Source organism: Aquimarina celericrescens (genome assembly GCF_042682765.1).
In the GTDB taxonomy this organism is placed as follows: domain Bacteria; phylum Bacteroidota; class Bacteroidia; order Flavobacteriales; family Flavobacteriaceae; genus Aquimarina; species Aquimarina celericrescens.
Window position 1 is genome coordinate 230,686 of record NZ_JBHUHY010000007.1, and the last position, 41,607, is coordinate 272,292.

40 protein-coding genes and 3 tRNA genes (1 of these 43 only partly in view) are annotated in these 41,607 nt (G+C 33.9%); 27 read left to right on the top strand and 16 right to left on the bottom strand.

Annotated elements, in window-relative coordinates:
* Nucleotides 1-244 carry the 5' portion of an SRPBCC family protein gene (locus ACFSJT_RS10105; protein WP_378320138.1) on the bottom strand. The gene continues 209 nt to the left of window position 1, outside the view, so only the first 244 of its 453 coding nucleotides appear in the window; the start codon lies at nucleotides 242-244; its stop codon lies off the left edge, out of view.
* 168 nt (nucleotides 245-412) lie between these two features.
* Here ACFSJT_RS10105 and ACFSJT_RS10110 point away from each other — a divergent pair, with 168 nt between their 5' ends.
* From ACFSJT_RS10110 to ACFSJT_RS10155, 10 genes are all read left to right on the top strand, one after another.
* Entirely contained in the window at nucleotides 413-2,374 is a 1,962-nt protein-coding gene (locus ACFSJT_RS10110; RefSeq protein ID WP_378320139.1) for a peptidylprolyl isomerase, read from the top strand.
* A gap of 66 nt (nucleotides 2,375-2,440) precedes the next feature.
* Complete coding sequence (locus ACFSJT_RS10115) at nucleotides 2,441-3,223, top strand: peptidyl-prolyl cis-trans isomerase (RefSeq protein ID WP_378320140.1); 783 nt, start codon at nucleotides 2,441-2,443, stop codon at nucleotides 3,221-3,223.
* Complete coding sequence (locus ACFSJT_RS10120; RefSeq protein WP_378320141.1) at nucleotides 3,186-4,679, top strand: peptidylprolyl isomerase; 1,494 nt, start codon at nucleotides 3,186-3,188, stop codon at nucleotides 4,677-4,679. The genes ACFSJT_RS10115 and ACFSJT_RS10120 overlap by 38 nt, the downstream gene beginning before the upstream one ends.
* Before the next feature lies 1 nt (nucleotide 4,680).
* Entirely contained in the window at nucleotides 4,681-5,637 is a 957-nt protein-coding gene (locus ACFSJT_RS10125) for an AAA family ATPase (protein ID WP_378320142.1), read from the top strand.
* 120 nt (nucleotides 5,638-5,757) lie between these two features.
* Nucleotides 5,758-6,192, top strand: coding sequence for a hypothetical protein (locus ACFSJT_RS10130; RefSeq protein ID WP_378320143.1), 435 nt, complete (start codon nucleotides 5,758-5,760; stop codon nucleotides 6,190-6,192).
* 320 nt (nucleotides 6,193-6,512) lie between these two features.
* On the top strand, nucleotides 6,513-8,783 hold the full coding sequence (locus ACFSJT_RS10135; protein ID WP_378320144.1) for an aconitate hydratase: 2,271 nt from the start codon (nucleotides 6,513-6,515) through the stop codon (nucleotides 8,781-8,783).
* Nucleotides 8,784-8,913: 130 nt separating this feature from the next.
* Entirely contained in the window at nucleotides 8,914-9,582 is a 669-nt protein-coding gene (locus tag ACFSJT_RS10140; RefSeq protein WP_378320145.1) for a Crp/Fnr family transcriptional regulator, read from the top strand.
* Nucleotides 9,583-9,655: 73 nt separating this feature from the next.
* On the top strand, nucleotides 9,656-10,738 hold the full coding sequence (locus ACFSJT_RS10145) for a hypothetical protein (RefSeq protein ID WP_378320146.1): 1,083 nt from the start codon (nucleotides 9,656-9,658) through the stop codon (nucleotides 10,736-10,738).
* Between the two features lie 247 nt (nucleotides 10,739-10,985).
* Nucleotides 10,986-11,465 (top strand): TlpA family protein disulfide reductase, encoded by a 480-nt coding sequence (locus ACFSJT_RS10150; protein ID WP_378320147.1) that lies wholly within the window; start codon nucleotides 10,986-10,988, stop codon nucleotides 11,463-11,465.
* A 9-nt stretch (nucleotides 11,466-11,474) separates the two neighbouring features.
* Entirely contained in the window at nucleotides 11,475-12,173 is a 699-nt protein-coding gene (locus ACFSJT_RS10155) for a DUF3291 domain-containing protein (protein WP_378320148.1), read from the top strand.
* On the opposite strand, the gene ACFSJT_RS10160 is transcribed toward ACFSJT_RS10155, so the two are convergent.
* From ACFSJT_RS10160 to ACFSJT_RS10185, 6 genes are all read right to left on the bottom strand, one after another.
* On the bottom strand, nucleotides 12,163-12,564 hold the full coding sequence (locus ACFSJT_RS10160; protein ID WP_378320178.1) for a sterol desaturase family protein: 402 nt from the start codon (nucleotides 12,562-12,564) through the stop codon (nucleotides 12,163-12,165). The two genes, ACFSJT_RS10155 and ACFSJT_RS10160, sit on opposite strands and share 11 nt — an antisense overlap.
* Before the next feature lie 74 nt (nucleotides 12,565-12,638).
* Nucleotides 12,639-13,478: a phytoene/squalene synthase family protein gene (locus ACFSJT_RS10165; RefSeq protein ID WP_378320149.1), complete on the bottom strand. Its 840-nt coding sequence runs from the start codon at nucleotides 13,476-13,478 to the stop codon at nucleotides 12,639-12,641.
* A gap of 23 nt (nucleotides 13,479-13,501) precedes the next feature.
* Complete coding sequence (locus ACFSJT_RS10170) at nucleotides 13,502-14,995, bottom strand: phytoene desaturase family protein (protein ID WP_378320150.1); 1,494 nt, start codon at nucleotides 14,993-14,995, stop codon at nucleotides 13,502-13,504.
* 19 nt (nucleotides 14,996-15,014) lie between these two features.
* Entirely contained in the window at nucleotides 15,015-15,911 is an 897-nt protein-coding gene (locus ACFSJT_RS10175; RefSeq protein ID WP_378320151.1) for a MerR family transcriptional regulator, read from the bottom strand.
* 527 nt (nucleotides 15,912-16,438) lie between these two features.
* Nucleotides 16,439-17,680, bottom strand: coding sequence for a hypothetical protein (locus ACFSJT_RS10180; RefSeq protein WP_378320152.1), 1,242 nt, complete (start codon nucleotides 17,678-17,680; stop codon nucleotides 16,439-16,441).
* Complete coding sequence (locus tag ACFSJT_RS10185; protein ID WP_378320153.1) at nucleotides 17,673-18,989, bottom strand: DUF4270 family protein; 1,317 nt, start codon at nucleotides 18,987-18,989, stop codon at nucleotides 17,673-17,675. Before ACFSJT_RS10185 ends, ACFSJT_RS10180 begins: the two co-directional genes overlap by 8 nt.
* A 225-nt stretch (nucleotides 18,990-19,214) precedes the next feature.
* Here ACFSJT_RS10185 and ACFSJT_RS10190 point away from each other — a divergent pair, with 225 nt between their 5' ends.
* From ACFSJT_RS10190 to ACFSJT_RS10215, 6 genes are all read left to right on the top strand, one after another.
* Entirely contained in the window at nucleotides 19,215-20,102 is an 888-nt protein-coding gene (locus tag ACFSJT_RS10190) for a DUF6268 family outer membrane beta-barrel protein (RefSeq protein ID WP_378320154.1), read from the top strand.
* Between the two features lie 3 nt (nucleotides 20,103-20,105).
* Nucleotides 20,106-21,122, top strand: coding sequence for a Kelch repeat-containing protein (locus ACFSJT_RS10195; RefSeq protein WP_378320155.1), 1,017 nt, complete (start codon nucleotides 20,106-20,108; stop codon nucleotides 21,120-21,122).
* Between the two features lie 71 nt (nucleotides 21,123-21,193).
* Nucleotides 21,194-21,547 carry a DUF4907 domain-containing protein gene (locus ACFSJT_RS10200; RefSeq protein ID WP_378320156.1) on the top strand — a complete coding sequence of 118 codons (354 nt, stop codon included), beginning with the start codon at nucleotides 21,194-21,196 and terminating at the stop codon, nucleotides 21,545-21,547.
* Nucleotides 21,548-21,570: 23 nt separating this feature from the next.
* Nucleotides 21,571-22,617, top strand: a complete 1,047-nt coding sequence (locus ACFSJT_RS10205; RefSeq protein WP_378320157.1) for a sensor histidine kinase — start codon at nucleotides 21,571-21,573, stop codon at nucleotides 22,615-22,617.
* Between the two features lie 17 nt (nucleotides 22,618-22,634).
* On the top strand, nucleotides 22,635-23,363 hold the full coding sequence (locus tag ACFSJT_RS10210) for a LytR/AlgR family response regulator transcription factor (protein WP_378320158.1): 729 nt from the start codon (nucleotides 22,635-22,637) through the stop codon (nucleotides 23,361-23,363).
* A gap of 190 nt (nucleotides 23,364-23,553) precedes the next feature.
* Nucleotides 23,554-23,988 carry a hypothetical protein gene (locus ACFSJT_RS10215; protein ID WP_378320159.1) on the top strand — a complete coding sequence of 145 codons (435 nt, stop codon included), beginning with the start codon at nucleotides 23,554-23,556 and terminating at the stop codon, nucleotides 23,986-23,988.
* Between the two features lie 111 nt (nucleotides 23,989-24,099).
* Here the strand turns inward: ACFSJT_RS10215 and ACFSJT_RS10220 are convergent.
* The 3 genes from ACFSJT_RS10220 to ACFSJT_RS10230 form a co-directional block, all read right to left on the bottom strand.
* Nucleotides 24,100-24,183 (bottom strand) — tRNA-Leu (locus ACFSJT_RS10220).
* A gap of 65 nt (nucleotides 24,184-24,248) precedes the next feature.
* Nucleotides 24,249-24,321: transfer RNA gene (locus ACFSJT_RS10225), tRNA-Lys, on the bottom strand.
* A gap of 294 nt (nucleotides 24,322-24,615) precedes the next feature.
* Nucleotides 24,616-24,688 (bottom strand) — tRNA-Lys (locus tag ACFSJT_RS10230).
* A gap of 130 nt (nucleotides 24,689-24,818) precedes the next feature.
* On the opposite strand from ACFSJT_RS10230, the gene ACFSJT_RS10235 reads away from it, so the two are divergent.
* Nucleotides 24,819-25,337, top strand: coding sequence for a shikimate kinase (locus ACFSJT_RS10235; RefSeq protein ID WP_378320160.1), 519 nt, complete (start codon nucleotides 24,819-24,821; stop codon nucleotides 25,335-25,337).
* Here ACFSJT_RS10235 and ACFSJT_RS10240 read toward each other — a convergent pair.
* From ACFSJT_RS10240 to ACFSJT_RS10250, 3 genes are all read right to left on the bottom strand, one after another.
* Nucleotides 25,329-25,829: a phosphoribosyltransferase family protein gene (locus ACFSJT_RS10240; RefSeq protein WP_378320161.1), complete on the bottom strand. Its 501-nt coding sequence runs from the start codon at nucleotides 25,827-25,829 to the stop codon at nucleotides 25,329-25,331. The two genes, ACFSJT_RS10235 and ACFSJT_RS10240, sit on opposite strands and share 9 nt — an antisense overlap.
* A 67-nt stretch (nucleotides 25,830-25,896) precedes the next feature.
* Nucleotides 25,897-26,478: a methyltransferase domain-containing protein gene (locus ACFSJT_RS10245; RefSeq protein ID WP_378320162.1), complete on the bottom strand. Its 582-nt coding sequence runs from the start codon at nucleotides 26,476-26,478 to the stop codon at nucleotides 25,897-25,899.
* On the bottom strand, nucleotides 26,475-26,855 hold the full coding sequence (locus ACFSJT_RS10250) for an RNA-binding S4 domain-containing protein (protein ID WP_378320163.1): 381 nt from the start codon (nucleotides 26,853-26,855) through the stop codon (nucleotides 26,475-26,477). Before ACFSJT_RS10250 ends, ACFSJT_RS10245 begins: the two co-directional genes overlap by 4 nt.
* A gap of 89 nt (nucleotides 26,856-26,944) precedes the next feature.
* Between ACFSJT_RS10250 and ACFSJT_RS10255 the strand changes: the two genes are divergently transcribed.
* On the top strand, nucleotides 26,945-28,141 hold the full coding sequence (locus ACFSJT_RS10255) for an FKBP-type peptidyl-prolyl cis-trans isomerase (RefSeq protein ID WP_378320164.1): 1,197 nt from the start codon (nucleotides 26,945-26,947) through the stop codon (nucleotides 28,139-28,141).
* A gap of 55 nt (nucleotides 28,142-28,196) precedes the next feature.
* Here ACFSJT_RS10255 and ACFSJT_RS10260 read toward each other — a convergent pair whose 3' ends face one another.
* From ACFSJT_RS10260 to ACFSJT_RS10270, 3 genes are all read right to left on the bottom strand, one after another.
* Nucleotides 28,197-28,805 (bottom strand): porin family protein, encoded by a 609-nt coding sequence (locus ACFSJT_RS10260; protein ID WP_378320165.1) that lies wholly within the window; start codon nucleotides 28,803-28,805, stop codon nucleotides 28,197-28,199.
* Nucleotides 28,806-29,020: 215 nt separating this feature from the next.
* Complete coding sequence (locus tag ACFSJT_RS10265) at nucleotides 29,021-29,974, bottom strand: transketolase family protein (protein WP_378320166.1); 954 nt, start codon at nucleotides 29,972-29,974, stop codon at nucleotides 29,021-29,023.
* A 22-nt stretch (nucleotides 29,975-29,996) separates the two neighbouring features.
* Nucleotides 29,997-30,842 carry a transketolase gene (locus ACFSJT_RS10270; protein WP_378320167.1) on the bottom strand — a complete coding sequence of 282 codons (846 nt, stop codon included), beginning with the start codon at nucleotides 30,840-30,842 and terminating at the stop codon, nucleotides 29,997-29,999.
* Between the two features lie 176 nt (nucleotides 30,843-31,018).
* Here ACFSJT_RS10270 and tgt point away from each other — a divergent pair, with 176 nt between their 5' ends.
* The 9 genes from tgt to ACFSJT_RS10315 all read left to right on the top strand — a co-directional run bounded on the left by tgt (nucleotide 31,019) and on the right by ACFSJT_RS10315 (nucleotide 41,493).
* Complete coding sequence (gene tgt / locus ACFSJT_RS10275) at nucleotides 31,019-32,149, top strand: tRNA guanosine(34) transglycosylase Tgt (protein WP_378320168.1); 1,131 nt, start codon at nucleotides 31,019-31,021, stop codon at nucleotides 32,147-32,149.
* Between the two features lie 208 nt (nucleotides 32,150-32,357).
* Complete coding sequence (locus ACFSJT_RS10280) at nucleotides 32,358-33,428, top strand: LptF/LptG family permease (protein WP_378320169.1); 1,071 nt, start codon at nucleotides 32,358-32,360, stop codon at nucleotides 33,426-33,428.
* The gene (locus tag ACFSJT_RS10285; protein ID WP_378320170.1) at nucleotides 33,415-34,347 is read left to right on the top strand and encodes a DMT family transporter; all 933 of its coding nucleotides are present in this window, start codon (nucleotides 33,415-33,417) and stop codon (nucleotides 34,345-34,347) included. The genes ACFSJT_RS10280 and ACFSJT_RS10285 overlap by 14 nt, the downstream gene beginning before the upstream one ends.
* 52 nt (nucleotides 34,348-34,399) lie before the next feature.
* A complete protein-coding gene (locus ACFSJT_RS10290) occupies nucleotides 34,400-35,353 on the top strand; it encodes an acetyl-CoA carboxylase carboxyltransferase subunit alpha (RefSeq protein ID WP_378320171.1) in 954 nt (317 codons plus the stop codon).
* A 168-nt stretch (nucleotides 35,354-35,521) separates the two neighbouring features.
* Nucleotides 35,522-37,066 carry a replicative DNA helicase gene (dnaB, locus tag ACFSJT_RS10295; RefSeq protein WP_378320172.1) on the top strand — a complete coding sequence of 515 codons (1,545 nt, stop codon included), beginning with the start codon at nucleotides 35,522-35,524 and terminating at the stop codon, nucleotides 37,064-37,066.
* Between the two features lie 115 nt (nucleotides 37,067-37,181).
* The gene (locus tag ACFSJT_RS10300) at nucleotides 37,182-38,366 is read left to right on the top strand and encodes an asparagine synthetase B (protein ID WP_378320179.1); all 1,185 of its coding nucleotides are present in this window, start codon (nucleotides 37,182-37,184) and stop codon (nucleotides 38,364-38,366) included.
* A gap of 398 nt (nucleotides 38,367-38,764) precedes the next feature.
* Entirely contained in the window at nucleotides 38,765-39,886 is a 1,122-nt protein-coding gene (locus ACFSJT_RS10305; RefSeq protein ID WP_378320173.1) for a pyridoxal-phosphate-dependent aminotransferase family protein, read from the top strand.
* A 98-nt stretch (nucleotides 39,887-39,984) separates the two neighbouring features.
* Complete coding sequence (locus tag ACFSJT_RS10310; RefSeq protein WP_378320174.1) at nucleotides 39,985-40,653, top strand: hypothetical protein; 669 nt, start codon at nucleotides 39,985-39,987, stop codon at nucleotides 40,651-40,653.
* Nucleotides 40,654-40,806: 153 nt separating this feature from the next.
* On the top strand, nucleotides 40,807-41,493 hold the full coding sequence (locus ACFSJT_RS10315) for a hypothetical protein (protein WP_378320175.1): 687 nt from the start codon (nucleotides 40,807-40,809) through the stop codon (nucleotides 41,491-41,493).
* The last annotated feature ends 114 nt before the right edge of the window (nucleotides 41,494-41,607 follow it).

Sequence of the window (41,607 nt, forward strand, 5' to 3'; positions counted from 1 at the left end):
CGTCAAAAGTAAGATGAATAGCTTCTGGCAGGTCAAAAAGAGTAATAGTTTCTATCATTTCGATTTCACGTTTTCCCATTTTATAGGTTAATTTAGAAGTAGCACCTGTTTTTCCTTTTTCTCCGCTTAGATGTTCCATGCTTACCAGGTCTTTTTGCCAATGCTTCATGTTTTCTTCATTGTCAAATTTTGTAATTACTTCGTTCCTAGGTAATTCTATTTCAATATCTAAGGTGTACTCCATGATTTTGTTTTTTGTTTGTTAGGTGTTATGGTGCATACAATATACGTAGATCATAAAAAAATTAAAAGTTAATACTAATAGAAGATATTGGTTCGTTAGGAAAGTAGCTTGTAAAACATCATAATATTATTATTTTTGTCCGGCTCAGGACTTTATCATAAACAAATTATGCACAAAAGATCATTAGTATTTTTTTTAGGGTTTATTTTTTTTGCATTAGCACATGCGCAACAGAAAGAAAAAGAGGGGGTATTGCTTACTATTGATAATTCGCCTATTTATGCTTCAGAATTTAAAAGAATCTATCTTAAAAATATTGATTTAGTTAAAGACAAGTCTCAAAAGGATATAGATGAATATCTTAGTTTATTTGTAAATTATAAACTAAAGCTTAAAGAAGCTGAGAATTTGGGTTTGCATAAAAAAGAATCTTACCTGAAAGAATTAAAGGGATATCGAAAACAATTATCATCGAATTATCTTACAGATACAAAAACATCCGAGGCTTTAATAAAAGAGGCATATGATCGCTCGCTAGAAAGGATAAGCGCCAGTCATATTTTAATTATGGTGAAACCAAATGCTTCTGCAAAAGATACAGCACTGGCGTATCAAAAAATTCTAGAAGCTAAAGATAAAATTGCTTCAGGCGAAAAATTTGAGAATGTTGCAAAAGAATACAGTGAGGATCCTTCAGTTGTAAAAAATGGAGGTTATTTAGGATGGTTTTCGGTTTTTCGAATGGTTTATCCTTTCGAGAATGCCGCATACAGAACTAAGGTTGGAGAAGTATCTGAACCTTTTAGAACTCAGTTTGGATATCACATTGTTAAAGTAAATGATCGTGAAAAGATGCTTGGAGAAGTTTCTGTGGCACATATTATGGTTGCAGTTAACAAAAGTAGAACCTCTGAAGAAGCTAAAACAAGAATTGAGGAAATACAACAGCAGATAGATCAAGGGGCTTCTTTTTCCTCTTTGGCAAAAGAATATAGCGACGATCCAAGTACTGCGGTAGAAGGAGGGAAAATCAGACGATTTGGACAAGGAGTATTAAATTCGGAAAAATTTGAAAAAGCTGCTTTTAGTCTTCACACAAAGGGAGAGCTTTCATCCCCTTTGGAAACCAAATATGGTTGGCACATCATTAAGTTGTTAGAAAAATATTCGCCAAAGACCTACGAGGAACAAAAAAATGATCTAACCAATAAAGTTAAAAGAGATAGTCGATCAAAATTGGTAACTACATCATTTATAAATTCATTAAAAAGAAAATATAACGTAATAAGAAATGAAGAGGCCATTCGCTACTTCAAAGAAATTATTCCTGATTCAATTTTTTTTAAAGGATGGGAGATACCCAGAGACGATATTTTGAAGAAAGAATTGTTTAGAATAAAACAAGAAGTGTATCAATATCAAGATTTTGCAGAGTTTATAAAAAGCAAAAAGATAAGAGAAAGAACTCCGCTGGACATTTCAATTTTTGTACAAGAAATGTATGATCAATTTGAATCGACTACATTACTAGCGTATTATAAAGAACATTTAGAAGAGGATAATCAGGATTTTGCGAACATTATTAACGAATATAGAGACGGACTTTTACTTTTTGATCTCATGGAATCAAAAATATGGAATGCTTCAAGATCAGATACTCTAGCACTCAAGAAGTTCTATCAAGCAAATAAGGAGAGGTATTTTCAAAATGAAAGGTATGAAATTCTAAAAGTATCTTCGTCAAAACGTGAGGTAATTACCAAAGTTCAAAAGTTACTCAAAGAAAATAAATCTATTGAAGAAATAAAGAAAGAGATCAACAAAGGAGATATTGTTTTGGCGATCTTTTCTGAAGAAGAACTAGAGAAAGGAAAGGATAAATTGCCTCAGGAATTTTCTGGGCAAAAGGCTAAAATGGCAATTATAGAAGAAGATAGTTTTATTACTTTGATTATGGTGAAAGAAATATTACCTTCCCGAGTTAAAAGTTTCGAAGAAACCAAAGGGGAAATAATTAACGACTTTCAGGAAAGTATAGAAAGCAAATGGCTTGACCAGCTCAGAGAAAAATACGCGGTTAAGATTAATAAAAAAACTTTAAAGAAGGTTAAAAAAGATTTAACTAAATAAATGAAGTATAGTGTATTAATATTTTTGTCAATTGCAGCCGTTTCGTGCAAAAAGTTTGGTAATCAAATGAAAAAAGAGACAATTGCAAGGGTAAACCAAACCTATTTATATAAAGAAGATATTCAAGACCTGGTTCCAGAGAACGCTTCGAAAGAAGACAGTGTTAACATTGTTAATAATTATATTAACACTTGGGCTACACGTCAGTTGTTTATAGATCAGGCAAAAAGAAATCTTTCTGAAGAAGAGCTACAGGAGTTTGACGAGCTGGTAGAAAAGTATCAAAGTACCTTATATATTAATGCGTACCAGAATGCGGTAATCAATAAATCTATAAATATGGAGATTACCGAAGAAGATCTAGAATCTTATTATACTCAAAATTTAGAAAATTTTAATCTTAATGAGGAGTTAGTAAAGTTACGTTACTTACATTTGCCACCTGGGTATGGAAACATTGTTGCAACACAGCGACAATTGAATCGTTTTAATGAAGAAGATGTTGATGAGCTTACGCTAAAAAAGGAAGAATATCTGGCATATTCATTAAACGATTCTACTTGGGTTAAATTAGATCAGGTTCTGAATAAAATCCCGATTCTTAAGAAACAAGATAGGGCAAAACTCTTAATGAGTGGGAAGTATATGCAACTTAGGGATTCCACCGGTGTTTACATGGTAAAGATAAAAGATGTTTTGAAGCGAAGAGAAAAAGCGCCTTTAGCATATATTAAACCAACCATTAGGCAAATTATATTAAATAAAAGGAAGCTAGAGCTGATAAAAAAAATAGAAAAAGATATTACAAAAGATGCAGTTGAGAACAAACAATTTGAAGTCTATAATTAAAACTACCATATTTTTCGCAATATTTGGGTTAAGTATAAATGCTCAATTACAGGCGCAAGAAATTATTGAAGATGTTAAGAATGATACCATTATCAAAAATGATACAATACCCGCTACAATAGATTCTTTACAGGTAGCTAAGGATCCGATAAAAGAACCGTTTCAAAGAAGGAAGATAGATGGTGTCGCGGCGGTAATAGGAGAAAGTGTAATATTAGATAGTGATATAGATATTGCATATAAGCAATTAATGAGCGAAGGAGTTTCGGCTACCGATGTAAGTCGTTGTGAGTTAGCCGGAAGCTTGTTCGAAAACAAGTTGTATGCACATCATGCAGTGCAAGATAGTATTGTTATTCGTGACGCAGAGGTGAACTCTATGGTCGATCAGCAATTAAGTTATATGACACAAGAAATTGGTACTATAGACAAAGTATTACGGTTTTACAAGAAAGATAATGTTGAGGAGTTCAGAAAAGAACTTTTTGAAATCAATAAATCCAATAGGCTATCTGAGCGAATGAGAACCACAATTATTGAAGGAATAGAGATTACACCAGAAGAAGTCCGAGAGTTTTTTAATGATATTCCTGAAGCAGAACGACCTTTATTCGGTACCGAAATCGAATTAGCCCAGATCGTAATAGAGCCTGAAATTCCTCAGGAAGAAGAGCAAAAAGTAATAGACCGATTAAATGAGTTTAGAGAAGATATAGTTGAGAAAGGTGCCAGTTTTGCCACAAAAGCTGTTCTATATTCTCAAGATCCCGGATCCAAATCCACCGGAGGTAAGTATACGTTGAACCGCCAAACAAACTTTGCCAAAGAATTTAAAGATGTGGCTTTTAGTTTAGAAGAAGGAGAAGTAAGTGAACCTTTTAAAACCGACTTTGGATGGCATATCGTAAAAGTAGATAAAATACGTGGTGAAGAAATAGATGTAAGACATATATTGTTGACTCCAGAGGTTACAAGAAAAAGTGTTGATAAGGCCAAAAAGCTGATAGATTCTTTACGCACAAGTATTGTATCAGGCAGTATCAAATTCACGGAAGCTGCAAGAAAATTTAGTGATGAGAAAGAAACTCGAGAAGATGGAGGTCAATTACTTAATCCTACAACCGGGGATACGCATTTTGAACTTACCAAAATTGATCCTATATTGTATGACCAAGTATCTAAACTAAAAACCAATGAGGTTTCATTAGTGATTCCTGATCAGGATCGCCAAGGTAAAAAGAAATTCAAACTAATTACAGTGCTTAACAGATATGATGAGCATATAGCAGACTATGCTAAGGATTATCTTAAAATTCAAGAGTTAGCGCTTAGGAAAAAGCAGATCGATGCAATTCGTAAATGGCAGAACGAAAAAATAATGGATACCTATGTAAAGATTAATGGAGATTACCGAGACTGTGAGTATAGTGGTAACTGGTTAAAAAAAGAAAAATAATATGTCAGACGACGTAGCAGCTGTAGAGAAACTGGTAAAAAAACATTCCGAACTCAAAAAAGAAATTTCCAAAATTATTATTGGGCAAGAAAAAGTTATCGATCAGATACTTATTTCTGTTTTTTCTGGAGGCCATGCGTTATTAATAGGTGTTCCTGGATTGGCAAAAACCTTAATGGTGAATACAATCTCACAAGCATTAGGGCTTGATTTTAAACGAATTCAGTTTACTCCAGATCTGATGCCAAGTGATATACTCGGTAGTGAAATATTAGACGAGACGAGACATTTTAAGTTCATCAAAGGACCTGTATTTTCAAATATTATTCTAGCAGACGAGATCAACCGTACTCCGCCCAAGACTCAAGCTGCTTTGCTCGAAGCGATGCAAGAAAGAGCAGTAACCGTTGCAGGTCATCATTATAAACTTGATTTACCATACTTTGTTTTGGCTACACAAAACCCAATAGAGCAAGAAGGAACCTATCCTTTACCAGAAGCACAATTGGATAGATTCATGTTTGCCATAGAATTGAAATATCCAAGCTTTCAGGAAGAAGTGGAAGTGGTTAAAAGTACCACAGGTGATATTACTAAAACTGTTAATCCATTATTTACAGCACAAGAAATTATAGATTTTCAGCATCTTATCAGACGAATACCAGTAGCAGATAACGTCATTGAATATGCTGTTGAAATGGTTGGAAAAACCAGGCCACATGGTGATTCTGCTACCGAATTAGTAAAAAACTACATTGATTGGGGAGCTGGTCCTAGAGCTTCGCAAAATCTAATTCTTGCAGCAAAGGCTAATGCAGCGATCAAAGGAAAGTTTTCTCCTGATATCGAAGATGTGCAGGCTGTAGCATCAGGTATTCTTAAACACCGAATTATTAAAAACTACAAAGCCGAAGCCGAAGGAGTAAGTGTGGAAGATGTAATAAACAGTCTTTTTTGAGCTCTAGTAGCTACTCATTATTATTTTTTGCAGAAATATTAAAAATATTAAACTTTTTCCTTTTTTCATAGTCCAATAGATAAACAGCATAAGAAGTTTATTTAATAAAATGTACATACTATGAAAAACATTCTAATTACTATTATGGCTTTGCTTTCAGTTGCTTTTTCTTTATCAGCGCAAACCAATACTAATCGTAAAGAGCAGAAGGAACTCAAAAAAGAGTTTTATCAGAGCCTTTCGGAAGATCAAAAAGCACTACTGGATGATCAAAGGCAATTGAAGAAAGAGAATAAATCAGATATGGAAGCCACTTTCACAAAAGAACAACTTGAAATTATAAATGACGAAGGCCTCTCTAAAAGAGAAAGGAGAAGGGCTTTAATGTCCTCCTACAGTTATGAACAACGACAGATGTTAAAAAAGCATATAGAAACGCTGAGGGCGAAAGATGAAGAGTTTAAAGCCACACTAACAGAGGAACAATTGCAAGAGTATGAGAGCTTTATAAAAAAACGCGGAAAAAGAATGAAGGGCCGCAAAAAGGATTATTAGCATTTAGGTTAGTATTTATTGAACGAAAAGTGAAGTGGTGAGCTTCATTTTTTGTGTTTTTGATTAAATCTGATCTTTTTTTGGTCAAATTGACAAAAGTAACTATAACGTTTTCGTACATCAAAATTATAGAGTGTCATTTTCTTATATATTTTTTTATTGATTTTGTATAATTCCTGAATCTAATTTATAGATTTACAAGAATGAGTGTCTTAATTTTTTGAAAAATGCAAAAACATAGGAATAAGACTAATCATTTAATAAAATCTTTTAAAATTCGTATTTTCGCAGGACTTTTCAATACTTAAAATTAATAGTATATGGCATTCGATATCGATATGATAAAAAAGGTATACAGTCAAGTAGCAGATCGAGTTACTGCAGCTCGTGAAGTTACTGGCAAACCTTTAACCCTAGCAGAGAAAATTTTATATTCCCATCTTTGGGATGGCAAACCAAGCACCGCTTTTGTACGAGGAAAGGATTATGTTGATTTTGCTCCAGACCGTATCGCGTGTCAGGATGCAACCGCCCAGATGGCGTTATTGCAATTTATGCAAGCTGGTAAAGATAAGGTAGCAGTACCTACAACAGTGCATTGTGATCACCTGATTCAGGCTAAAGTAGGAGCAGATAAAGATTTACAATCAGCTTTAAACACCAGTAGTGAGGTTTTTAATTTCTTAGAATCTGTTTCTAATAAGTACGGAATTGGATTTTGGAAACCGGGAGCAGGAATTATTCATCAGGTCGTATTAGAAAACTATGCTTTTCCAGGTGGAATGATGATTGGTACAGATTCACATACAGTAAATGCTGGTGGTTTAGGAATGGTGGCTATAGGAGTTGGTGGTGCAGATGCGGTTGATGTTATGGCCGGAATGCCCTGGGAGCTTAAATTTCCTAAATTGATAGGTGTAAAACTTACCGGGAAATTATCAGGTTGGACAGCACCAAAGGATGTGATTTTAAAAGTAGCCGAGATTCTTACCGTAAAAGGAGGAACAGGCGCTATTGTAGAATATTTTGGCCCAGGTGCAACGTCAATGTCATGTACCGGTAAAGGTACAATTTGTAATATGGGTGCCGAAATTGGTGCTACCACATCTACATTTGGTTATGATGAATCTATGGAGCGCTATTTAAGGGCTACAGACCGTGCTGATGTGGCTGATGCTGCAAATGCTGTTAAAGAACATCTCACCGGAGATGCTGAGGTATATGCTAATCCAGAACAATACTTTGATCAGGTAATTGAAATTAACTTGTCTGAATTAGGACCATTATTGAATGGGCCTTTTACTCCTGATTTGTCAACAGAAGTTGGTAGTGCAATGACCGAGAAGGCAAAAGCAAATGACTGGCCGTTAAAAGTAGAATGGGGGTTAATAGGCTCTTGTACAAACTCATCTTATGAGGATTTATCACGCGCTTCTTCAATTGCACAACAAGCCATAGACAAAGGATTAAAAACCAAAGCAGAGTTTGGTATCAATCCTGGCTCTGAGCAGGTTCGATATACCGCAGAAAGAGATGGTTTGTTAGAGATATTCGAAAAACTTGATGCTAAAATATTCACCAACGCTTGTGGGCCTTGTATTGGACAATGGGCTAGATATAGTGACCCAAAAAATGCACCCAAAAATAGTATTGTACACTCGTTTAACAGGAATTTTGCCAAGCGAGCAGATGGAAATCCTAACACACATGCTTTTGTAGCATCTCCTGAGCTTACGGCCGCAATTGCAGTCGCAGGACGTTTGGATTTCAATCCGTTAAAGGACAAGCTAATTAATGAAGATGGGCAAGAGGTTATGTTTGATGAACCTACAGGATGGGAATTACCTCCAAAAGGTTTTGAAGTAGAAGATGCAGGATATCTTGCACCGGTCGAAGATGGATCGAACGTAGAAATTTTGGTAGATCCAGACTCAGAGCGCTTACAACTTTTAACTCCTTTCGAGCCTTGGGATGGTAAGAACATTACAGGAGCTAAATTGTTGATCAAAGCTTATGGTAAATGTACTACAGACCATATTTCAATGGCAGGGCCATGGTTACGTTACCGCGGACATCTTGACAATATTTCTAATAACTGCCTAATAGGTGCAGTAAATGCTTATAATAAGAAAACCAACTTTGTTAAAAATCAATTAACAGGAGAGTTTGATGGCGTGCCCAATGTTCAAAGAGAATATAAGGCGGCTGGTATACCAACTATTGTTGTGGGAGACCATAACTATGGAGAAGGATCTTCTCGTGAGCATGCTGCTATGGAACCCCGTCACTTAGGGGTTAGAGCAGTTATCGTAAAATCGTTTGCTCGTATCCATGAGACCAACTTGAAAAAACAAGGGATGCTTGGATTAACATTTGCGAACGAAAATGATTATGATTTGATACAAGAAGATGATACCTTTAATTTCTTAGATCTTGATCAGTTTGCACCAAATAAGCAACTTACTTTAGAAGTTGTACATGCAGATGGTTCTAAAGACACGATTATGTTAAATCATACTTATAATGAACCTCAAATTGAGTGGTTTAAAGAAGGTTCTGCTTTAAATCTTATCAAAAAACAGAACGTTTAAAAAGTAAATTGAGTTCTTTCGCATACCTAAACTCCCAAAACTAAAAGTTTTGGGAGTTTTTTGTGTTTTAAGGTAAGGTCTATCAGCCATTTACGACACAGATATTAACTAACATCTAAACACAATCATCATGAGTGCTATATGGTTTTTTGAAGATGCTAATCTCTTTAAGGTATTATGCCCTCATAAATTCAAAAAGTATAAGAAAGATCACAATTTTGATGCTTATCGAAAAAACGATTACATTTACTTTGAAGAAGATTCGGCTAATAAGGTATATCTCATTGAAAAAGGAAAAGTAAAAATAGGATATTATGCAGAAGACGGACACGAAGTCGTAAAATCTATCCTTACTCGTGGTGAAATCTTCGGTGAAAAAGCTATTCTTGGAGAGGATAAAAGAACCGAATTTGCACAATCCATAGAAAATACAACATCAATTTGTCCTATAGGCGTAGAAACTATGCACGGACTTATGCGCGATAATCAATCCTTCAGTTTAAAAATTTACAAGTTCATAGGATTACGTTTTCGAAAATTAGAAAGAAGATTGCAATTACTTCTTTTTAAAGACACGAAAACAAGACTGTTAGAGTTTTTGGATGAACTTAAAGAAGATTATGGGCACTGTTGCCCAAATACTGGCGATATGGTGATAGAACATCCATATACTCAAAAGGATATCGCTAATCTCATAGGAACTTCCAGACCTACCTTAAATATAATTCTTAATGAATTGAAAGAGTCTAACATTATCGATTTCAATAGAAAAGAGATTCGCTTGAAAAATGTTGCTTAGTGTTAGATAGCTAACATTTTAAAATCTTAATTGTCAATATTTTTATGATCTAATAATCATAAAAACAAAAGCAATGTTTAAAAAATTAATAATAGGGGCTTTAGCAATAGGAGTTATTGCAGTCTCTTGTAGTGACGATGATGACAATACACCTGTAGTGAATGCTGGTATCATAACCGGAGGGCCATTTGAATTTAATGTAGATGGAGAAGCTGATTTTGTAACCGGAATCACCTTGGATGCTTCAGGAGCTGTTGGCACGAATAGTACATGGGTGATTACCGACGAGGTAGGGAATATTTTAGGGCGCCCAGGGACCTTAGAAATGGTCGAGGGAGTCAATTTTGATGATGCCGGTGCAGGTAGTTGTTTTATTTGGTATGCCCGCTTTGAAAATGATTCTAACATTGAAACCGCAACTACTGTAGACGAAATTACAGGATTATTTGATCTCTCAAATTCTATTGAAGTCGTGCGTAATCAAGTAGTTAATGCAGGAACATTGTCAGGTGGTCCTTTTACATTTACCGTAGGAGATGGTACACCAGATATGGTATCTGGTATTACTTTGGATGCTACAAATGCTTTTGGCGAAAATCGAACGTGGATCATTACAGATGATCAAGGCATAATTCTGGGCTTACCGGGAACACTTGAAATGGTAGAGGGAAATGATTTTGATGGCGCAGGAGATGGAACATGTTTAATCTGGTATGCTCGTTATAATGGTACGGTTACCGGTTTAGAAGTTGGTATGAACGCTAATAATGTTGAAGGAGATTTTGATCTGTCAAACTCGATAACTGTAAATAGAAACCAAGTAGCCAATGCAGGAACTATCTCTGGAGGTCCTTTTACTTTTACTTCAGGAGACAATCAACCTGACCAGGTCTCGGGTATTACTTTAGATGCTACAGAGGCTTTTGGTGAAAATAGTACATGGATCATTACTGATGATCAAGGTAAAATTTTAGGTTTGCCTGCGACCCTCGCAATGGTAGAAGCTAACGATTTTGATGGAGCAGGTGTAGGGACATGTTTGATCTGGTATGCTCGTTACAACGGAACCGTCACAGGTTTGGCTGTAGATATGAATGCTAACCAAGTACAAGGAGATTTTGACTTATCGAATTCTATCCAGGTAACTCGTAATTAACAAAGTAAAAACTTCTCTATTTGAACTGTATGATTACCCGACTTTCTGGGAATACTGAACTTAGTTCGTTGTTTTTTTGTTAGTTTTAAAGCGCAATCATTGATTGCGCTTTATTAATTCATAGATTTGTCAAAACGTTTAAAAAACTAAGCTTTACCAACAACAAATGAAATTCAATAAAAAGAAAATATCAAATCTAATTTTTGTCATTATTTTGTTGCTGTTTTTTATTCCGAATACCAGGGGGATGATGCAAATATATTTGACCAGAATATTTTCATTTAGTCCTGATCTGGTAGAGAAAGATGACCGAAAAAAAGTAACATCTTATGACTGGAAATTGCACGGGGTAAATACTGAATCGATGAATTTCGATTCTGCCAAAGGCAAAGTGGTTTTATTAAATTATTGGGCTACCTGGTGTCCACCTTGCATTGCAGAAATGCCTTCTCTTCAAAAATTATATAATGATTATAAGGATAAAGTAGTGTTTGTATTTTTAACTGAAGATGATGATCCCGAATTGAATAAGTTTATGAATGATAAAAACTATAATTATCCAATTTACAGATCACTATCTCCACATCCAAAGCCTTTTGTTCATAAGCCTATACCAGGAACGTATCTATTGGATAAAAAAGGGAATATTGTTATTTACAAAAGAGGTGCAGCCGATTGGGATACAAAGAAAGTAAAAGATATTTTGGATAAATTGATTGCAGAATAATATTGGTGAATGGAACAGGTGACTACACTTACGTTATTTAAATACTCTAATCTCTGGACAAAGATATGGGCCTTTCATATGATGTTATTAATGCCATCAAAATTAAAACGACTTTCTGGTCAAACCTTCTTTAGACTTATGGGTAGTGGTAAAAATGGATTCGAACCGTCACCCGACTGGAGTGTATACGCATTGATTCAAGTATGGGAAAATGAGAAAGCAGCCGATCTCTTCTTTAACAAATCAAAAATAATTACTAGATTTCAAGGTAAAGCTTCAGATATATGGACCGTCTATTTGAAGAACATCACCTCAAAAGGACTATGGACCGGATGTCAACCGTTTACTAAAAGTGATTCTATAAGTTCTAGTAATAACGCTATAGTAGTAATTACACGAGCTACTATAAAATTGAACAGATTGGTCGACTTTTGGAAATACGTTCCCAAATCAAGAACACCGTTAAGAAATCAAAAAGGACTAATCTTTGCAAAAGGTATAGGGGCAAAACCTTTCATCCAAATGGCTACATTTAGTTTATGGAATGATAAGAAAGCCTTGTTAGATTATGCATATAAAACTTCAGGACATATAGAAGCAATAAGAAAAACCAGAATTTTGGACTGGTACCATGAAGAACTCTTTGCCCGTTTTCAACCCTATAAAACTATGGGAAAATGGGAAAATATAAATCCTGTTATTTTTTAAAATACTTTAAAGGAACCACCAACATCCCAAAGCATTCTCCTTTCTCTTTGTTAATATTTTTGTGATGTATTTTGTGGGCTCTTCTCACACCTTTAGCATACCAATTATTAGCTTTTCTGAATAATTTAAAACGTTGATGTATAAAGATATCGTGTACTACGAAATAAGCTATGCCATAGGCTAGTATTCCAAGACCTATTGGTCTTCCTATCCAAAATGTTTCAGAATCATGAAGCAGAATACAAGACATACTAACCACAGCATAAAATATGAAGAAAAAATCATTACGCTCCCACCAACTATTGTGATCTTTATGATGATGATCTTTATGTAGCGACCATAAGAAACCATGCATTACATATTTATGAGTGAACCATGCCATGAATTCCATAATAGAAAAAGCGGCAAAGAACGTAAGGATTTGAATAAATAGTTTCACAGATAAAATTTTATGCAAAAATACGGTTAAATTAGATTTAAACGGTAATCAAAATACGATTTTGCCAACAAGCCGAATTTTTGATAATTCGGAACTCGAATTCGGGTGTTTTTTATCTCTAGTGATGGAGTTTTTTTCAGTTTGGTTAATAATTTTTTATAGTATATGAATGCGGTATAGACACCAAACTTTGCTTCAACAGGTAATTTTAAGATACCGACTAATCCTTTATTAAAATCCTCTTCGATTTCTTCAATAATTCGCAACTTCGATGCCTCATCTAGTTGTTTGAGATCAGTATTAGGAAAATAAGTTCTGTCTAGATCTTCGTAGTCTGCTTTTAAATCTCTTAAAAAATTTACTTTTTGAAAAGCCGACCCAAGGTGCATCGCACTTTCTTTAAGCTCATTATACTTCTCTTCATCCCCTTTTACAAATACTTTCAAACACATTAACCCTACAACATCTGCAGATCCATAAATATATTCTTTATACTCTTCGTCGGTTAAATAATTTGTTTTATGAAGATCTAATCGCATACTTTTCATGAATGCTTCATACAACTCTGGTTGTATATTATATTGATGAACAGTTTGTTGAAAAGCGTTGAGAATAGGATTAAGACTAATTTTATTTTTAATAGCTTTATACATTTCTTCTTCAAAATCATTGAAGAGCTCTTCTTTGTTGTAATCATGAAAGGTATCTACAATTTCGTCGGCAAATCTTACAAAACCATATATATTATAAATATCTTGGCGTATAGAGTCTGAGAGCATTTTTGATGCGAGAGAAAATGATGTACTGTAAGAGTTAGTAACAATTTTACTACAATTATATGATACTGTGTCAAAAATAGCCTTCATAAATAAATTTTTATATGTTGGTTTTAAGAGGTAATCAATTTTGGTTCTTTTGTTTTGTTGAATTGAGCTGCGATCAATCCTGCTACCAGTTTTCCAGAAATTAACGAGGGCGGTACTCCTGGTCCTGGAACTGTAAGTTGACCGGTAAAAAATAAATTTTGAACTTTTTTACTTTTCAACTTAGGTCTTAAAAATGCAGTTTGAAGCAGCGTATTGGCCATTCCGTATGCATTACCTTTGTATGAATTATATTCTTTAATAAAGTCTTTCACACAAAAGGACTCCTTAAAGATAATATTATTTTTAACATTTTGACCGGTAAGATCTTCAAAACGGGTAATTATTTTGTCAAAATATCGCTCTCTTAGCTCTTCATTATCTTCTATACCAGGTGCTAGCGGAATTAGGAAAAAACCATTTTCAGAACCTTCAGGAGCTGTACTTGAATCTGTTAATGATGTGAAATTCGCATAAAAAAGAGGTTCTTCAGGCCACTTAGGATCATCATATATATCTTTTGCATGTGCATCAAAATCTGTGTCAAAAAATAAATTATGATGATTTATATTTTTAAGCTTTTTACTGAATCCTACATAAAAAAGTAAAGAAGAAGGAGCAAAAGTCTTTTTCTCCCAGTATTTTTCTGAGTACTGCCTGTATGGCTCATCTAACAAAGTTTCACCATGGTGGTAATCTGCTCCACATAAGACAATATCGGCATCGATTTTCTCAGAATTCACTTGTATCCCACTGGCAGTACCTTCTTTAACAGTGATCTTTTCTACTGTAGCATTTGTTTGAATTTTAACACCAAGAGACTTTGCTAGTTTTTCCATACCAAGTATTACCTGGTACATTCCTCCTCTGGGGTGCCAGGTGCCTAGTCCGAAATCTGCATAATTCATAAAACTATAAAAAGCAGGGGTATCACTGGGTTTTGCTCCTAAAAATAATACCGGGAACTCAAGTATTTTAATAAGTTTTTCGTTTTTAAAATCTTTCCTTACCTCTCGAGAGATTGTACTAAAGAATTGTCCAACACGTTGTATAGTTTCCTTCGTAACAAGTTCTAGTGGTGAAACTCCTGGTCTGTACACTAAATTCTTAATGGCGATGTCATAATTGTTTTGTGCGGTATTTATAAATTTTTTAAGCTTTTCAGAACTTCCTTTTTCTTCAGCTTCAAATGCCTTGTATATTTTTTCTAGAGTATCTTCTATTAAAATATTGTTTTTGTCCTCAAAGAAAACTTTGTACGCTGGATTGAGCTTATCTAGGATATAAAAATCAGAAACTGTGGTGTTGAAGTCATTAAAAAAACTTTCAAAAACGTCTGGCATCCAATACCAGGAAGGACCGATATCGAAAGTAAATCCTTCTTTTTTTAATTGTCTAGCTCTACCGCCAACCGTTGAGTTTTTTTCATAAATCGTCACTTCGTATCCTAATTGAGCCAAATAACAGGATGCAGATAACGATGAAAATCCTGAGCCAATAATTGCAATTTTTTTGGACATAATTTAACGGTAAAAAATATTAAAGGTCAGTAATTAAAGCACTTATAGACTCAAAATAACGATGATTTGAACCCGTACTTTTTGAAAGGTGCATGATTTGTTTCCCGAGCATCCAGAACTCACTCATTTTTTCGGCACAAACTATTTCATTAAAATCCTGTACATATTTAGAGAGATTATCCTTTTCTGGTTTTATAGTAAAATAAGAAACAAATACGATATTTTCATGGAATGAGAGCATCGATGGCAAACTATCCAAAGGTATGCTTGGACCTAGATAAACGGCTTTATAACCATGCAATAAAATTTCATAATTTGCATACAGCAAGCCTAATTCATGTATCTCATTTTCAGGTAAAAACAAAATAAAAGCTTTGTCTTTTTTTGTAGGCATTGAGTACTGTAATTTTTCAATATTGAGCAGCAATTTCTGCTTAATTAAATTAGTTATAAAGTGCTCATGCGCAGGGTTAATTGTATCTGTCTGCCATAACAAACCAATTTCTTTGAGTAGTGGAATAAATACGTCTGTAAAAATTTGTCTGAAATTACGCTTTTGCTCTAATTGCTCGTAAGTTCCAAGGAAAAGCTCGAGATCATAATTAAGCATTGAAATTTTAAACGAATTGATCGCTTGGTTTTTGGTACTATTGTCAGACACGATGCTTCTTACATATTCGTTTATTTCTTCTTCATTAAGTTTAGAAATTCTTGAAATTTTATAGCCGCTATTCACTAAATAAGTGACATTAAGCAATTTTTGAAGACTCTTCAAGTTATAAGTTCTGATATTAGTATCTGTGCGATTTGGAGAAAGTAAATTGTATCTCTTTTCCCATATCCTGATAGTATGAGCTTTTACTCCGCACAGATTTTCGAGATCTTTAATACTGAAAGTTTGTTTGACGTTGTTCACCTTTTATCAAAAATTGTTAAACAAAATTAGTTAAAAGAATTCACTTTTTTTTTCAATATTTGTTAAAATAACTAGGTCATTTGTTAAAAAAATTAAGAATTTAAATTAAGCCAAGAGATTTTTACGCACCTTGATACATGCATAATTGTAATGAATCTTAGTGAAAAGTACTTCCTGGTCCCTTGACAGGCAAACTATTTATTGATATCCATTCTGATCTTCTTTAAGAGAACAGATGAATGATTTCAATGGCAATGAGCTGTATTAAGGCAATCATATTCTTGTGATTATATAATTGATATTTTCTTTATTCTCTATCGGTTCTAGGTTTTTGTGTGTCTTTATTTGTTATGATAGAATAAATGATCCAATTTCATCATTTATAGCATGTTATTACTGTTATTGATCATAGGATTGATTTCATTTTTTGTAATTTCAGGGGCATCTAATATTTCATGTCCTCTTACATGAGGGCTATTTTCTATACTAATTGTCAATAGAATTATTATTTCTATAGTCTTATTTTTTCAATTAAATTTGATTCGTTTAAACCAAATATCTTTAAGGCTTAAATTGATATTTATAAGATTGAATTTTTCCTCTACCAAAATTCCCTCTACAGCTCCTCTTTGACCTGTCGTGAAGGATAGGTTAATCATTGAAGACCCTCTTACGTTTATGGGTAAACCTATTCCAGAAGAAAAGCTATAATTATCAATGATTTGATTATTTACGTTTAGATACCCCGAATCATAGTTAAATCCTGCTCTAAATTCTATATTCTGCCAATATTTGAGACCCCGTTCTCTTGCTCTATATTGGGCACCAAAACTTACGATAGATTGATCTACATATCTTCCGATATCGTCTCTTTGATTGGTAAATCCCCATAGATTTCTTTTATAATCTAAGTTTATGGTAAGACCTGGGATGTGTTGAGAACGTATTCCAAAACCAATTTCGATGGGTAACTTAAAACTTGATATATCCAAACCTTGCTCATCTTCTACGTTTGTTCCTATAAAATCTAAACTCTTATCTACAAATCGATCTTGTGATCCATTTAAAGAGGCGGGTAAATCTATGGTAAATCCCAAAGAATTTTTTTGATTGATATCGTATTGGAGTCCTAAACCAAATCGAAATCCTCTATAGTAGTTTTCTTCATCTATACTTAAAAATGAAGTACCGATCAGTATTCTTTCAGTTTCTTTTATAGATCCGAATAGGTACGAAGTTCGAAGACCAACTCTAAAATTATCATAGAGCTGATACCCGTAATTTAATCTTAGATCGTTTAAACCCCCAGAGCCCACAATATTGCTAACAAAATCATCCTGAGACCCTTCTACGTTACTTTCTATACCTATTAATGAGTAGCCTACATCGGTAAAAGGAACAAGAGATAGTCCAATACCAGAATGATCGCTTAGGCTAAATGCCAGAGCAAGATTAGAAAAATTTGCAGATAACCTAAGTTCATCCTTACCAGAATTTGATATATTGTTTAATTCGCCTAAAAATCCAATGTCTAAAAGAAAACTTTTTTCTGAGATCGTAGAAAAAGAGGCAGGGTTGTAGTTGTTGATTACATTTTCACTTCCTAGTGCAATACCTCCACGGCCCAGAGCACTGTTTTTACCAATATTCGAATTTGATTGGACTCCCAAGCCAAATAAAGAATATGGGGATCCTGTAAGATTGTTAGTTTGAGAATACAACGTTGTAGAAAATAGTACCATTAATAAAGTCTTGTAATACTTATTCATCCTCATCATATATTGCATAAGTAATGATTAGTTGCGCTTCAAAATCAAGACTGTTTTCTCCTTCCAGCACGATTCGATCTACAGTATTGTTAAAATTTAAAGGAAAAAGTACAATTGCGTTATCAATTTCAGGTGCTTCAGTTAGTTCTTCTTCTAAATAAACACCTACCTTAATCTCATAAATGATTTCATTAAACTCTCTATCATTTTCATTAATAGTTGCATACACTTCTCCTAAGCCATTAAATAATTGGTTTTCAATTCCATTATTTTGGTTAGAATTGTTTACAGAAAGAGAATCATTAATGGGTAGAAAGTCATTAAAAGTCTCTGGTGAAGGCTTTATCTTTAAAGTTGCATCAAGGATAGTACCTGTGCCTGGTATCTCGGATAGCTTTTTAATATATGGAAACTGAATTCTAGTGACCATTCCCACTCCGGCCTGAATATAACTGCGATTATTGGCATCTGGCGACGCAAGATTTATTTCTTGATCTGTTAATGCCTCGAAAAAAGTATCTTCAGTATTACTTTGAAGGTTATTAAAATAAGTGGGAAATGATGGACTCGAATTTATAACTAAATCAAGGGTTTGTTCATTCTCTCCAAATTCATCTGGGATGGTATAAAAAAATCGTAAATAAGTATCAGTATTGACTGTAGAAAAACCAACAACAGAAGAATTATCGAGATCTCCCGGCTGTAAAGTGAATCCTTTCAATTCATTTCTTAGTTCGTTTTCATCATTAATAACTCCTTCTCTTATTTTTACGAACAGTTCTTCACCTACACTTTTTGGTATAGCTATATAAAGTGAATCTTCATCTGATGGCTCGGGATAATAATCAATACTTGCTATAGGGTTTTCTTCATAATCGATATAGCTTGTATTAAAAAAAGCATCATCTCTGGCTATAACCTCGTCTTTTAATAAATGAACATTTAATAAAGAAACCTTGGTCGTGTCACTGTACGAGTATCCATCATAATTTAAAATCAAAGCAATACTGTCTAATTTGGCATCATCTGAAATAGAATAGTTTGTAGGGGTAAGTTCCATATAACTCTCTGCTCTTGTAATGCCAAAAACTGGGTCTGAATATTGCCCAACTAAAATCCTATTCGAAGATGAGGTAATGATACTGTCCAGTTTGTAGGTAGATAATGCTACGGTAAACGTGTCTATTGATATGACTCTTACATTAGAGTTGGTAAAGTCTTGTCCCACCTCTAAGGTGGGGAGGTCTTCTCTTTCAGAACAAGATAGTATTGATAGTGCTAAACATAAAGTAAAAAATAAAAATTTCATAAGTACCTATTAATTTATAATACAAAAGAACTGTAGAAGCTTACCTTTTGAAATTATATTATACCTACTCATAAAATATGTAGACTAATCCTTACTTTTTCTCTATGAGATAGCTTTACGAATATTAGTAGATAGAAAAAACTATTCTGTCTGCATTATACTCATTTTGGTATATTTTTTTTCCTACTACTGTAATTGCTAAATACTTTTATCAAAAAATCGCAGATGCAGCGTCATTTTAATTTTATCATTTTGATGTTAGGAACTATACATACAATATGCGGACAAAATCCAAATATGGAAATAGGAGGATTTGAATATAGTATAATACCAGATTTAGGAGACACAAGTGTTGAAAAATATACCTTGAATTTAAATCTTGGGAAGAGATTTAAAAAGAGGGGTACGTTTGGAGTTGGGGTATCCTATAATTACTACGTTTTCATGTTTAATAATGCCTCTCTCGATTTTGACGCTCATTCTTATGAGAATATACATACGATCAGAGCAAGATTTTTTTTCAAATATTTTATAAATACTACTTGGTCTGCAAATGTGATGTTTGCCCCTATAGTATCATCTAATTTTGAGGGAGGATTGAGTCATGAAGATGTGATCATTAGTTCAGCCGTAACCTTATCCAAAAGTTGGAGTAATGAAAAAGCATCGTCACTTTTTACCTTTGGTATTGGTTATGGCATTGCTTTAGGAGAGCCCCAGCTGATTCCTATTGTTTCATTTCGGAAGAAAGTAAATGAAACATGGAGCTACTCCCTTGGAATTCCCAGGACTAAACTTAATTATCACTTTGATCAAAGACATACATTATCAACAGAAGCAAGTCTCAATGGACTTTTTAGTAATATATCTTCTTCAATTAATTTTCAAGAGCTAGGATCATTTACTGATACGAAGTTGCAATATAATTCTCTGGATACCAGCCTCAATTATGCATATCGTATTCAGCCTAATTGGACGACAGTTGTTAAGATCGGCTATTCACCATGGAATCAACTTAAAATATTGGACAATGAGAATAACGAAATATATGATTTTGAACCAGATAGTTCATTGTTCATATCGATAGGATTAAAGTTTAATTTAAACAAATAAGTAATGAAAATAAGTAATCAATTAAGAGCATACCCAATAACAAATGTCAAGATATATTTAGGTTTAGTGATAATTTTTTTTGGTTTGAGTTGTTCTAGTGACGATGACGATGACGATAGACTGGGTAATTGGGTAAATAGTTCGGTTTTTGATGGGACTCCAAGAAGTAGTGCTGTAGCCTTTACAATTGGAAACAAAGGTTATATGGGAACTGGTTTTGATGGAGATGATTACCTTAAAGATTTTTGGGTGTATGATATGGATGGAAACTTTTGGAGCCAACTTGCCGACTTTTCTGGAAGTGCCAGGAGTGCTGGGGTTGCCTTTGCAAATAAAACGAGAGGTTATCTAGGCCTGGGCTTTGATGGAGATAATGAACTGGGGGATTTTTATGCTTATGATACTGTAACCAATACATGGGATTCTATTACACGGTTTCCCGGCACTCCAAGAAGAGGAGCTATAGCATTTAATTCTGAAAACTTTGGATATGTAGGGACTGGTTTTGATGGGGATAATGATAAAAAGGATTTCTGGAAATATTCACCGCAAACCGATAGTTGGGAAGAACTCGTAGGTTTTGGAGGAAGTAAGCGACGGGAAGCTACTACTTTTATAATAGGGGATAAAGTGTACATGGGAACGGGTATATCTAATGGTCTAGATCAAGATGATTTTTGGGTTTTTGACACCAATACAGAAGTATGGAGCGCCTTAACCGATCTTGATACCGATGATTATGATATTACCCGAAGTAGTGCCATAGGATTTACCATAGGAGACCGGGGGTATATCGCATGTGGTGATATTGGGGGAGGTGTCACTAACACAGTCTGGGAATATAATCCATCTACCGATTTTTGGGATGAAAAGACTTCATTTGAAGGTGTAACAAGGCGGGATGCTATAACTTTCTATAATGGAACAAGAGCATTTATAGCCTTAGGAAGAAGCGGTAACTTATATCTAGATGATAATTGGGAGTTCTTTCCTTTCGAGGAAGAGGACGAGGATGATTAATTCAATTGTTTTATTTGTTTGTTTGCTTGCTTGTTGGTTAGCTCCTAAACCTCAAATTCTTTTCAATAAAGATGAAAAAACTATTAAACTATTTATTGATTTTTGAAATCATTGTATTTGGGGTTTTGGCCGTATACCAAATCCTTGAAAAAGAAACGAAATTCGATTATTATTCTAATTATTATGGGGTGAGGGTAAAGGAGCTTTCCGGCAAAAACAAAGCGTGGTATTATGAAATATATCATGGTGAAAAGTTGTTGATTAAACAAGAGAATATACCTGGTACATCGGGCAATCAGTACTTCAAATCGAGTAAAGAAGCAAAGAAAATAGGGTCATTAGTAGTTGATAAGTTAGTGCATAAGATGATGCCAAATGTAACTTTAAAAGAATTAGATAGTTGTAACATAAATTTTAAAAAATAGTTTATGTATAAAAAGGAAGTGGTTTGAAAAATACATTTCGTATAAAAGAGTTTTGGATTCATGTGATTTCCTGGATTTGTCTGTTATCTTTTCCCTTTGGGATTGCCCTTGTTCAAGTAGGGACATTAGAACCTGTTTTTTTATTACAAGTTTTTTTTAACCCGATCGTCTTTTATGCCAATTATTCCATTTTGGCACCAAAACTGCTTTTAAAAAAGAAAATAGCACTTTATATAGTTGCTTCAATAGGATTCTTAGTGCTTTTTAGCCTTGCAGCAAATAAAATACCAATATATTCTCCTTTTAATGATGTAGATCATTTGGTTCGATTCGAAGATGAATTTCCACCGGCAAAAAGTATGCGATATGCAATGCGAGGAGTATTTTTCTTTGCTTTTTTCCTTTTAGGAGGTATTTTTTGTCTCATGGTAGATTTTTACAAAAGAGATAAACTTTCGAAAGAGACGGAAGCACAGCGTACCGAAACAGAACTTCAGTTTTTAAAGGCACAATTGAATCCTCATTTTCTTTTTAATTCTTTAAATAGTGTATACTCCTTAGTAAGAAATAAATCAAATGATGCATCTGAAGCAGTTTTGACATTATCAGAACTAATGAGATATATGCTTTATGAAGCAAATAAGGAAATTGTTCCGTTGCTTAAAGAAATTGAATATATCAAAAATTATGTTTCACTTCAGCGACTTAGATTGTCGAATAGCCAAGATGTAAAACTGTCGATAAAGGGCCAATATGAAAAAAAGAAAATATACCCTTTATTGTTGATCTCTTTTATAGAAAATGCTTTTAAGTATGGAACCGATTTTAAGGGAGTTACAGGTGTAAGTATTAAAATAGAGGTAATACATAATACACTTCATTTTAATGTAAGTAATAGTATTGGAGTATATCGAAAAAATACTGACAATTCTGGAGTAGGTTTAACTAATATTAAAAATCGATTAAACCTTTTATACCCGAAGATGCATACTTTGAATATAACCGAAGAAGAAGGCCTGCATATAGTCAATCTGATATTAATGCTTGACCAGACTGAAATGAGCCATTAGTAAAAATATTGTAAGCAATGAAATGTATAATTATAGATGATGAACCTCTGGCACTTGGTATTATTAAATCATATTGTGAAGATATGGGTTCCTTAGAAATAGTGGGGTCATTTACAAATGCTTTAGAAGCTATTTCACTTTTAGGAGACACCCAGATTGATTTAGTTTTTTTGGACATTGAGATGCCACAAATTAATGGTATTGACTTTATCAAGACATTAGATCGTAGACCTCTTTTTATTTTTACGACTGCATATTCTCAATACGCCTTAGAAGGATTCGAGATTAATGCAGTAGATTATTTGGTTAAACCAATACCTTTTCCCAGATTTGTAAAAGCTGTAAATCGAGCAAAAGAGATTTACGAGCTTAAAAAAAATAATACAAAATCATCTCAACAACTGAAGCAGGAAACAGCTAATCCCAAAGGGAACGATCAATTTACATTCGTAAAATCTGATTATGGTACTGTTAAAATCAAATTGAAGGATATTAAATATATTCAGGGATTAAAAGACTACCTTAAAATTCATATAGTAGAGGAAAAACCAGTTCTTACTTTGATGACTTTTAAAGATATTCAATCAAAATTACCTGATGACCAGTTTTTGCGTGTGCATAGATCATATATTGTTAATATAAGAAGTGTTAGTTCAATTCAAAAGAGTAAGGTAATTATTGATAATTTTAGAATTCCGATAGGAGACAGCTATAAAACTGAATTTCTTAAGAAAATAGGACTATAGAATGTTAAAATCAATCAAAATATCTTAACATGACGACTATTTCACTCACTCAAATCGGTAGAAAAAAGATAAGTAGTTTCTTTTGAATCAAGAATTTATATTTTGTATATTTAGCTAAGGTGTTAACTAAAAAGAAGGCTCTAACATAAAATAACTATAAAAATTATTTCAAAACTTAAATTGGGTATTCATGAAAAAAGTAACTGTTTTTTGTTTGTGTTTAATATTTTTAGCTTCCTGTAAATCAAAAGGAAACTCAGAAGGGGATAACGAAGCAGATGTAAACTTAATTGAGTCTAAAGAATTGAAAATAATTAGTGGAAAAGTAGTAGGTGAAAAAAGAAAACCTATTGCCTATGCAGCGGTAAAATTATATTTGGATGAAGATGACTGTATGCATGCTTATACTGGAGATGACGGCTCTTTCGAATTCAAGTTAGATGAATTAAGAATCAAGGAACAAAGTCATTTTGAAGTGGTTTATAAAGGCTACGCGATTAATTTTTTATCGCTTAGAAATTTTAAAAATGATGGATCAATCATACTTAGCAAAAAAGGAAAAGTGGTTCCTGCGGCAGAATATCACGTTTTTTATGAATCAATTAAGAGCTGTGGAAGAAAATAGCCTTGCCTGTTTAGCAAAAAATAACCCCTATTGAATGAATAGATGTTGACTAAATGTCGGCTAAAAAAACACACATATAATTGATAATCAGTTAGTTAGCGCATTAAAAAGTGCCCAGAGCGGGAGTCGAACCCGCACGCCCTAATGGACACATGGCCCTCAACCATGCCTGTCTACCAGTTCCAGCACCTGGGCAATAAAATAGTCCTACAATATACCATAAAACTAAAAAAGTATCGCAGGGATGCGATACTTTTTAGTGACCGGGCTGGGGCTCGAACCCAGGACCCTCTCCTTAAAAGGGAGATGCTCTACCAACTGAGCTACCAGGTCATTGATTTTGTAATCACAAATATTTTAAAGAACCTGAATAAATAATAATGTAAAACGTAATCAATATTCATCAATTCGTTACCGGGCTGAGGCTTCCTTCGATTTTACTCAGGATAAACTTCTCACCATGATCACTTTATATTTTGATAAATAACGATTACAACTTAATCATTAATCGTTTATTTGTGACCGGGCTGGGGCTTCCTTCGATTTTACTCAGGATAAACTTCTCACCATGATCACTTTATATTTTGATAAATAACGATTACAACTTAATCATTAATCGTTTATTTGTGACCGGGCTGGGGCTCGAACCCAGGACCCTCTCCTTAAAAGGGAGATGCTCTACCAACTGAGCTACCAGGTCATGCATTTTTCTCTCAATGCGGGTGCAAATATACTATCAATAATTTATTTTTCAAGAAGAAATTCATATAAATTTGTGTTTTGTTGAAAATGAGATTCTTTTTGAGCAATATCTATTTAATTTTAGTAGTATGAATATAGTTTTAATGGGATATATGGGGAGTGGAAAATCGTTGATTGGTAGAGAGTTGGCAAAAAAAATAAATTTCAAATATCTTGATTTGGATGATTTTATAGAAGTTAAGGAAAAAAAATCGATAGCAAACATTTTTAAGGAAAAGGGAGAAATATATTTTAGAAAAAAAGAGTCACAGTATCTAAAAGAGGTTTTAGAAACATACAATAAAAGCATTATCTCTCTTGGAGGTGGAACTCCTTGTTTTGCTGATAATTTGGAAATCTTAAAGCAAGAGAGTATAACGAGTATTTACTTACAGACTTCATTAGATGAATTGACAAAAAGATTATTTGAAGAACGTAGTAAAAGACCATTGATATCACATTTACAAAAGAAAGAGGATCTAAAAGATTTTATTAGGAAACATCTTTTTGAGCGATCATTCTATTACAATCAAGGAGATCTTAAGGTTAGTACAGATGCAAAAAACGTAAATCAAGTAACTGAAGAAATACTTTCTTTATTATCTTAAAACGGCGAGATCTTCATTGCCAAATTTTACCGTAACGTGCTCATTTAGAGAAGTGGATAAAGAAATACCCTTAAAATCAGCCTTTATTGGATATTTTTTGTGATTTCTATTTACTAACACTGCGGTTTTAAATCTTTTGAGTGGTACTTCTAAGAAGTGCTTTACTCCATAGATAAGCGCGGTTCCCGAATTAAGTACATCATCGGCCAAAACCAGAGATTTGTTTTGGTATTCAACGGGTTCTATTGATGTAGTTACCGTATTTTGCGGTTTTTTTTTATTCATAGATACTTCACATAATATAACAGAAATGTTTGAGATCTCTTCTAAGATAGTCTTTAATCGTTGAGCAAAAACATAACCGTTTTCAGTAATTCCTGCAATTACGATTTCCTGTTCATCTACATTCGTCTCATAGATCTGATAAGCGATACGTTTTATTTTATGCTGGATTTGTTGGTGAGTTAGTATGATATTAGTATCTGTTCGCATATTTTGAAGTATTGATTACCTATATCTTATTCTAGGTTTGTTTTTTGTAAAGCTGTATGTTTATCAATTATCGATTTTCAAATATAAAAAAGAGTTCGTTACCCATACGAGCATCTATCGAATTATAACACTTTTCTAAAGTTTTTATCTTAAAAAAATTAGAAAATAATGATTCATATTCCTTTTTTTTTCCTCCGAATGGAGGTCCATCGTGATTAAAATTGGTATCAAAGAGAAGACCTACTAATTTTCCATTTGGTAAAAGAAGATTGGAAATTTTATTACAATATTCACTACGACGATTAATTGGTAAAGCACAAAAAAATGTCTGTTCTACGATAAGATCGAATTTATCATGGTAGGAAAAAAAATCACCATGAATCAAATTTTCTGATGGGAATTTGGGTACTCTTTTATTGAATTTGGATAGTACACTTTCAACCAGATCCAAAATATAGATGTTAGTAAATCCTTTGTTAAAAAGATACTCCGCCTCATAAGCGTTCCCGCAACCCGGTATTAGTATCTTGATATTGCGATCTGGCAATTGATCAAAATAGTTTGTAAGCGCAGGAGACGCAAAACCAATATCCCAATCGGTTTGCCTATTTTGATAACGATACTTCCAATATTCTTGATCCAAATTCATTCTTCGCTATCAGTTTCTGTATACCAATCGTCAATATCTCTTCGATCCTTTTTGGTAGGTCTTCCAGCTCCTTTCTTACGATAATAATCCTTAGAATACTTTAAAAGATCCAATTTTTGCAACGATTCTTTTGGAGTAATGTCTTTACGGTATATATCAACAAGTTTAGCTCCAATTCGGTTATCTGGTGTGTCCAATACAATAAGTTCATAATTGATTTGATTTTTGCGCACAGTGATTTTATCAGTAGGATAGATTTCCCTGGAAGGTTTTATAAGATCACCATTCACTCTTACTTTACCTTCTTTGCAAGCTTTTGTTGAAATACTTCTTGTTTTGAAGTATCTGATACACCATAAATATTTGTCAACTCGCATAAAAAATGATTAAAATGCGTTTAATATTAAATAATTTTTAAACAAAAGTACAAGAAAATCGTATCTTGCGCGCTCAAAAAAGTAATTAGATGAATATAAGAAAATATAGTTATGCCGTTATTTTTATTATGGCAGCCTTATATGCTTGTAATAATGATGATGATGGTGATGATGCGGCAGCTGTAGTGCCACCTCGAGACCTTGCAGAACAGCAGGCCGATGAAATTGAGGTAATTGAAAACTATTTAAGTACTCACTTTTATACATTAGTAGATAATCCCGCGAATCCAGATTACAAAATAGCGTTGTTTGATACTATTGCAGGAGAAAATAGTGGTCGTCAGCCTCTAAGTCTTTCAGATTCTTTAGAAACCAAAACAATTACAAGAAACGATGTAGAGTACACTTTACATATATTAAATTTAAGAAAAGGAGCGCCGGGAGAAAGACAGCCCACTTTCGCAGATTCTACTTTAGTGACGTATAGAGGTGAATTGTTTTACGATAACCAGGATAGGGACGGAGATGGTATTCCTAATCTAGCTGATATAGATTCTAAAGAAGATGGCAGTGATTTTGGAGATGATGAAACTCCTGTTACCCGTCCAGATGCAGATGGAGATGGTATAGCAGATGATAGTGATGTGGACAATCCTGATTTGGCTGGGCAACCTGATTCTGATGGTGATGGGATAATAGACGACAAAGATCCTGTCGATAATAATAACCCTAACAGAAGGGTATTCGACAATAGAGACGTGCCATTGTGGTTCGATCAGGTAGGAATAGAAGTATTGGGTTGGAGAGAAACATTAGTTGATTACAAAGGAGCATCTGGGTTTTTAGAAAGAGAGGACGGAACTGTAGATTATAACGATGATTTTGGGAGTTTTGTGGTTTTTATACCTTCAGGTTTAGCTTATTTTGCTTCCCCGCCCGGTGGAAGTGGTATTCCAAGATATTCTCCTTTGATTTTTAATATACAATTATACGCTGTTAATGAAGCTGATCATGATCGAGATGGAATTCCATCATATCTTGAAGATTTGGATAACGACAGAAATGTATTGGATGCAGATGATAATACCGATGGAGATAATGCTGCAAATTATCAAGATTCCGATGATGATAATGATGGTACGTTGACAAGAGATGAAATTACATTAGTTGCAGGAGCAATGGACGATGGTATAGTCACTTTGGACGAAATTACTTTTTACGATGATGATGGTGATGGGGTTCCAAATCATTTGGATTCTGATGATAGGGATTCAAAAAACGAATAATAAAAAAAACTTCGGTTTATTTATAAACCGAAGTTTTTTTATCCTATAAGAGACACTAAAGATCCAATGCCAGTCCTAAAATTATCTGGTTTGGTCTAGAATCTACTCTGATGCCCTCGTCGATAGATTCTGCGCGGTTTTTACTAAGACCTCTTTCATATCTTATATCGGCATTTAGGCTGCCTAACTGTATACCTGCGCCAAACTGTAAACCAACAGTAAATTCATTTCTTACATCTCCCAATCTCACATCTTCAAGATCATTTTCTACCATATATTGAAGTGAAGGGCCTCCAAAAACATGAATGGGTCCCAGAACAGAAACACCTAAAAGTATTGGTAAATCTAATTTTTGAATGTTGTAATCCAAATCACCGCCATCGGGATCATCGTATTTGCTATTATTAACAGTATATTGAAGCTCAGGTTTGATGTAAATATTTTCCGTCAAATTACCTCTAAGGAATACTCCGAAATGATATCCAATTCGGTCGTCTGCTCTTTCAGAGAATATATTATTTCCTGCATTAGCAACATCCCTTATTTCAATCTTACCATTGTCACCATAATTAAGGCCTGCTTTTACCCCAAAAGTGAGTCTTTTTTCTTGGGCAAATAAAGCACAAGAACCAAATAAAACTAAAAAAACAAATACATTTTTCATTGTAAAAATAATTTTTGATTAATAAATAAAGATGATTTTGGTATAATGGCTAGTATGTATTTAAACGGTTGTTATCTTTTTTTATTCTTATTAAGCAAAAAACCTGCCAAAATATGGTTAAAGATCTATTCTAAAATTTATGAGGGTTGTATTAAAAATCAGAAAAGCCTTTCGAATCAATTTCGAAAGGCTTAAAATGTAAAAAATGGAAGTATTTATTTTCTTTTTATTACTTTATGAACAGCATTACTTATCGCCTCTGCATTTAAACCATATTTTTCCATGAGTTGATCTGGTGTACCACTTTCTCCAAAAGTATCGTTAGTAGCAATAAATTCTTGTGGTGCAGGATGATTTTTAACTAACACTCGAGACACGCTTTCACCTAAACCGCCAAGGTAATTATGCTCTTCGGCAGTAACAATACATCCGGTTTTCTTTACAGAATTCAGGATTGTTTCATCATCTAGAGGCTTTATGGTATGAATATTAATAACTTCTGAGCTAATCCCTTCTTCTGCTAACGATTCTGCAGCTCGCAGTGCTTCCCACACTAAATGACCGGTTGCAACAATGGTAACATCGGTTCCTTCTTGCAACATAACAGCTTTCCCGATTTCGAATTTTTGATCTTCAGGCGTAAAGTTTGCTACTTTGGGTCTTCCAAATCGAAGGTAAACTGGCCCTTGATGATTTGCAATTGCTATAGTAGCAGCCTTGGTTTGATTATAATCGCATGTGTTTATTACTGTCATTCCGGGTAACATCTTCATTAAACCTATATCCTCAAGTATTTGATGCGTAGCACCATCTTCTCCTAGCGTTAAACCAGCATGCGAAGCACAGATTTTTACATTTTTACCACTGTATGCTATGGATTGGCGAATCTGGTCATAAACACGTCCTGTAGAAAAGTTTGCAAAAGTTCCTGTAAAAGGAATTTTACCTCCAATAGTTAATCCGGCAGCAATGCCCATCATATTTGCTTCTGCTATACCCACCTGGAAAAATCGATCTGGATTATTAGCAATAAATGCGTCCATTTTTAAAGAGCCTATCAAATCGGCACATAGTGCGACCACATTTTCATTAGTTTTACCTAATTCCTCCAAACCGGCTCCAAAACCTGAACGAGTATCCTTTTTTCCTGTATCTATATATTTTTTCATTTTCTTTTTTGATTTGGATAAATTAGTAGTCCCCAAGAGTTTCAGGATTTTGGGATAGACCTATTTCTAATTGTTCATCATTTGGAGCTTTACCATGCCATGCGTGTGTATGCATCATAAAATCGACGCCATGCCCCATTACAGTATGCATTAGTATACAAACAGGCTTTCCTTTTCCAGTTCTGGTTTTAGCTTCTTTTAATCCTTCAATGACTGAAATAATATTATTTCCTTCTTTGATTTCCATTACATCCCAATCAAAGGCTTCAAATTTTGCTTTCAAATTACCCATGGGAAGTACATCGTCTGTAGACCCATCGATTTGTTGACCATTAAGATCAATAGTTGCAATAAGATTATCAACCTTTTTTCCGGCTGCATACATAATAGCTTCCCAATTTTGACCTTCTTGTAATTCACCATCTCCGTGTAAACTAAATACTAAATGGTCATCGTTATTCAATTTTTTTGCTTGTGCAGCCCCGATAGCAACCGACATTCCTTGTCCCAAAGATCCGGAAGCAATGCGTACACCAGGAAGACCTTCGTGAGTGGTTGGGTGCCCTTGTAATCTACTATTGATTAATCTGAAGGTATTTAATTCTTCAACAGGGAAATATCCACTCCTTGCCAGTACACTGTAATAAACAGGTGAAATATGTCCGTTAGAAAGAAAGAAAATATCTTCTCCAATTCCATCCATATCAAAATCTCCTTTTCTTTCCATGATTTCTTGATATAGCGCTACGAAAAATTCTGTACAGCCCAGAGAACCACCTGGATGTCCTGAGTTTACCTTGTGCACCTGACGTAAAATGTCTCTACGTACTTGCGTTGCAAAATCTTCTAATTGTTTTGTTTTTGGCATTATAATGCTGATTTCTTGATAATAAAGCCCCAAAAATAAAGGTTTTGTATACGGTGGCAAAATGTATGTGCTGCTTTTAATTAAGAAAGTATTGTTAATAACGAAAAGTTTTCGAAAACCTAAGTTGACCCATGTGATTTTTGTTAGTTATCTTTGCCCTCTATCAAAAAGAAAATATGCAATTTGACCTTTCGTCTCAAGACCCTGAGAGTAGTGCTAGGGCAGGAAAAATAACTACAGATCATGGTGTTATAGAAACTCCAATTTTTATGCCCGTGGGTACAGTAGCAACAGTTAAAGGTGTGCATCAACGTGAGTTGAAAAATGACATAAATCCCGATATTATTTTGGGAAATACTTATCATTTGTATCTAAGGCCTCAAACACCTATCTTAGAAAAGGCAGGTGGTTTACATAAATTCATGAATTGGGATCGAAATATTCTTACCGATAGCGGTGGCTATCAAGTATATTCTCTATCTGCAAATCGCAAAATAAAAGAAGAAGGAGTAAAGTTTAAATCACATATAGATGGTTCATATCATGTGTTTACTCCTGAAAATGTAATGGAAATTCAACGTACTATTGGAGCAGATATCATTATGGCATTTGATGAATGTACTCCGTATCCCTGTGATTATCAATATGCCAAGCGAAGCATGCATATGACACACCGATGGTTAGATAGATGTATGCAACATTTAGAGAAAATTCCTGTTAAATATGGATACAATCAGGCTTTTTTTCCAATAGTCCAAGGAAGCACATATAAGGACCTAAGAATGCAATCGGCAGAATACATAGCAAATGCAGGAGCAGTAGGTAACGCTATAGGAGGATTATCGGTAGGAGAGCCAGCCGAAGAGATGTATGCAATGACAGAGGTAGTAACCAATATTCTGCCAGAAGATAAACCAAGATACTTAATGGGAGTGGGCACTCCAATTAACATTCTAGAAAATATAGCTTTAGGAGTGGATATGTTTGATTGTGTAATGCCAACACGTAACGGTCGTAACGGAATGCTTTTTACTGCTCATGGTACAATTAATATTAAGAATAAGAAATGGGAAGATGATTTTTCGCCGATTGACGAAATGGGAATAACATACGTGGATACAGAATATTCTAAAGCTTATTTGAAGCATCTTTTTTCGGTAAATGAAATGTTAGGGAGACAAATTGCAACTATACATAATTTGGGCTTTTACTTATGGTTGGTTAGAGAGGCTAGAAAACATATCTTAGCTGGGGATTTTTATTCCTGGAAAAATATGATGGTCAAACAAATGGATAAAAGATTATAAAAGAACCAAAATTTTAAGGGGCAAGAACCAAGACTGATTTTGGTATAAAAACTATCTCTAAAACTGATAAGAGAAGCATGGTTTAATTTTTTTTGATGCATATTTCTGAACCGAAACTAGTATCAAAAAGTCTAGAATCTTGATGCTAAAAACAAAGTGAGCTTACGTCTTAATTGAAATATAAAAATTTGAATTTAGAATAAATTTAATGAAGATATTAGACTGGTACATATTAAAACGATATTTAGGTACATTTTTTACGATGATTTTGCTTTTTATCCCCATCGGGATCATAGTAGATCTTTCTGAGAAAATTGATAATATGTTAGAACATAAAGTTCCCGTTGATGCGGTAATAGGATATTATCTTGATTTTACAATTTACTTTGCCAATTTACTATTTCCGTTATTTGTATTTCTATCGGTCATTTGGTTTACCTCAAAATTGGCAAACAAAACCGAGATTATTGCTTTCCTGAGCTCAGGAGTTTCTTTTTGGAGGTTTTTAAGACCTTACATGATAGGCGCAGTTATCATTTGTATAGGAGCACTGGTTATGGGACTTTTTTTGGCACCAAAAGCTAGTCAGGGATTTAATGAATTCAAATATTCTTATTTGAAGAAAGGACGAAAAGTACAGGAAACCAAAAATGTATACCGACAACTCAATGACAGCATCTTTTTGTATGCTAATAATTTTAAACCACTAGATAAATCGGCGACCAATTTTACCATAGAATATTTTAATGGTAATAAATTAGAGACTAAAATATCTGCTAGAAAGATTACATTTAAAGATAGCATTTATGAATTGAGAGATTTTGTGAAGAGAAGAGTCCTGGAGAATGAAGATATTATAGAAAAAGCTGATAAGAAGGATACAATTCTTCCTTTCAATATAGATGAATTCACTCCGGTTACCTATGTAGCCGAAACTTTAAATTATACCGAGCTTAGTAAGTTTATAGAAAAAGAAAGTAAGAGAGGCTCATCTGATATAAACCGTTATAAAGTGGTTGCTTATAAACGATGGAGCATACCGGTATCTGCTTTTATACTTACAATTATAGGAGTGGCAGTATCCTCAATGAAAAGAAGAGGGGGGATGGGAGTAAATCTAGCGGTTGGAATATCGCTGGCATTTGTCTTTATATTTTTTGATAAAGTTTTGGGAACTTTGGCAAATCAATCAGATTTTCCACCAATTGTGGCGGTTTGGTTTCCCAATGTTTCATTCGGAATTTTAGCTATTTATCTTCTATACAATGCGAAACGCTAAACTTCAAAACTATTTACATTTACATTTCATTGTTTTTGTTTGGGGATTTACGGCTATTCTTGGTGAGTTAATATCTATCGAAGCTTTGCCACTAGTATGGTATAGAATGCTTCTGGCCTCCGGTTTTATATATCTATATGTTGTTTTTAAGAAAATATCATTAACGATTTCCAGAAAACTGTTTTTTACTCTGTTTTTTGCCGGAATAATTATAGCCTTGCATTGGATTACTTTTTTTGCCGCTATTAAGGTTTCTAATGTATCTATTACTTTAGCAATGCTATCAACAGGAGCTTTTTTCACATCAATTCTCGAACCTATTTTTTATAAAAGAAAGCTAATTTGGTATGAAGTTCTTTTTGGAGTATTAGTGATAACGGGATTGTATATCATCTTTGAAGTAGAAGGAAATCATTTTTTAGGTATTGTATATGCATTGATATCAGCATTTTTGTCTTCGGTTTTTTCATTGATTAATGGAAAAGTCGCACAAATACATAATCCTTCTATGATCTCTTTCTATGAATTGTTATGTGGTGTTGGAGTGATAACATTATATTTGATAGGAGCAACCTTTTTTGGCACGGCCACTGAAGGATTTACGATTGCGTTTTTTCAAGTTTCTGTTTCTGATTGGATATATATATTAATATTAGCATCAGTTTGTACTGCCTATGCATTTATAGGATCTGTAAAGGTGATGAAGTATTTAAGTCCCTATACAGTGATGTTAACTATTAATTTGGAACCTGTTTATGGTATATTATTAGCTGTTCTGATCTTTGGAGAATCTGAGAAAATGAGTACTCAATTTTATTATGGAGCTTTGATCATAATTAGTACTGTAATACTGAATGGAATCTTCAAAAATGCTAAAAAAAGAAAAAGTACTTCAACTTTACGTAACATTACGAAGTAAAGTTTTTATATTTGTCAGCTAACCCTAGTTAACATAAATTATATTCTTGAGTATGGAATATTTAGAATTTGAACTCCCCATTAAAGAGCTTGAAGAGCAATTTGAGAAGGCTTGCGCAATAGGTGAAGAAAGCGAAGTTGATGTGACAGATACCTGTAAGCAAATTGAAAAAAAACTTGCAGAGACTAAAAAAGATATATACAAAAATCTCACTCCTTGGCAGCGTGTTCAGCTCTCCAGGCATCCATCAAGGCCTTACACTTTGGATTATATAGATGCAATTTGTGGGGAATCCTTTTTAGAATTGCATGGTGACCGTAATGTAAAAGACGACAAGGCAATGATCGGGGGACTTGGTAAGATCGGTAATCAAAGTTATATGTTTGTTGGTCAGCAAAAGGGATATAATACCAAAACCAGACAATATCGTAATTTTGGTATGGCAAATCCCGAAGGATATCGAAAAGCACTTCGATTGATGAAAAGCGCCGAGAAGTTCAATATCCCCGTAGTTTGTTTTGTAGATACCCCAGGAGCTTATCCTGGATTAGAAGCAGAAGAGCGAGGACAAGGTGAAGCAATTGCAAGAAATATTCTCGAAATGACTCGACTTAAAGTACCAATTATTGTAGTGATTATTGGTGAAGGAGCCAGTGGAGGTGCATTAGGTATTGGAGTAGGAGATAAAGTATTGATGCTCGAGAATACGTGGTATTCTGTTATTTCTCCAGAATCTTGCTCATCAATTTTATGGAGAAGCTGGGAATATAAAGAACAAGCAGCTGAGGCACTAAAGTTAACTGCAACAGACATGAAAAAGCAAAAGCTTATTGATGAAATTGTGAAAGAACCATTAGGGGGAGCTCATAGTGATCGTGAAAAAATTTTCAAAACCGTTCGAGATAAAATTTCTTCGTCCTATGATGAATTTAAAAACTTATCACCAGAAGAATTAGTAGAAAAACGAATGGATAAATATTCAAATATGGGAGTCTTTAAGGACTAACCCCTAAAAAATCACTTAGTGCCTAAATCTGAAGTTGAGAACTTCAGATTTTTTTATGCTTATTAACAATAAAAATTACTTATTAACAGTTCATTTGTTAAAGAACGGTGGACATTCGTATCTTTGTAAGTAGGGGTATCTCTTTACAATTTTTTTACATTCGTAGTCATGGAAAAAGTACAGCAAGCACAGCAAAAAAATTACGGTCGGGGGAACGTGATATCGCTGGAAAAAGGAAAAATACCTCCTCAAGCAGTTGATTTAGAGGAAGTTGTACTTGGGGCAATGATGATCGATAAGAAAGGAGTCGATGAAATCATTGATATTCTTAATCCTGATGTTTTTTATCGGGAAGCTCATCAATACATTTTTGAAGCGATATATAAACTCTTCGAAAACTCCGAACCTATAGACTTATTAACGGTTTCTAGCCAGCTTAAGAAGGACTCAAGGTTAGAGTTGGCAGGTGGAGACTATTATTTGATACAATTAACGCAAAAAGTTTCCTCTTCGGCACATATTGAGTTTCACGCTCGTATTATTCTTCAGAAATATATTCAACGCAGTTTGATTAAAATATCGAACGAGATTATAGAAGAATCTTACGATGAGACAACCGACGTTTTTGATTTACTTGATATGGCAGAATCAAGGCTGTATGAAGTTACCCAAGGTAATATTAAAAGATCAACAGAAACTGCTCAGAATTTAGTTATTCAGGCAAAAAAGAAAATACAAGAAATCTCAAACAAAGAAGGTTTAAGTGGAATCCCATCTGGTTTTGATAAGCTGGATAAATTAACTTCGGGCTGGCAGCCAAGTGACTTAATCATTGTGGCTGCTCGTCCGGGTATGGGTAAAACAGCTTTAACCTTATCTATGGCGAGAAATATGGCAGTTGGACAAAATATTCCTGTGGCTTTCTTTTCATTAGAGATGTCATCAGTGCAATTAATTACTCGATTGATATCTTCTGAAACAGGACTTTCATCAGAGAAATTACGTACCGGTAAACTGGAAAAACATGAATGGGAGCAACTTAATGTGAAAGTAAAAGACCTTGAAAAAGCTCCTCTGTTTATTGATGATACCCCTTCATTGTCAATTTTTGACCTTAGAGCCAAAGCGCGTCGGTTATCATCTCAACATGGTATCAAGATGATTGTTATTGATTATTTGCAATTAATGACTGCTGGAGGAACAGGGAAAAATGGTAATCGTGAGCAGGAGATATCTACCATATCCCGTAACTTAAAAGCCTTGGCAAAAGAATTAAACGTACCGGTAATTGCTTTATCTCAGCTTTCTCGTGCCGTAGAGACGCGTGGAGGTAGTAAAAGGCCCTTGCTAAGTGACCTTCGTGAATCTGGCGCAATTGAGCAGGATGCCGATATTGTTTCGTTCATTTATAGACCCGAATACTATAAAATTGATGAGTGGGACGATGAAGAAAGATCACCTACACAAGGACAAGGAGAATTCATTGTTGCCAAACACCGTAATGGTGGTCTCGAGAATATTAGGTTAAAATTTATTGGTCACTTAGGTAAATTTGATAACTTAGATGATTTTAGTACTCCTTTTGAGTTTCATTCGAAAATGAATGATGGTAATGAAGAAGAACCCTTCAGTACTGGTCATCTTCCTAGTGCAGATGAAGCTTTCGGGAGTAGCATAAATGACACTAGTGATGATGACGAAGTTCCTTTTTAAAATACCATCTTTTTTGGACAGTATACTAAACAATAGAATACTAAAATTTTCAATATTTGGTATTCTTTTTTTGGCCATTACATTTCAATCCTATGCGTCTTACGTTTTAATACCAATGGATGCAGAAGGGCAACAAAATCATTTAAAAGCTTATGGGATTACCTACTGGACCTTAAGTAACGACCTAAAAGTGAAATGGTTATTAAACTATAGAGGTGGTTCTTTTCTTTTGCCTGATACAGAGGATATTCGAAAAGAATGTACCATTCGGGGTGTTTCTTATGAAGTTATCAGTGATTCTGAAACAGCAGAGATTTTAGAAGAAATTAGCAGTCCTTCTCAAAATATGGAAGCTGTTATTCTTGAAAAAGCTCCTAAAATTGCAGTGTATTCTCCAAAAGGAAATCAACCTTGGGATGATGCCGTTACTATGGTTTTGACTTTTGCCGAAATTCCATACGAAACAGTATATGATAAAGAAGTGTTGGAAGATAATCTTATTTTATACGATTGGTTGCACTTACATCACGAGGATTTTACAGGTCAATATGGTAAGTTTTATGCTTCTTATCGAGCCGCTCCCTGGTATATAAGAGAAAAGGCTGCAGCAGAAAAATTAGCTAATGATTTGGGATATTCTAAGGTTTCTCAACAAAAATTGGCAGTAGCGTTAAAAATTAGAGATTATGTCATTGGAGGCGGATTTATGTTTGCCATGTGCAGTGCTACCGATAGTTTTGAGATTGCCTTATCTGCAGAAGGAGTTGATATATGTGAACCTATGTTTGATGGAGATCCTAGTGAGCCTGGATATCAATCTAAGATAGACTATAATAAAACCTTTGCATTCAAGAATTTTACACTTGAGCGTAGTCCAAATGTGTATGAGTTTTCTTCAATTGATATGACCCGTATTCGTCGCATTTCTAAAACAACTGATTATTTTACGTTAATGGATTTTTCAGCGAAATGGGATCCTATACCAACAATGCTTTGCCAAAATCATACAGCTTTGGTAAAAGGCTTTATGGGGCAAACAACGGCTTACAATCCTAATGAAATTAAATCCAATGTACTTGTTCTTGGTGAAAATAGAACCAATGGAGAAGCTCGTTATATACATGGTATAAAAGGCAAGGGTTTCTTTACTTTTTATGGAGGGCATGATCCTGAAGATTATACCCACAGAGTGGGTGATCCAAAAACCGAATTAGAACTTCATCCTAATTCGCCTGGGTATCGCTTGATTCTTAATAATGTTCTTTTTCCGGCTGCCAAAAAGAAAAAGCAAAAAACATAATTTTGTTTTTGCACGGTTATGAATATTCAACGACTATTTCAACATAAATAAAGTGAGGCCTTCTTTTTCGTTATTTGAAAAACCTTCTACAGAGAAAAACGGAACATATAAAGTAATGGAATATCTTTGAAGTATCCCATCAATTTAATCGAATGGGCAGGGTGTTCTTTTTGGTCGGGAGCATATTTTTTTAATAAAAATTCAAGGGTTCTTTTTCAAATATCATAATCTATAGGACTGATTTTTTGTAAGAATTATAAGATTGTTAATTATCTTCTGTTTTTTCACTAAAACTATGTTCGTATTGAAATTCTATACCTTCAAAATTGATTAATTTTAAAACTTTTATTTGTTTATCTACGAAAACGTTATAGTTGACAACGAACAAAACATATGCTATGTACAGTGAACTGAATACCAGTAATAGAATTTTAATGGGGCCAGGTCCGTCTGATGCCCATCCAAGAGTATTAAAAGCAATGGCTACGCCTTTAATAGGCCACCTTGATCCTGAGTTTGTAACCATTATGGATGAAGTAAAGACAATGGTACAAAAAACATTCATCACAAAAAATCATCTAACTTTTGTCGTATCGGCTCCTGGTAGTGCAGGAATGGAAACCTGCCTGGTTAACCTGCTAGAGCCTGGTGATGAGGTGATCATTTGTATAAACGGTGTTTTTGGGGCTAGAATGGCAGAGATTGCAGAGCGTTGTGGTGCATCGGTTCATAAAATTGAAAAAAACTGGGGAAGTGTAGTAACTGCACAAGACGTAAAGAAAGTATTGGATATTTGTCCTAAACCAAAATTATTAGCTCTTGTACATGCTGAGACTTCTACAGGAGCTTTACAACCACTTAAGGATATTAGTGATTTGGTGCATAATGCTGGTGGGTTATTCATGGTTGATGCGGTGACCTCTTATTGCGGTGTAGAATTAAAAGTAGACGAATGGGGTATTGATGCTATCTATACAGGAACTCAGAAATGCCTTAGTGCGCCTCCAGGGTTATCACCTGTAAGTTTTTCTGATAGAGCAATAAAAGCATTAGAAAATAGAAAAACTAAAGTGCAAAGCTGGTTTTTAGATTTAAGTTTGGTTAAAAACTATTGGGGCGGAGCTAAGCGCGCTTACCATCATACTGCCCCGGTATCTTCAATATATGCTTTACGAGAATCTTTACGAATTGTATTAGAAGAAGGATTAGAAAATCGTTGGAAGAGACATCAAGAAATACATCAGGTCTTGAAAACAAAACTAGAAACTTTAGGATTTAAGTATTTGGTAGAGGAGCAATATAGACTGCCTAATTTAAATTCTGTGTTTTTACCAGATGGAAATGATGAAGCTTTAATAAGAAGTAAATTGCTAAATGATTATAATATTGAAGTAGGAGGAGGGCTCGGTGCTTTTGCCGGAAAAATATGGAGAATTGGAATTATGGGAGAGAGTTGTACTTTAAATCATGTTAATATGTTAATTAGCGCTCTTGAAGATATGGATGAGTTTAGCAACTAAAAACTTTAGGTAAAATTTTTTTATAATTATCAAAATATTATCATTCACTTTTTTTTTAAGTATTTTTATACGATAGTCATAAATAAATCTTTGAATTAATGAAAGAACTTACAATTTTTTTACTGCTATTATATATCTCTAATTTGGCAGGTCAAAAAGTAGAAAGTGATACCTATAATATCACAGAAGTTTCAGAATTAAGTGCTTATGGAACTCGAGTGGTTTTAAGGAAATCTGGAAAAGACCATATTCAAGGGGATCAATATTATGAAAGTAAAAACAGACTTGCTTCCATATATGTAGATGGAAAAAAAACACGCAGATCTTATGTAAGATATAATGCCATGACCGATGAAATAGAGGTTACAGAGGTGTTTAACATCTTAAAAAGAGAAGATATTGAAATTGTTTTGGATGAGGGTTATATGTACAAAATATTGGATTTTAATGGAACTAAACAATTTTTCATTTTTCTGAAGGAAGGAAAAATTTCTTTGGTGATGAAAGTAGAAAAGATAATAAAAAATGGAAAAGGTATAGTTACCGGCTATGAACAAACAACTCCTACTAAGTATGTAGAAAAACGCTCTTATTTTATAAAAAGAGATGGTGATGATTTACTTAGTATTAAGTTAAAGAAGAAAGACATACTTCGAGCTTTGGGCGATAAAAAAGACGAAATCGAGAAGTATGTAACTTCAAAAAAACTAAGCTATAAGAAAGAAAGTGATTTGATAAAGATTATTAGTTATTACAATAAGCTGTAGTCTTTTTTTGCACAAGTAAACCAAAGATAATAATCTTAAAATAGTAGGAAGATCAATATTTAATGTTGTTTTAATACTAATTTGAGTAATTAATATGAATATTTCTTGAAATTTAAATTAAATAGTCAATAGTAAATAAATACTTAGAAAATAATGAAAAAACTTTTTGTCTTTTGTATCGTTGTAGTAAGCCATTTTTTTATTTCTGCGCAAGTAGCTACTGGTTCGGGGATTGGACCGGGCGAAATGTCCATGGCCAGTCCTTATGGAACAACACAAATTTTTGTTACAGACCCCTCTGAAGATCCGGTACAGGGGCATAGATATTATGAAGAAAGAAATAAACTGGCGGTAGTTTATATAAATGATAAAAGAGCACGTAGGTGCCTAATTAGGTATAATGCATTTAATGATGAAATCGAAATAACCGAAAACGATAAGGTTTTTAATATACTTAAGTTAGATGATATTAAGATTGTTCTCGAAGATGATGAATACTTTTATAAAATATTTGATTCTGAAGAAGGAAAGCGATTTTTTATTCTACGTAACAAAGGAAAAGTGTCTTTTGCAAAACGAGTAGAGAAAAGTGTAAAATTGGGGAAAGTAGCTACTTCAGGTTATGAAAAAGATACGCCTTCAAAATACGTAACAAAACGTAAATATTTCATAATCAACGAAAAAGGAGAGGTGAAAAATATAAAGAAACTTAAGAAAAAAGACATATTAGCACTGCTAGATAAAAAAACTGAGCTAGAACAGTATGCTACTTCTGAGAAATTAAGTTTCAAAAACGAGGAAGATCTAGTTAAAATTATCGACTACTACAATACGTTATAATACAAATGTAAAAAAAAGAGGCTGTCTAAAAACATTTAGGCAGTCTTTTTTATTTGAGCTATTTTCTATTTTGAAGCTTTTGATTTCATAAAAGTTGTTAGTTGATAGTAGTTA

What these genes read in the sequence shown, in the direction of transcription:
- ACFSJT_RS10110 (WP_378320139.1), top strand. Translation starts at nt 413, where the DNA reads ATGCACAAAAGATCATTAGTATTTTTTTTAGGGTTTATTTTTTTTGCA.
- ACFSJT_RS10115 (WP_378320140.1), top strand. Translation starts at nt 2,441, where the DNA reads ATGAAAAAAGAGACAATTGCAAGGGTAAACCAAACCTATTTATATAAA.
- ACFSJT_RS10120 (WP_378320141.1), top strand. Translation starts at nt 3,186, where the DNA reads ATGCAGTTGAGAACAAACAATTTGAAGTCTATAATTAAAACTACCATA.
- ACFSJT_RS10125 (WP_378320142.1), top strand. Translation starts at nt 4,681, where the DNA reads ATGTCAGACGACGTAGCAGCTGTAGAGAAACTGGTAAAAAAACATTCC.
- ACFSJT_RS10130 (WP_378320143.1), top strand. Translation starts at nt 5,758, where the DNA reads ATGAAAAACATTCTAATTACTATTATGGCTTTGCTTTCAGTTGCTTTT.
- ACFSJT_RS10135 (WP_378320144.1), top strand. Translation starts at nt 6,513, where the DNA reads ATGGCATTCGATATCGATATGATAAAAAAGGTATACAGTCAAGTAGCA.
- ACFSJT_RS10140 (WP_378320145.1), top strand. Translation starts at nt 8,914, where the DNA reads ATGAGTGCTATATGGTTTTTTGAAGATGCTAATCTCTTTAAGGTATTA.
- ACFSJT_RS10145 (WP_378320146.1), top strand. Translation starts at nt 9,656, where the DNA reads ATGTTTAAAAAATTAATAATAGGGGCTTTAGCAATAGGAGTTATTGCA.
- ACFSJT_RS10150 (WP_378320147.1), top strand. Translation starts at nt 10,986, where the DNA reads ATGATGCAAATATATTTGACCAGAATATTTTCATTTAGTCCTGATCTG.
- ACFSJT_RS10155 (WP_378320148.1), top strand. Translation starts at nt 11,475, where the DNA reads ATGGAACAGGTGACTACACTTACGTTATTTAAATACTCTAATCTCTGG.
- ACFSJT_RS10160 (WP_378320178.1), bottom strand. Translation starts at nt 12,564, where the DNA reads ATGGAATTCATGGCATGGTTCACTCATAAATATGTAATGCATGGTTTC.
- ACFSJT_RS10165 (WP_378320149.1), bottom strand. Translation starts at nt 13,478, where the DNA reads ATGAAGGCTATTTTTGACACAGTATCATATAATTGTAGTAAAATTGTT.
- ACFSJT_RS10170 (WP_378320150.1), bottom strand. Translation starts at nt 14,995, where the DNA reads ATGTCCAAAAAAATTGCAATTATTGGCTCAGGATTTTCATCGTTATCT.
- ACFSJT_RS10180 (WP_378320152.1), bottom strand. Translation starts at nt 17,680, where the DNA reads ATGAATAAGTATTACAAGACTTTATTAATGGTACTATTTTCTACAACG.
- ACFSJT_RS10185 (WP_378320153.1), bottom strand. Translation starts at nt 18,989, where the DNA reads ATGAAATTTTTATTTTTTACTTTATGTTTAGCACTATCAATACTATCT.
- ACFSJT_RS10190 (WP_378320154.1), top strand. Translation starts at nt 19,215, where the DNA reads ATGCAGCGTCATTTTAATTTTATCATTTTGATGTTAGGAACTATACAT.
- ACFSJT_RS10195 (WP_378320155.1), top strand. Translation starts at nt 20,106, where the DNA reads ATGAAAATAAGTAATCAATTAAGAGCATACCCAATAACAAATGTCAAG.
- ACFSJT_RS10200 (WP_378320156.1), top strand. Translation starts at nt 21,194, where the DNA reads ATGAAAAAACTATTAAACTATTTATTGATTTTTGAAATCATTGTATTT.
- ACFSJT_RS10210 (WP_378320158.1), top strand. Translation starts at nt 22,635, where the DNA reads ATGAAATGTATAATTATAGATGATGAACCTCTGGCACTTGGTATTATT.
- ACFSJT_RS10215 (WP_378320159.1), top strand. Translation starts at nt 23,554, where the DNA reads ATGAAAAAAGTAACTGTTTTTTGTTTGTGTTTAATATTTTTAGCTTCC.
- ACFSJT_RS10235 (WP_378320160.1), top strand. Translation starts at nt 24,819, where the DNA reads ATGAATATAGTTTTAATGGGATATATGGGGAGTGGAAAATCGTTGATT.
- ACFSJT_RS10240 (WP_378320161.1), bottom strand. Translation starts at nt 25,829, where the DNA reads ATGCGAACAGATACTAATATCATACTAACTCACCAACAAATCCAGCAT.
- ACFSJT_RS10245 (WP_378320162.1), bottom strand. Translation starts at nt 26,478, where the DNA reads ATGAATTTGGATCAAGAATATTGGAAGTATCGTTATCAAAATAGGCAA.
- ACFSJT_RS10250 (WP_378320163.1), bottom strand. Translation starts at nt 26,855, where the DNA reads ATGCGAGTTGACAAATATTTATGGTGTATCAGATACTTCAAAACAAGA.
- ACFSJT_RS10255 (WP_378320164.1), top strand. Translation starts at nt 26,945, where the DNA reads ATGAATATAAGAAAATATAGTTATGCCGTTATTTTTATTATGGCAGCC.
- ACFSJT_RS10260 (WP_378320165.1), bottom strand. Translation starts at nt 28,805, where the DNA reads ATGAAAAATGTATTTGTTTTTTTAGTTTTATTTGGTTCTTGTGCTTTA.
- ACFSJT_RS10265 (WP_378320166.1), bottom strand. Translation starts at nt 29,974, where the DNA reads ATGAAAAAATATATAGATACAGGAAAAAAGGATACTCGTTCAGGTTTT.
- ACFSJT_RS10270 (WP_378320167.1), bottom strand. Translation starts at nt 30,842, where the DNA reads ATGCCAAAAACAAAACAATTAGAAGATTTTGCAACGCAAGTACGTAGA.
- tgt (WP_378320168.1), top strand. Translation starts at nt 31,019, where the DNA reads ATGCAATTTGACCTTTCGTCTCAAGACCCTGAGAGTAGTGCTAGGGCA.
- ACFSJT_RS10280 (WP_378320169.1), top strand. Translation starts at nt 32,358, where the DNA reads ATGAAGATATTAGACTGGTACATATTAAAACGATATTTAGGTACATTT.
- ACFSJT_RS10285 (WP_378320170.1), top strand. Translation starts at nt 33,415, where the DNA reads ATGCGAAACGCTAAACTTCAAAACTATTTACATTTACATTTCATTGTT.
- ACFSJT_RS10290 (WP_378320171.1), top strand. Translation starts at nt 34,400, where the DNA reads ATGGAATATTTAGAATTTGAACTCCCCATTAAAGAGCTTGAAGAGCAA.
- dnaB (WP_378320172.1), top strand. Translation starts at nt 35,522, where the DNA reads ATGGAAAAAGTACAGCAAGCACAGCAAAAAAATTACGGTCGGGGGAAC.
- ACFSJT_RS10300 (WP_378320179.1), top strand. Translation starts at nt 37,182, where the DNA reads ATGGATGCAGAAGGGCAACAAAATCATTTAAAAGCTTATGGGATTACC.
- ACFSJT_RS10305 (WP_378320173.1), top strand. Translation starts at nt 38,765, where the DNA reads ATGTACAGTGAACTGAATACCAGTAATAGAATTTTAATGGGGCCAGGT.
- ACFSJT_RS10310 (WP_378320174.1), top strand. Translation starts at nt 39,985, where the DNA reads ATGAAAGAACTTACAATTTTTTTACTGCTATTATATATCTCTAATTTG.
- ACFSJT_RS10315 (WP_378320175.1), top strand. Translation starts at nt 40,807, where the DNA reads ATGAAAAAACTTTTTGTCTTTTGTATCGTTGTAGTAAGCCATTTTTTT.